The organism is Pseudomonas sp. SMN11, assembly GCF_052041945.1.
In the GTDB taxonomy this organism is placed as follows: domain Bacteria; phylum Pseudomonadota; class Gammaproteobacteria; order Pseudomonadales; family Pseudomonadaceae; genus Aquipseudomonas.
The window spans coordinates 55,838-96,740 of sequence record NZ_JBKGGW010000022.1 but is presented as its reverse complement, the minus strand read 5'-3'; the positions used below and the strand labels follow the sequence as shown (position 1 = coordinate 96,740).

At 63.3% G+C, this 40,903-nt stretch carries 35 protein-coding genes, 1 tRNA gene and 1 pseudogene (1 of these 37 only partly in view); 22 read left to right on the top strand and 15 right to left on the bottom strand.

Annotated elements, in window-relative coordinates; all coding sequences use genetic code 11:
* Nucleotides 1-388 precede the first annotated feature (388 nt).
* Together tusA and pdxB are read left to right on the top strand one after the other, a co-directional pair.
* Entirely contained in the window at nucleotides 389-631 is a 243-nt protein-coding gene (gene tusA, locus ACLEJU_RS18455; RefSeq protein WP_027919534.1) for a sulfurtransferase TusA, read from the top strand.
* Nucleotides 632-691: 60 nt separating this feature from the next.
* Nucleotides 692-1,834: a 4-phosphoerythronate dehydrogenase PdxB gene (gene pdxB, locus ACLEJU_RS18450; RefSeq protein ID WP_435425685.1), complete on the top strand. Its 1,143-nt coding sequence runs from the start codon at nucleotides 692-694 to the stop codon at nucleotides 1,832-1,834.
* 153 nt (nucleotides 1,835-1,987) lie between these two features.
* Here the strand turns inward: pdxB and ACLEJU_RS18445 are convergent, their stop codons facing one another.
* Nucleotides 1,988-2,161 carry a PA1571 family protein gene (locus ACLEJU_RS18445; protein WP_422764137.1) on the bottom strand — a complete coding sequence of 58 codons (174 nt, stop codon included), beginning with the start codon at nucleotides 2,159-2,161 and terminating at the stop codon, nucleotides 1,988-1,990.
* Nucleotides 2,162-2,366: 205 nt separating this feature from the next.
* Between ACLEJU_RS18445 and ACLEJU_RS18440 the strand changes: the two genes are divergently transcribed.
* The 4 genes and pseudogenes from ACLEJU_RS18440 to mqo all read left to right on the top strand — a co-directional run bounded on the left by ACLEJU_RS18440 (nucleotide 2,367) and on the right by mqo (nucleotide 7,790).
* Entirely contained in the window at nucleotides 2,367-4,130 is a 1,764-nt protein-coding gene (locus ACLEJU_RS18440; protein ID WP_435425294.1) for an ABC transporter transmembrane domain-containing protein, read from the top strand.
* A 189-nt stretch (nucleotides 4,131-4,319) separates the two neighbouring features.
* Nucleotides 4,320-5,003: pseudogene (locus ACLEJU_RS18435) on the top strand (methyl-accepting chemotaxis protein); the annotation flags it as partial.
* Nucleotides 5,004-5,168: 165 nt separating this feature from the next.
* Nucleotides 5,169-5,936 carry a methyl-accepting chemotaxis protein gene (locus ACLEJU_RS18430; protein ID WP_440776733.1) on the top strand — a complete coding sequence of 256 codons (768 nt, stop codon included), beginning with the start codon at nucleotides 5,169-5,171 and terminating at the stop codon, nucleotides 5,934-5,936.
* A 270-nt stretch (nucleotides 5,937-6,206) separates the two neighbouring features.
* Nucleotides 6,207-7,790 (top strand): malate dehydrogenase (quinone), encoded by a 1,584-nt coding sequence (mqo, locus tag ACLEJU_RS18425; protein ID WP_435425295.1) that lies wholly within the window; start codon nucleotides 6,207-6,209, stop codon nucleotides 7,788-7,790.
* Nucleotides 7,791-7,842: 52 nt separating this feature from the next.
* Here the strand turns inward: mqo and ACLEJU_RS18420 are convergent.
* Together ACLEJU_RS18420 and ACLEJU_RS18415 are read right to left on the bottom strand one after the other, a co-directional pair.
* Nucleotides 7,843-7,919, bottom strand: a tRNA-Pro gene (locus ACLEJU_RS18420).
* 79 nt (nucleotides 7,920-7,998) lie between these two features.
* Nucleotides 7,999-8,220, bottom strand: coding sequence for a YgdI/YgdR family lipoprotein (locus ACLEJU_RS18415; RefSeq protein ID WP_027596642.1), 222 nt, complete (start codon nucleotides 8,218-8,220; stop codon nucleotides 7,999-8,001).
* 168 nt (nucleotides 8,221-8,388) lie between these two features.
* On the opposite strand from ACLEJU_RS18415, the gene moaB reads away from it, so the two are divergent.
* Nucleotides 8,389-8,928 carry a molybdenum cofactor biosynthesis protein B gene (moaB, locus tag ACLEJU_RS18410; protein WP_085674853.1) on the top strand — a complete coding sequence of 180 codons (540 nt, stop codon included), beginning with the start codon at nucleotides 8,389-8,391 and terminating at the stop codon, nucleotides 8,926-8,928.
* Entirely contained in the window at nucleotides 8,912-10,138 is a 1,227-nt protein-coding gene (locus ACLEJU_RS18405) for a molybdopterin molybdotransferase MoeA (RefSeq protein ID WP_435425296.1), read from the top strand. The genes moaB and ACLEJU_RS18405 overlap by 17 nt, the downstream gene beginning before the upstream one ends.
* Here ACLEJU_RS18405 and ACLEJU_RS18400 read toward each other — a convergent pair.
* Nucleotides 10,127-11,374: a glycosyltransferase family 4 protein gene (locus ACLEJU_RS18400; protein ID WP_435425297.1), complete on the bottom strand. Its 1,248-nt coding sequence runs from the start codon at nucleotides 11,372-11,374 to the stop codon at nucleotides 10,127-10,129. The two genes, ACLEJU_RS18405 and ACLEJU_RS18400, sit on opposite strands and share 12 nt — an antisense overlap.
* Before the next feature lie 51 nt (nucleotides 11,375-11,425).
* Nucleotides 11,426-12,880: a mannose-1-phosphate guanylyltransferase/mannose-6-phosphate isomerase gene (locus ACLEJU_RS18395; protein ID WP_435425298.1), complete on the bottom strand. Its 1,455-nt coding sequence runs from the start codon at nucleotides 12,878-12,880 to the stop codon at nucleotides 11,426-11,428.
* A gap of 308 nt (nucleotides 12,881-13,188) precedes the next feature.
* Here ACLEJU_RS18395 and yegS point away from each other — a divergent pair, with 308 nt between their 5' ends.
* Complete coding sequence (gene yegS / locus ACLEJU_RS18390) at nucleotides 13,189-14,076, top strand: lipid kinase YegS (protein WP_435425299.1); 888 nt, start codon at nucleotides 13,189-13,191, stop codon at nucleotides 14,074-14,076.
* Here yegS and ACLEJU_RS18385 read toward each other — a convergent pair.
* The 3 genes from ACLEJU_RS18385 to ACLEJU_RS18375 all read right to left on the bottom strand — a co-directional run bounded on the left by ACLEJU_RS18385 (nucleotide 14,060) and on the right by ACLEJU_RS18375 (nucleotide 16,504).
* Nucleotides 14,060-14,719, bottom strand: coding sequence for a response regulator (locus ACLEJU_RS18385; protein ID WP_435425300.1), 660 nt, complete (start codon nucleotides 14,717-14,719; stop codon nucleotides 14,060-14,062). The genes yegS and ACLEJU_RS18385 overlap by 17 nt on opposite strands.
* Complete coding sequence (locus tag ACLEJU_RS18380; RefSeq protein WP_435425301.1) at nucleotides 14,716-15,606, bottom strand: sensor histidine kinase; 891 nt, start codon at nucleotides 15,604-15,606, stop codon at nucleotides 14,716-14,718. The genes ACLEJU_RS18385 and ACLEJU_RS18380 overlap by 4 nt, the downstream gene beginning before the upstream one ends.
* A gap of 388 nt (nucleotides 15,607-15,994) precedes the next feature.
* Nucleotides 15,995-16,504 (bottom strand): histidine kinase, encoded by a 510-nt coding sequence (locus tag ACLEJU_RS18375; RefSeq protein WP_435425302.1) that lies wholly within the window; start codon nucleotides 16,502-16,504, stop codon nucleotides 15,995-15,997.
* Between the two features lie 350 nt (nucleotides 16,505-16,854).
* On the opposite strand from ACLEJU_RS18375, the gene ACLEJU_RS18370 reads away from it, so the two are divergent.
* Both ACLEJU_RS18370 and ACLEJU_RS18365 read left to right on the top strand, forming a co-directional pair.
* Entirely contained in the window at nucleotides 16,855-17,790 is a 936-nt protein-coding gene (locus ACLEJU_RS18370) for a chemotaxis protein CheV (RefSeq protein WP_435425303.1), read from the top strand.
* 55 nt (nucleotides 17,791-17,845) lie between these two features.
* The gene (locus tag ACLEJU_RS18365) at nucleotides 17,846-18,649 is read left to right on the top strand and encodes an MOSC domain-containing protein (RefSeq protein ID WP_435425304.1); all 804 of its coding nucleotides are present in this window, start codon (nucleotides 17,846-17,848) and stop codon (nucleotides 18,647-18,649) included.
* Nucleotides 18,650-18,770: 121 nt separating this feature from the next.
* Here ACLEJU_RS18365 and ACLEJU_RS18360 read toward each other — a convergent pair whose 3' ends face one another.
* Nucleotides 18,771-20,699 carry a transglycosylase SLT domain-containing protein gene (locus tag ACLEJU_RS18360; RefSeq protein ID WP_435424059.1) on the bottom strand — a complete coding sequence of 643 codons (1,929 nt, stop codon included), beginning with the start codon at nucleotides 20,697-20,699 and terminating at the stop codon, nucleotides 18,771-18,773.
* 222 nt (nucleotides 20,700-20,921) lie between these two features.
* Here ACLEJU_RS18360 and ACLEJU_RS18355 point away from each other — a divergent pair, with 222 nt between their 5' ends.
* Nucleotides 20,922-22,850 carry an ATP-binding cassette domain-containing protein gene (locus tag ACLEJU_RS18355; RefSeq protein WP_435424060.1) on the top strand — a complete coding sequence of 643 codons (1,929 nt, stop codon included), beginning with the start codon at nucleotides 20,922-20,924 and terminating at the stop codon, nucleotides 22,848-22,850.
* A 116-nt stretch (nucleotides 22,851-22,966) separates the two neighbouring features.
* Here ACLEJU_RS18355 and ACLEJU_RS18350 read toward each other — a convergent pair whose 3' ends face one another.
* Nucleotides 22,967-23,407: a universal stress protein gene (locus ACLEJU_RS18350; protein WP_110631251.1), complete on the bottom strand. Its 441-nt coding sequence runs from the start codon at nucleotides 23,405-23,407 to the stop codon at nucleotides 22,967-22,969.
* Between the two features lie 110 nt (nucleotides 23,408-23,517).
* Here ACLEJU_RS18350 and ACLEJU_RS18345 point away from each other — a divergent pair, with 110 nt between their 5' ends.
* The 7 genes from ACLEJU_RS18345 (at nucleotide 23,518) to ACLEJU_RS18315 (ending at nucleotide 31,810) form a co-directional block, all read left to right on the top strand.
* Nucleotides 23,518-23,955, top strand: coding sequence for a hypothetical protein (locus ACLEJU_RS18345; protein ID WP_435424061.1), 438 nt, complete (start codon nucleotides 23,518-23,520; stop codon nucleotides 23,953-23,955).
* A gap of 470 nt (nucleotides 23,956-24,425) precedes the next feature.
* Nucleotides 24,426-26,573: a fatty acid oxidation complex subunit alpha FadB gene (fadB, locus tag ACLEJU_RS18340; RefSeq protein ID WP_435424062.1), complete on the top strand. Its 2,148-nt coding sequence runs from the start codon at nucleotides 24,426-24,428 to the stop codon at nucleotides 26,571-26,573.
* A 31-nt stretch (nucleotides 26,574-26,604) separates the two neighbouring features.
* Nucleotides 26,605-27,780, top strand: coding sequence for an acetyl-CoA C-acyltransferase FadA (gene fadA / locus ACLEJU_RS18335; RefSeq protein ID WP_274084203.1), 1,176 nt, complete (start codon nucleotides 26,605-26,607; stop codon nucleotides 27,778-27,780).
* Nucleotides 27,781-27,859: 79 nt separating this feature from the next.
* The gene (locus ACLEJU_RS18330) at nucleotides 27,860-28,111 is read left to right on the top strand and encodes a DUF1653 domain-containing protein (RefSeq protein WP_435424063.1); all 252 of its coding nucleotides are present in this window, start codon (nucleotides 27,860-27,862) and stop codon (nucleotides 28,109-28,111) included.
* Nucleotides 28,112-28,211: 100 nt separating this feature from the next.
* Complete coding sequence (topA, locus tag ACLEJU_RS18325; protein WP_435424064.1) at nucleotides 28,212-30,824, top strand: type I DNA topoisomerase; 2,613 nt, start codon at nucleotides 28,212-28,214, stop codon at nucleotides 30,822-30,824.
* Between the two features lie 186 nt (nucleotides 30,825-31,010).
* Entirely contained in the window at nucleotides 31,011-31,526 is a 516-nt protein-coding gene (locus tag ACLEJU_RS18320; RefSeq protein ID WP_435424065.1) for a DUF6586 family protein, read from the top strand.
* A 50-nt stretch (nucleotides 31,527-31,576) separates the two neighbouring features.
* The gene (locus ACLEJU_RS18315) at nucleotides 31,577-31,810 is read left to right on the top strand and encodes a hypothetical protein (RefSeq protein ID WP_004376430.1); all 234 of its coding nucleotides are present in this window, start codon (nucleotides 31,577-31,579) and stop codon (nucleotides 31,808-31,810) included.
* 39 nt (nucleotides 31,811-31,849) lie between these two features.
* Here the strand turns inward: ACLEJU_RS18315 and sulA are convergent, their stop codons facing one another.
* Both sulA and lexA read right to left on the bottom strand, forming a co-directional pair.
* Nucleotides 31,850-32,326 (bottom strand): SOS-induced cell division inhibitor SulA, encoded by a 477-nt coding sequence (sulA, locus tag ACLEJU_RS18310; protein WP_085674816.1) that lies wholly within the window; start codon nucleotides 32,324-32,326, stop codon nucleotides 31,850-31,852.
* A 13-nt stretch (nucleotides 32,327-32,339) separates the two neighbouring features.
* Nucleotides 32,340-32,948, bottom strand: coding sequence for a transcriptional repressor LexA (gene lexA, locus ACLEJU_RS18305; RefSeq protein ID WP_103449820.1), 609 nt, complete (start codon nucleotides 32,946-32,948; stop codon nucleotides 32,340-32,342).
* Between the two features lie 212 nt (nucleotides 32,949-33,160).
* On the opposite strand from lexA, the gene ACLEJU_RS18300 reads away from it, so the two are divergent.
* Genes ACLEJU_RS18300 through nagZ form a run of 3 tightly spaced genes read left to right on the top strand, consistent with a single transcriptional unit; the run spans nucleotide 33,161 to nucleotide 35,454 of the window.
* Nucleotides 33,161-33,868 (top strand): TetR/AcrR family transcriptional regulator, encoded by a 708-nt coding sequence (locus ACLEJU_RS18300; RefSeq protein WP_103449821.1) that lies wholly within the window; start codon nucleotides 33,161-33,163, stop codon nucleotides 33,866-33,868.
* A gap of 40 nt (nucleotides 33,869-33,908) precedes the next feature.
* Nucleotides 33,909-34,433, top strand: coding sequence for a L,D-transpeptidase family protein (locus tag ACLEJU_RS18295; RefSeq protein ID WP_435424066.1), 525 nt, complete (start codon nucleotides 33,909-33,911; stop codon nucleotides 34,431-34,433).
* 22 nt (nucleotides 34,434-34,455) lie between these two features.
* Nucleotides 34,456-35,454: a beta-N-acetylhexosaminidase gene (nagZ, locus tag ACLEJU_RS18290; RefSeq protein WP_435424083.1), complete on the top strand. Its 999-nt coding sequence runs from the start codon at nucleotides 34,456-34,458 to the stop codon at nucleotides 35,452-35,454.
* 109 nt (nucleotides 35,455-35,563) lie between these two features.
* Here nagZ and ACLEJU_RS18285 read toward each other — a convergent pair whose 3' ends face one another.
* The 3 genes in view from ACLEJU_RS18285 to mfd are tightly spaced (at most 9 nt apart) and all read right to left on the bottom strand, a layout consistent with a single transcriptional unit that may run on beyond the window.
* Nucleotides 35,564-38,872: an SNF2-related protein gene (locus ACLEJU_RS18285; protein WP_435424067.1), complete on the bottom strand. Its 3,309-nt coding sequence runs from the start codon at nucleotides 38,870-38,872 to the stop codon at nucleotides 35,564-35,566.
* Between the two features lie 4 nt (nucleotides 38,873-38,876).
* Nucleotides 38,877-39,449, bottom strand: a complete 573-nt coding sequence (locus ACLEJU_RS18280; RefSeq protein WP_435424068.1) for a CsiV family protein — start codon at nucleotides 39,447-39,449, stop codon at nucleotides 38,877-38,879.
* A gap of 9 nt (nucleotides 39,450-39,458) precedes the next feature.
* Nucleotides 39,459-40,903: the final stretch of a transcription-repair coupling factor gene (gene mfd / locus ACLEJU_RS18275; protein ID WP_435424084.1), read on the bottom strand. 2,005 nt of this gene lie beyond the right edge of the window; the window shows 1,445 of its 3,450 coding nt (coding positions 2,006-3,450); its start codon lies beyond the right edge, outside the window — the gene reads right to left on this strand; the stop codon is at nucleotides 39,459-39,461.

Below are 40,903 nucleotides of genomic sequence, written 5' to 3'. Positions count from 1 at the left end.
CCCCCCCCCCCCCCCCCCCCCCCCCCCCCCCCCCCCCCAGGCCCACCAAAAAACGCTGGCTCCCATCATCCGGCCCCTACGCTGCGCTCCGTGGTTCCCTCGCTCCGGCCTTGCTCCCGGGAGGACCGCGCTGAACGGCCCATCCTGGGCCGCAGCGCTTGACGGGCATCCATGCCCGTCACCTCCCTCCGCAAGACCTGCGCTCGGCCTCCTGAAGTCGCATTCGGCGTTTGCTGAACTACCGCGCGCTTAGAAGCAAAAGCAGAGCAAGAGCAGAGCAAGAGCAAGAGCAAGAGCAAGAGCAGGGGAGTCAGAAATGGCCCTCATGAATGGCTATTGGTCCTGGTGGCGCGATGCGCCACAATAGCGATCATTTGCGGAGCCCCCCATGACTGATTTCACCCCCGATGCCATCCTCGACGCCACCGGCCTGAATTGCCCGGAACCGGTGATGATGCTGCATCAGCACGTACGAAACCTGGCCGCTGGCGGCCTGCTCAAGGTCATCGCCACCGACCCGTCGACCCGCCGTGACATCCCCAAGTTCTGCAACTTCCTCGGCCACGAATTGCTGCAGCAGCAGGAAGAAGCCGGTACCTACCTGTACTGGATCCGCAAGAAAGCCGACTGAACCGCGCTGGAACACACCTCGCGTAGCGCCTACACTGCGCTCCCCAGACAGGAGAGCGCCATGCTGATAGTTGCCGACGAGAATATCCCGCTGCTCGATGCCTTCTTCGAAGGCTTCGGCGAGATCCGCCGTTATCCCGGCCGCAGCCTCGACGCCGCCAGCGTCAAGGACGCCGATGTGCTGCTGGTGCGCTCGGTGACCAAGGTTGACCGGAAACTGCTCGAAGGCAGCAAGGTGCGCTTCGTCGGCACCTGCACCATCGGCACCGACCACCTGGACCTGGACTACTTCGCCGAAGCCCGCATCCACTGGAGCAGCGCGCCGGGCTGCAATGCCCGTGGCGTGGTCGATTACGTGCTGGGCAGCCTGCTGACCTTGGCCGACCTGGACGGCGTGGCACTGCCACAACGCACCTACGGTGTGGTGGGCGCTGGCGAAGTCGGTGGCCGCCTGGTGCGTGTGCTGCACGGCCTGGGCTGGAAGGTGCTGGTCTGCGACCCGCTGCGCCAGGCCGCCGAGGGCGGCGACTTCGTCAGCCTGGCGACGATCCTTGAACAGTGCGACGTGATCAGCCTGCACACCCCGCTGCAGCGTGGCGGTGAGCATCCGACCTGGCACCTGCTCGGCGAAGCGCAGCTGGCGCAACTGCGCCCCGGTGTCTGGCTGATCAACGCCAGCCGCGGGCCGGTGGTGGACAACGCGGCGCTGCGTGAGCTGCTGCTGGATCGTGAAGACGTGCACGCGGTGCTCGATGTCTGGGAAGGCGAGCCGCAGGTCGACCTGCAATTGGCAGACCTGTGCACCCTGGCCACGCCGCACATTGCCGGATACAGCCTGGATGGCCGCCAGCGTGGTACCGCGCAGATCTATCAAGCCTTGTGCCGCTACCTGGGCGAAGCCGAAAGCGTGCAGCTGGCCGATTTGCTGCCGCCGCCGCCGTTGGCGCAGATCGAGCTGGACGGCACGGCGGAGCCTGCCTGGACTCTGGCAGCGCTGTGCCGGGCGGTGTATGACCCACGGCGGGATGATGCCGATTTCCGTCGCAGCCTGAGTGACGATGTAGCCGAGCAGCGGGCGGCGTTCGACCAGTTGCGCAAGCAGTATCCGCCACGGCGGGAGATCGAAGGGTTGGCAGTGCGCGTGAGGGGCGAGGCGCCGCAGTTGACGCAGATGGTCAATGCCCTGGGCGGCGTGTTGGCCTGATTGCTGTGTAATCTGTACCGGCCTCTTCGCGGGACAAGCCCGCTCCTACAGGAGATCGTGAGTGTCTGTAGGAGCGGGCTTGTCCCGCGAAGAGGCCAGTACAGGTAAAAACAAAAAACCCGGCATATAGCCGGGTTTCAAAGCATTCGTGCTTCAGCCGTGGCGTACTTTCTTCACGCGGCTGTCTTCCAGGTCCTTGCAGGCCTGCTGGATCATCTGCTCGGTGATCTCGATCTCGCGGCCCTGGGCGTCGATGATCGAACCACAGGCCTTGGGTTGTGGTTTGTTCTGAGGTTTCACGGTGTCGCTGCCATGTTGCAAGCTCATTGAATATCTCCTCATCAGGTTCAGGCTCAGGTTAAACCTGCGCCGTGACTGGCCTGTTACAAAAGTTATCGTGTGCAGCAAGGCCTGCACAGTCCAGCAGAAAGCGCGGCAAAGCTCCAGAGGCCTGTTAGAACGATGGGTTATAGGCACGCCCAACGTCGATGAATGGTAGTCTTCAATTTTTCTGCTTTCCCTGGTTCACCTCATGCCCGACTCGGCTTCTTCCCGCCAGCGCCGTGCCCTGCGCCTGGCTTGGCAGTTCATGCGTCCGTACCGTCGCCAGGCCGTGCTGGCCTTGCTGGCGCTGGTCGTCACCGCCGGCATTACCCTGTCCATGGGCCAGGGTATCCGACTGCTGGTCGATCAGGGTTTCATGACCCGCTCAGCGCACCAGTTGAACCAGACCATCGGCCTGTTCCTGGTGCTGGTGCTGGCTTTGGCGGCAGGCACGTTCAGCCGCTTCTACCTGGTGTCGTGGATCGGCGAGCGCTGTGTTGCCGACATCCGCCGCGCGGTCTTCGACCACTTGGTGGGCCTGCACCCGGGCTTTTTCGAGGACAACCGCAGTTCCGAGATCCAGTCACGGCTGACCGCCGACACGACCTTGCTGCAATCGGTGATCGGTTCGTCGCTGTCGATGTTCCTGCGCAATGCACTGATGGTGATCGGTGGCGTGGTGCTGCTGTTCATCACCAACCCCAAGCTCACCAGCATCGTGGTGGTGGCATTGCCGCTGGTGTTGGCGCCGATCCTGCTGTTTGGCCGGCGGGTGCGCAGCCTGTCGCGGCAGAGCCAGGATCGGGTGGCCGATGTCGGCAGCTATGTGGCCGAGACCCTGGGGCAGATCAAGACCGTGCAGGCCTACAACCACCAGGCACGTGACCGCGAGTTGTTCGCCGGTACGGTGGAGGCTGCGTTTAATGTGGCCCGGCAACGTATCGCCCAGCGTGCCTGGCTGATCACCCTGGTGATCGTGCTGGTGCTGGGCGCGGTTGGCGTCATGCTGTGGGTGGGCGGCATGGATGTGATCGCCGGGCGCATTTCTGCAGGGGAGCTGGCAGCGTTCGTGTTCTACAGCCTGATCGTCGGCAGCGCCTTTGGCACCCTGAGTGAAGTGATCGGTGAGTTGCAGCGCGCCGCCGGGGCCGCCGAGCGCATCGCCGAGCTGCTGGCGGCGAGCAGCACGATCCTGGCGCCAGAGCGCCCCGTGACGCTGGCGCAGCAGCGTGCCAGTGGGCGCATCGAACTGCAGCAGCTGACCTTCGCCTATCCCTCGCGGCCATCGGTGGCGGCCATCGACCACCTCAGCCTGACCATCGAACCAGGCCAGACCGTGGCCTTGGTGGGGCCGTCTGGGGCGGGCAAGTCGACCTTGTTCGACCTGCTCTTGCGCTTCTACGATCCGCAGCAGGGGGGCATCCTGCTCGATGGCCAGCCGATCACGGCGCTGGAGCCCGACGACCTGCGCCGCCAGTTCGCCCTGGTGGCGCAGAACCCTTCACTGTTCCGCGGCACGGTCGAGGCCAACATCCGCTACGGTCGGCCCGAGGCGACCCTGGCCGACGTCGAGGCGGCAGCCCACGGCGCTCACGCCGACGAATTCATCCGCCAACTGCCTCAGGGTTACCAGACGCCGCTGGGCGAGGGCGGCGTTGGCCTTTCCGGTGGCCAGAAGCAGCGCCTGGCAATCGCCCGGGCGCTGCTGGTGGATGCGCCGATCCTGCTGCTCGACGAAGCCACCAGCGCCCTCGATGCGCAGAGCGAGCACCTGATCCAGCAGGCCCTGCCGAGCCTGATGGCCGGGCGTACCACGCTGGTCATCGCGCACCGCCTGGCCACGGTGCAGCACGCCGACCGCATCGCGGTGATCGACAAGGGGTGTGTGGTCGCGGTCGGCACGCACCGACAGCTGATCGAAGAAAGCCCGCTGTACGCTCGGCTGGCCGAGCTGCAGTTCACCACAAGCTAAGCGTCGTACAGTTGTAACATTTCTGAAGCAATTGCCTGAGACTATTGAATTCAACTGTTGCGTAAGTGCTCGACCTGGCTGCTATCGATCGATGGCAGCTTTTTTTTGGCCTGCGAACGAGGACAAGGATGTCTGTCGCGGCGCTGCTCCGGCGCGCCGTTTCCTTATTCCTTGTTCCCGAGATCCGCGATGTTGCGTAAATCACTCCAAGTGCAAATTCTCACCCTGCTGGGCGGTAGCCTGGCGGCGATGCTGCTGATCGCCCTGGTGTGCTTCCAGTTCCTGTCCTCCAGCGTGCGTGGCTATGGCGAACTGGTGGACGGGCCGCTGCGGGCATCGCAATTGATCGATGAAGCCAACCTGCAGTTCAAGATCCAGGTGCAGGAATGGAAGAACGTGCTGCTGCGTGGCCGCCAACCGGCCGAGCTGGATAAGTACTGGCAGCAGTTCCAGGCCCGCGAGCAGCAGGTTCAACAACTGCTTGGGGAACTGATCGACAGCAGCGATGCCAAGCTCAAGGCACCGCTGCAGCAACTGCGTGACAGCCACCGCCAGCTCGGCCAGGCCTACGCACAAGGGCGTCAGGCATTTCTGGCGGCCGGTGGCGACCCGGTAGCCGGTGACCAGGCGGTGAAGGGCGTGGACCGGGCGGCCAGCGAGCAGATGAGCGCGCTGGTCGAGCAGCTGCGCGCCGAAGCCCGTGGCCGTGCCGCCGAGATCAATGCCGGTGCCGAACGCACCGTGTGGCTGGGCGTGCTGGTGATGCTCGGGTCGGCATTGCTGGTCGGCCTGCTCAGCCTGTGGCTGCTCAACCGCAACCTGATCGAGCCGATCCGCCAACTGATCGAATACGTGGCGCAACTTAGCCAGGGCCACTTCGCCGCCCGCGTCGACAGCCGTCGCGAGGACGAACTGGGCCGTCTGGCGCGTGCTGCCAATACCCTGCGCGACTTCCTCGCCGAGACTGTTGGCCGCCTCAAGGACAACGCCCAGGAGCTGGAAGGCGCCAGTGGCCAGTTGCGCAACATTGCCGGTGACATGGCCCGTGGTACCCACGACCAGTTCCAGCGCACCGATCAAGTGGCCACGGCCATGCACGAGATGTCTGCCACCGCCCAGGAAGTGGCCCGCCACGCCGCCGAGGCCGCACGTGCTGCCGACGACGCCGACCACAGCGCCCAGGCGGGCGAACAGGTGATGCAGCAGACCATCGACACCATTGGCGTGGTCAACCGCGAGATCGCCGGCACCGCTGCGGTGATCCGCGACCTGGAAAATGACAGCTCCCGCATTGGCAAGGTGCTGGAAGTGATCCGTGGCATTGCCGAGCAGACCAACCTGCTGGCGCTCAATGCTGCCATCGAAGCGGCCCGTGCGGGTGAGGCCGGGCGTGGCTTTGCCGTGGTCGCCGATGAGGTGCGCAGCCTGGCCCAGCGCACGGCGGCATCGATCGCCGAGATTCACCAGATCATCGAAGCCGTGCAGTCCGGCGCAGTGGAAGCGGTCAAGGCCATCGAGAGCGGCCAGCAGCGCAGCGAGGAGGGCGCCGAGCAGGTGCAGCTGGCCGGGCAGATGCTGCAACGGATCACCCTGGCGGTGGAGGCGATACGCGACATGAACCGGCAGATCGCCACTGCGGCCGAAGAGCAGACCAGCGTGGCCGAAGACATTTCGCGCAACCTGATCGAAATCACCCGGATCGCCACCGCCAATCAGGAGGCGGTGCAGCACACCGAGCAGGCGGGGCAGCGCCTGCATGGGCTGTCGGGCCAGTTGGGTGAGGTCACCTCGCGGCTTAACGCCTGATGGATTGCTGGGGCCGCTTCGCGACCCTTTCGCGACACAAGGCCGCTCCTACAGGGGATCGCATATTCCTGTAGGAGCGGCCTTGTGTCGCGAAAGGGGTGCGAAGCGCCCCCAGGGGGAAACCCGCCATCGAGCAGGAAAAAACCGTTTTCCCTGTGGCGGAATGTCGCCATGCGACCCGCTGTCACACCCGTATTCATTGGCCCTGATCCAGTTGGCACGCTCCCTGCTCAGTGCGGCGCGCGTGTACACAACAACTGGACAACATCAATGAAGAAATTCCTGCTGACGTTCCTCTGCTTGGGCGTCATCGGCTGCTCCAAACCCGAAGAGCCTGCGAAGACCGTCGATGTGCTGCTGATTGGCGGCGGCATCATGAGCGCGAGCCTGGGCACCTACCTCACCGAGCTGGAGCCGAACTGGAAGGTCGGCGTCTATGAGCGCATGGACCAGGTCGCCGAGGAGAGCTCCAACGCCTGGAACAACGCCGGCACCGGCCATTCGGCGTTCTGCGAGCTGAACTACACCAGCGAAGGCAAGGACGGCAGCATCGACATCAGCAAGGCTGTCGGGGTCAACGAGCAGTTCGAGATCTCCAAGCAGTTCTGGGCCTACCAGGTCGAGCAGGGTGTGCTCAGCAACCCGAAGTCGTTCATCAACAATGTGCCGCACATGAGCTTCGTCTGGGGTGACGAGAACATCGCCTTCCTGCACAAGCGCGTTGCTGCCTTGCAGCACAGCTCGTTGTTCCGTGGCATGGAGATCAGCGAAGACCACGAGCAGATCCGCAAGTGGGTGCCGCTGGTGATGGAAGGGCGTGACCCGCAACAGCGGGTGGCCGCCACGCGCATGGCCATCGGTACCGACGTGAACTTCGGCGAGATCACCCGCCAGCTGTTTGCCTCGATGACCCGTAATCCCAACGTCACGCTGCACTTGAGCCATGAAGTGCGCGATATCGTGCGCAATGCCGATGGCACCTGGAAAGTGGTGGTGGCTGATCTTGCTCAGGGTGGCAAGGAGGCCAGCGTCAATGCCCGCTTCGTGTTCATCGGGGCCGGTGGTGGCGCGCTGAAGCTGCTGCAGAAGTCGGGCATCCCTGAGGCGGACGGTTATGCAGGCTTCCCGGTCGGCGGCCAGTTCCTGATGACCGACAACCCGGACATCGTCGCCCGGCACACGGCAAAGCTGTATGGCAAGGCTTCGGTCGGGGCGCCACCGATGTCGGTACCCCACCTGGACACGCGGGTGATCGATGGCCAGGAAGTGCTGCTGTTTGGCCCGTTCGCGACTTTCTCCACCAAGTACCTCAAGCACGGATCGTTGCTGGACATGTTCGCCTCGCTGACCAGCCACAATATCCTGCCGATGGTGAACGCCGGGATCGATAACTTCGACCTCAGCACCTACCTGATGGGCCAGCTGATGCTCAGCTTCGACGACCGCATGCAGGCCCTGCGCGAGTACTTCCCCAATGCCAGGAACGAGGACTGGAAGCTGCTGCAGGCTGGCCAGCGCGTGCAGGTGATCAAGAAGGACCCGGTACTCGGTGGCATCCTGCAGTTCGGTACCGAAGTGGTGGCCGCACAGGATGGCAGCATCGCCGCGCTGCTGGGGGCTTCGCCGGGCGCCTCGACGGCCGCGCCGATCATGCTCACGGTGCTGGAGAAAACCTTCAAGGACCGCATCAAGACGCCGGAATGGCAGGCGCGCCTGAAGGCCATCGTGCCGAGCTATGGGCAGAAGCTGAACAACGACATCGAGCTGACCAACCGCATCCGTGAGTGGAGCAGCTCGCGTCTGCAGTTGCTGTATGTGCCGGTGCAGGCGGAGCAGGTGACAGCGGTCAACTGATTTCCGAGGTACAACAAAAAGCCCGCGCAAGGCGGGCTTTTTGCCGAGATTCTGGTCGGAGAGACAGGATTCGAACCTGCGGCCTTCTCGTCCCGAACGAGACGCGCTACCTGGCTGCGCTACACTCCGATGACCAAAATCCTACTGCATAGCATTTTTGGCGGCAAGCCCTTGCTGTTGAAAGGGCTTATCCGCCAGAACACCCGGGTCAGAGCTCCTTGACGGTGCGGATCTGGTCCTTGTTCAGGCGCGTGCGCTTGCCGTCCAGCTGTTCGAATTCGTAGAAACCGGAGTCCTCGTCAAAGGAGGGGGTATCCACTGCCTGGATTTCGCGGCCGTCGTTCAGGGTGATCACGGTCGGCGATGCGCAGCCGGCGAGGGCGCCAAGGCCCAGGGCGAGCAGAAAGGCGGGAAGGGTCCGTTGAATCATCGTGTTTCTCCAGTGCGATGGTGCAAGATGACTTTATGACGCAGGGCGTCCACGCAAGTTCCTTTTACATTCCAGCATAGCCGCATGCCTGGGATATTGACCTGTGACGGCCTGCACGGCCGCCTGTGATATAACTGCGCCCATCCCCTTTCCCTGCGACGGACCCCCATGAAAGCCAAGGCAGATACCCCCTTCGTGGCGCTGAACATTGCCGTGCTCACGGTCAGCGACACCCGTACGTTTGAAACCGACACCTCCGGGCAGACCTTCGTCGACCGCCTCACCGCCGCTGGCCACACACTGGCCGCGCGCGTGCTGCTCAAGGACGATCTGTACAAGATCCGCGCCCAGGTCGCCACCTGGATCGCCGACGACAGCGTGCAGGTGGTGCTGATCACAGGTGGTACCGGTTTTACCGGCCGTGACAGCACGCCCGAAGCCGTAGCCTGCCTGCTGGACAAGCAGGTCGAGGGCTTCGGCGAACTGTTCCGGCAGATTTCCGTGGCTGATATCGGCACCTCCACCGTGCAATCGCGCGCGCTGGCCGGCTTGGCCAACGGCACCCTGGTGTGCTGCCTGCCGGGCTCGACCAATGCCGTGCGCACCGGTTGGGACGGCATCCTCGCCGAGCAGCTGGATGCCCGCCATCGGCCGTGCAATTTCGTCGCCCACCTGAAACAGGCAGCGGCCTGTGACAGCCGTGGCTGAGGCACCCGCTGCCCGGCCACTGATGCCGGTGGAAGAAGCCCTGGAGCGCCTGCTGACGCTGGCCGAGGCCGCGCCAATCACGGAAACCGAAAACGTCTCGCTGGGCGAGGCCGAAGGCCGCGTGCTGGCCACCGAGCTGGTGGCTACGCTCGACCTGCCGCCGTGGCCGAACAGTGCCATGGACGGTTATGCCTTGCGCCTGGCCGACCTGCAGGGTGAGCCTTTGCCGGTCAGCCAGCGGATCTTTGCAGGTCATGCTCCCGAGCCCCTGCAACCCGGCACCTGCGCCCGGATCTTCACCGGTGCGCCGATGCCGGCAGGTGCCGACTGTGTCGAGATGCAGGAAAACACCGAGGTGCTGGAAGATGGCCGGGTGCGCTTCCTCGAAGCGCCGACGCTTGACCAGAACGTTCGCCCGCAAGGCCAGGAAACCCGCAAGGGCGAGCAGGTGATGGTTGCTGGCACGCGGCTCGGGCCTATCGAACTGGGCCTGGCGGCAACCCTTGGCCATGCGCAGTTGCAGGTGGTGCGGCGGGTACGGGTGGCGGTGCTGTCCACTGGCGATGAGCTGGTCGAGCCTGGCCTGCCACTGGGCCCCGGGCAGATCTACAACAGTAACCGGCGCTTGCTGGTTAGCTGGCTGCAGCGGCTGGGCTGCGAAGTGCGCGACATGGGTATTCTCCCCGATGACCTGGAACGTACCCGCGAATGCCTGGGGGGCCTGGGCGATGTCGACCTGATCCTGTCCACTGGCGGCGTTTCCGTGGGCGAGGCCGACTACCTCGGCGCCGCACTGCGTGAAGCGGGCGAGCTGGCGTTGTGGAAGCTGGCGATCAAGCCTGGCAAGCCGCTGACCTTCGGGCATTACCGCGGTGTGCCGGTGATCGGCCTACCCGGCAACCCGGCGTCGACGCTGGTGACGTTCGGTCTGTTGACGCGGCCCTACCTGCTGCGCCGCCAGGGCGTGGCCGATGTCACGCCGCTGCGTTTCGATGTACCGGCCGGCTTCGAATGGACCAAGGCCGGTACCCGTCGCGAGTACCTGCGTGCGCGCATCGACAATGGCCAGGTGCGCATCTACAAGAACCAGAGCTCCGGAGTGCTGCGCAGCGCGGCCTGGGCCGAAGGGTTGGTGGAGGTGCGTGAGGGCAGCACGCCGAAGCCGGGCGACAGCGTGCCGTTCATACCGCTGAGCGAACTACTCGGCTGACCGACCGAGCCAGGCGCCACCGCCCTGGGTGGCGTCGGCCGTTGCCGACTGGGTGAGGCGCATGTGCACCGTTTCCAGTTGCTGGGCGGCTACGCTCCAGTCGTGGCGATTACGGGCAAACTGGCGGCCGGCCTCGCTCAATTGGCACATGCGCCACGGCTGGTTGAGCAATTGCGTGATCAGCAGCGCCAACTGGTCACCGTCGTCACTGCCCAGGTAGTGCTCGCCGTTGTTGGCGGAAAGGCCCGATACGCCTTTGCCGGTACTGATCACCGGCAGCCCGGCGGCCATGGCTTCGAGGATCTTTACCTTGGAGCCACCGGCATAGCGCAAGGGTGCAAAGAACAGTGCGGAACGGCGTTGCAGTTCGCGCAGGTCAGGGCGATAGCCGACCCACTCGATGCGTGGGTCGTTCCAGCGCAGTTTCCAGCTGATCGGCAGGGCATGCCCGGCGATGGCCAGGCGTACCGCCGGGTTGCTCATCCACACTTGGGGCAGGATTTCTTCCAGGGCCCATTCGATGGCCTCGACATTGGCGGCGTACTCGAAGTTGCCCACGAACAGCAGGCGCTGGCTGTGCAGAGCCGGGTGGACGTTTTGGTAGTAATCGCAATCGACGCCGTTGACCACCACATTGACCGGGCGGCCGCTGACCTGACTGATCAGTTCGGCATCATGCGGGCTAACCGCCACCACTTCGGTGGGCTGGCGCAGCACGCGCTGCTCCCAGCGCCGGTAGCGCCAACGGTCGAAGGCATTGAGCGGGCGCAGCCACAGCGGCAAGCGGTCATGGCAAGCGGCGCCGGTCACTGATTCCAGGTTGTGTTCGCTGAGCATGTAGGGCAGCTCGCGTGCCTGTAGCGCTTTTTCGAACGGCTGGAAGCTGTAGCTGTGTTCGATCTGGATGACGTCCCAGGGCTCGTCCAGCAGTTGCTCGAACTGGTGCCGCAAGCCAGGGGCCAGGCCGTTGATGATGGCCCGCATCGGGTAATCGATGATGGGCGAGGCGAGCAGGTTGAGCGGGCTGTGCAGTGGGCGCCGGGGCAGCACGATCAAGCGATCGAGCAAGGGTTCGAGGGCTTCGCGGGCGGCATCGCACAAGGGGATTTTCGACTGGACCAGCAAGGTGATCCGGTGGCCCTGCTGCGCCAGAGCGCGCAGCAGGTGATATTGCCGGGTCTTGCTGCCACTGGTGGTGGGCCAGGGCAGGTAAGGTAGAGTCCAGAGAATGCGCATTAACCGGAAACCTCGCTGAAGGCTGCGGACAAAAAAAGCGTCCGCCAGCCTTCAGCCGATGGCTGCCGCCGGGACGCGTCCATAAATATCAGTAAAGCGCACGATGTCATCTTCGCCCAGGTACTCGCCGCTCTGGACTTCGATCATCACCAGGTCGATGACGCCGGGGTTGGTCAGGCGGTGAGTGCGGCCGGGTTTGATGAAGGTCGACTCGTTGGTGTCGAGCAGAAACTCTTCTTCGCCGTTGGTCACGCAGGCCATGCCGCTGACGATGATCCAGTGCTCGCTGCGGTGATGGTGCATCTGCAGCGACAGCGATTCGCCAGGGCGCACCATGATCCGCTTGATCTTGAAACGCGGGCCTTCCTCGAGCACGGTGTACGTGCCCCACGGGCGGGTGACGGTGCGGTGCAGGCGGTAGGCTTCATGGCCCTGATGCTTGAGCTGCTGAGCAATCACCTTGACCTCCTGGCTGCGCGCGGCGTCGGCGATCAGCAAGGCATCGGGGGTATCGATGACGATCAGGTTGTCCAGGCCAACGGCGCCGACCAGGCGCTTTGGCGAATCGATGTAGCAGTTGGTCACGTCGTGCAGCACGGCTTCACCGTTGCAGTGGTTGCCGTCGTCGTCGGTGTGGCGCAGTTCGCGCACCGCCTCCCAGCTACCGATATCGCTCCAGCCCAGTTCGCAAGGCACCACGGCAACCTTCTCGGAACGCTCCATCAAGGCGTAGTCGATGGAGATGTTCTCGGCCAGGGCGAAGCTGTCTGGGTCCAGTTCCACCTGCAGTGCCTTGTTGCCCTCCTTGGTTGTGCTCTGCTCGAGGCAGCAGGTCACGCAGGCCAGCAGTTCCGGGGCATGCGCCTGCAGTTCGGCGAGTACGGTGCCTGCACGCAGGCAGAACATGCCGGCATTCCACAGGTGGCGGCCGCCTTCGAGGTAGTCGCGGGCGGTGAGCGCATCGGGTTTTTCCACGAAGCAGGCGACCTGATGCGCATGCTTGCCGATGGCCTCGCCTTGCTCGATGTAACCGAAGCCGGTTTCGGCGCGGCTGGGCAGCAGGCCGAAGGTCGCCAGCCAGCCCTCGTTGGCCAGCTGCCGGGCGTGCTCGACAGCGCTGGCGAAGGCCTCGGCGTCCTGGATCAGATGGTCGGCCGGCAATACCAGCAGCACGCTGTCGTGGCCGTAATGCCTGGCACAGTGCAGCGCGGCTGCAGCGATCGCGGGTGCGGTGTTACGGCCGTTGGTTTCCAGCAGGTAGTCGAGGGCGAGGTTGTCGGGATTGACCAGGCGGTACTCGTCCTGGGTGCGGAAGAACACTTCGCGGTTGGTCACCGTCAGGATCCGCTCGATGCCCGGTAGCGCCGCTGCGCGGCTGAAGGTTTTCTGCAGCAGGCTCTGGCCATCGGGCAAGCGCATGAAGGGTTTGGGCATGGCTTCGCGAGAAACCGGCCACAGGCGGGTGCCGGCACCGCCGGCAATGATGCAGGGGATCAGAACGCTCATTTCACAGCCTCGACTCATGGCGCTGGTTACAGCGCAGTGAAGGGGAACTTCGCGACCTGTCACGGTTTTGGCGGAAAAGTCAAAAAACCGACTTTCTGCTAAAGCTTCTTCCATGAAGGCCAAATTTTTGTCGATCATGCCCCCGATGAGAAATGCTTTCAATGATATTTATGTGAATCTGACAGTTTTTCTGCTCGACCCTGCGCTCGGTCAATGTGCGACCTAGAGCAGATTTTCCTGATCAGTGCAGCATTTCGGCTCTGTTTGTGGTCGAGATCAGGACCGAACGATCGCCACGGAGACACGCGATGCCACAGCGCAAGGCAATCTTGATCCTGCATGGCAAGCAGGCCATGAACGAAGCGGTACGCCAGGCGGTAGGCGCCATGCGCGAGCGTGGCTGGACGCTGGATGTGCGGGTGACCTGGGAAGGCGGCGATGCCCGGCGGCTGGTGGGTGAAGCGCTGGCGGCCGGTTACAGTCAGGTGATCGCTGGCGGCGGTGACGGTACCTTGCGCGATGTCGCCGAGGCCATGGGCCAGGCACGTAGCGAAGCCAGCCTGGCGCTGCTGCCGCTGGGAACCGCCAATGACTTCGCCAGGGCCGCCGGTATTTCGCTTGAGCCTGCCGAGGCCCTGGCATTGCTGGAGCTGCCGCCGCGGCCGATCGACCTGGGCCAGGTGGGCGACCAATTGTTCCTGAACATGGCCACGGGCGGTTTCGGCAGCCAGGTTACCGCCAGCACCTCTGAAGACCTGAAGAAAATGCTCGGCGCCGCGGCCTACCTGTTCACCGGGCTGTCGCGCTTCAGCGAGCTGCAGGCCGCCTCGGTCGAGCTGTCCGGGCCGGGCTTCGACTGGCAGGGCGATTTGCTGGCGCTGGGGATTGGCAATGGTCGCCAGGCCGGCGGCGGGCAAGTCTTGTGCCCGGAGGCGCAAGTCGATGATGGCCTGCTGGATATTGCCATCCTGCCGGCACCCCAGGAAATGGTCGGCGCATTGCGTGATTTGCTGGCGGGTGAGGGGTTGTTCGTGCGGGCGCGTTTGCCGTGGGTCGAGATCACCTGCTCGCAGGGGCTGGACATCAACCTCGACGGCGAGCCCCTGCAGGCCGACAGCCTGCGCTTTGCGGCTGTGCCGGGGGCGCTGCGCCTGCACTTGCCGCTGAACTCACCGCTGATCAGTCGTCCAGGCTGATGATCTTCTCGCGCACGGCAAACAGCACCAGGCCGGCCACGTCGTAGATCTGCAAGCGCTTCATGATCTGCGAGCGGTGGGTTTCCACGGTCTTGATCGACAGGCCCAGGCCGGCGGCGATTTCGCGGGTGGACTTGCCGCGCACGATCAGGCGCAGGATCTCCAGTTGCCGTGCGGTGAGGTTGTGGCGGTCGACGCCAGACGGCTTGCCGTGCTGCGCACGCATCAGTGCCTGGTTGATCACCGTATGGGCGATGGCCGGGCTGAGGTAGCGTTCGCCATTGCGCAAGGCGATCAGGGCCTGCTCCAGTTCGGTAGCGGTGGCATCCTTGAGCAGGTAACCGTGGGCGCCACTTTCCAGTGCCCGCATGATCAGGTCCGGGTCGGTATGCATGGACAGGATCAGCACCTTGCAGGTGTTGCCAGTGGCGCGCAGTTGGGTGAGGGCATCTAGGCCGCTGGTCGAGCGCATGGAAATGTCCAGCAGGACGATATCGGGCGCCAGTTGCTGAACGTGCTCGAGCAGCTGATCGCCGTCATCGGCTTCGCCGACCACGGTGTAGCCAGGGATGTCGGATACCAGGGCACGGACCCCGGCACGGATCAGCGAGTGGTCATCCACCAGCAGCAATCTACAGGTCATGATGAAGCGGTAGTCCTGGCGCGTTCATGGGTACGGGGTGGCCATGGGAACAGCACGTCGATGGTCGTGCCCAGGCCGAGCTGGCTGGTAATCGCCAGGCTGCCGTTGAGGGCTGTGGCGCGCTCCTGCATGCCGGCCATGCCGCGCTGGCCGGCCTCCGCCGGGTTGGCGGCAGGGAGAAAGCCCTGGCCGTCGTCCTGGATCGTCAGGGCAAGCCCTGCTGCGCTGCGTTGCAAGCGGATGGTCAGGTTACGAGCCCGGGCATGGCGCAGCATGTTGGTCACTGCCTCCTGGGTGATGCGAAACGCCGCCATGGCGACTTCTTCGGAGATTCCGCCCAGGCGCTGATGGCATTCCAGGCTCCAGTGTACGTCGGTGCTTTCCAGCGTGCGTACCAGGTGCGCCCGCAGGCTGGCTTCGAGGCCAAGGCTGGCCAGTTGCCGCGGGTTGAGGATGGCAGATACGTCGCGCACCTTGCACAGGGTGTCTTCGAGGGTGCTGCGCAAGCTGCCACAGTGCACCTGCAAGTCGTTTGGTACGCGGCGTTGCAACCATTCCAGCTGCATCTTGGCGGCGGTGAGCAGCTGGCCGATGTCGTCGTGCAGTTCTCGGCTCAGGTGCTGGCGCTCGCTTTCCTGGACCTTGAGCATGCGCCCGGCAAGCTCCGCCGGGCGCAGACTGATCGACTTGGCACCCTGGCTCAGGTGCCAGCAGACGCCAAGCGTGGCCACCAGTTGCAGGAGCAACAGACTGGCAGGCATGCCGTTCCCTCCGGCAAACAGGGCCAGGTTGGCCATCAGGGACACCACGCACAGCAATGCCGTCGCCCAGCGCAGCAAAGTGGTGCGTGAACGGCAGCGCAGAGATATCTTCAAGCGTGGGAACATAAAATTGACAAGCCACTGAAGTCTTGCTGATGGGGGCCGTGCACAGCTCTTGGCAGAGGCTTTGGCGTTGTGCTTGCAACAAATGGTGCGCGCGGCTTGAAGCGATACATGGGGAGCGACCGGCATTTGTTTGCGCGCATCTTAACACTTCGGTTCAATTTGGTCGCGGCTGGGTAATGCTTTGAAACCTCAGCATTTCCGGGCCTGGGAGAGGGGCTTGGCAAGTCTGCAAGACATCAAAGTGCCACTATTTGGGCAGGTGTTGACCGCCGCAAGTTCAACTTGTAAAAGACCGCTCAAGTGCAAGGGGCTGAACTAGTGAAGAGCATCACAAGTTTGGCCTCTTTTGCGCTTTCAAACCTGTGCTTAGTTGCGTCCGCCAAGCCGGCTAGTGGCGCAGCGCGGACCCGCTGGCTGGAGATCTGGCAGGCACCGTTGAATGCGGATGCACGCAGTCGTTGCCGTTATCGTTGCAAGACGCACACGTTTGCGGCAATGGCTGATTCAGGGCGGTTGCCAGTTCGCTCAGTAGCGTCACCTGTTCGCAGGTATCGAGGGCGAGCCGGCCGGTATGCAGGTCGACCAGTTCCAGTTGCCAGGCCAGCAAGGTCAGGCAGGCATTCAGCGTGGGCAGGGCTGCGTTGTCCAGGCACTGCTGTTGGCAGGCCGGGGCGAGCAGCTGGTGCAGGACGCTTGCATAGTGGGCAACTTCGAGCAGGCCCAAGGTGCCGGCGCGTCGGGCCAGGGTCTGGAGGGCATTGTTGAGGCATTGGCAGGCGTCCGGATCATTGCGGATCAGTTCCAGGTGCTGCAGGCATTCCTGGGACTGGGTCAACAAGACCTGGGCATCCAGCAGGAAGTCCTGCAGGGTGTCGGTGTTAGAGACGCTGCTATCCATCAAGACACTCCGGCGCGTTGGGCTGGAGCAGGGGATGGCCACGCCATGTCGATCGCTAGCAAAAGCCTGACTCCATTCATGCAGTGAGAATGGCGTCACATTAATGGCTAAAGGATATCGCGAACATCAGGTTGCACCTGATTGCTCCTAGGGGTTTCCCTGATGTCGCCTAGGGTGCGACAAGTTGCCCTGGAATGGATCCAAGCGGGTCGTATCGCAGTAAAGCATGATGCTAATGTGATATCAATTGTCCTGCAGAGCATTTTTTCGCAGGGGTCAAGATGCGCAGGGAAGCGCCGATATAGAACGGATCATTTCATATTTTTCGACACAACCCTGGGGGTTTTCCAATGGCTGGCATTCTCGACACGGTAGACCAACGCACGCAGCTGGTGGGTGAGAACCGTCTGGAAATCCTGATGTTCCGCCTGGCCGGTCGCCAGTTGTTCGCGATCAACGTGTTCAAGGTGCAGGAAGTGCTGCAGCTGCCCAAGCTGACCCTGATGCCGCAGCGCCACGCGTTCGTCTGTGGTGTGGTCAACCTGCGTGGGCAGACCTTGCCGGTGATCGATCTGTCCCAGGCAATCGGCATGCGCCCACTGCAGCCAGGGCCGGACAGCACCATCATCGTCACCGAGTACAACCGCTCGGTGCAGGCATTCCTGGTGGGTGGCGTCGATCGCATTGTCAACATGAACTGGGAAGCCATCATGCCGCCGCCTTCCAGCGCCGGGCGCCAGCATTACCTGACCGCTATCACCAAGGTGGACGACAAGCTGGTCGAAGTGATCGATGTCGAGAAGGTGCTGGCCGAGATCGTTCCCTATAACGCTCGGGTCTCCGGCGACAAGCTGGCCGACCCGGTACTGGCGCGTGCGCGTGGCCGCGAAGTGCTGCTGGTGGATGACTCCAGCGTGGCGCTGGCGCAGCTGCGCGATACCCTGTCGCAACTTGGGGTGAAGCTGCATGTGGCCAGTGATGGCCTGAGGGCCCTGCGCCTGCTCAAGGGCTGGGCGGATGCCGGGGAGGATGTCTGCGAGAAACTGTTGATGGTCTTCACCGATGCGGAAATGCCGGAGATGGACGGCTATCGGCTGACCACCGAGATTCGCAGCGATGCGCGCCTGCGCAAGCTCTACGTGGTGCTGCACACCTCCTTGTCGGGCAGCTTCAACGAATCGATGGTGAAAAAGGTCGGTTGCGACAATTTCCTCTCCAAGTTCCAGCCTGATCGCCTGGTCGATGTGGTCAAGCAGCGCCTGCTGCTGGATACCAGCAACGCGTGATCCTGCTGCCAGCCAGGTATAAGCTTGGCTTTTGACAAGGCATGAGGCGGCAGGGATGTTTCTCAGTGAGTTGTATCGATACCCGGTGAAGTCGGGGCAGGCGCAATACCTGCAGGGTTCGCCGGTGGGCCTTCTGGGGTTGCAGGGCGATCGCCGCTGGATGGTGGTCGAGGAAGAGAATGGACGCTTCCTCACCCAGCGCGCCTGGCCACAACTGGGCCAGCTCAAGGCCAGCGCGGGTGAGGATGGCGAGTTGCTGCTGGAGCTGCCCGGGCAATCGCCAATGCGCGTTGCGGTGCCTGCTGCGGACGATGCGCTGCGCGGCGTTACCATCTGGCGCGATACCTTGCGCGTACCGGACGCGGGCGACGAGGTGGCTGCCTGGCTGTCGCAATGGCTCGGCAAGGCAGTGCGGCTGGTGCATTGCCCGGAGCAGCGGGCACGCTACCTGCCCAACGGTTATGGCCTGAACAGTGACCGTGCGGCTTTCCCTGATGGCTTTCCGTTATTGCTGATCGGCCAGGGCTCACTGGATGATCTGAGCCACAGGATTGGCCGGCCCATGGAAATGCTGCGCTTTCGGCCGAACCTGGTAGTGCAGGGGGCTGAGCCGTTTGCCGAGGATGGCTGGAAGCGGATTCGCATTGGTGCGCTGGAGTTTCGAGTGCTCAAGCCGAGTGTGCGGTGCATCTTCACCACGCTCGATCCGGCGACCGGGGAACGCAGTGTCGACCGCGAGCCGTTGACCACTCTGAAGGCATTTCGCGAGAAGGAAGGCGACATCCTGTTCGGGCAGAACCTTGCCGTAGATGGCAGTGGTTGGCTTGAAGTGGGGATGGAAGTCCAGGTGCTCGAATAACCTGTATCGGCCTCTTCGCGGCTGAAGCCGCTCCCACAGGTACTGCACTGACTCTGCAAGCTGTGGGATCCCTGTGGGAGCGGCTTTAGCCGCGAAGAGGCCGATACAGGCTTAGCTGGAACTACATGTCATCGAAATACCGCTCATGCCAGTCCACCAGCGGCTGCGGCACATTGAGCTTCTGCCCGTAGATCACCGAGTACGACAGCACGTTCTGCACGTACTGGCGTGTTTCGTCGAACGGGATAGATTCCACCCACACGTCGAAGCTCAAATGCTTGGCACCTTTCAGCCACTGGCGCACGCGTCCGGGGCCAGCGTTGTAGGCTGCTGACGCCAGCACCCGGTTGCCGTTGAACTGGCCGTGCACCTGGCTCAGGTAGGCCGCGCCGACCTGAATGTTCTTTTCCGGGTTAAACATCTGCTGCGGCGAGGCAAGCGGGATGCTGAACTTGCGTGCGGTTTCCCTGGCGGTGGCCGGCATCACCTGCATCAGGCCGCTGGCACCGACGGGTGAGCGGGCATCCTCCATGAAGGCGCTTTCCTGGCGGGTGATGGCAAACACCCAGCTCGAATGCAGGCCGCGCACCTTGGCTTCGCGTACCAGGGTGTCGCGGTAGGCCATCGGGAAACGGATATCCAGGTCATCCCAGTACTGCGCCTGGCTGATGGTGCGAATGGCCGGGAAGTACCAGCGCAGGTCATAGGCCAGGCGTGCCTGGGCGACCATCTCATCGCGGGTGAAGTGGCGGCTGACGTGGTACCACTCGCGGCGTCCTTCTACGACCTGGCCGCGGGCGTGGAACTCCAGGGCGCGCTGAATGCCAGGGGTGTTACGCACCTTGCTGACCAGTTGCGGGCTCAACAGCAATGGCTTGTTGTTCAGCTGGTAGGGCGTTTTTGCCCGGTCAGCTGCGAGGAAGCCGTAGAAGTCACGCTCGCGCGCCACGTTCTTGTATAGCAGCGGAATCTGCGGGTTGTTCGGCTGGGCCAGCTCCAGGCTGCGTGCCTGCCAGTACTTCCAGCGGTTGCTGCTGGCCAGGTCCTGTGGCAGGCGCCGGGTCAGCTCGTAGGCGTCTTCCCAGCGGCCCAGGCGCAGCAGCAGGCGCAGGCGCCATTCGCTGACCGTGTTGTCACGCAGTTCGGGGTCGTAACGGGTCATCAGGTCAAGGGCGCGCGGGTCGTAACGGCGTGCCAGGGTCAGGCCGATCTCGCGGGCGATGGCGACTTTTTCGTCGCGCGAGAAGTGCATGCGCTGGGCGTAGTCGTCGAGCATCTCCATGGCGCGGTCCGGGTCCTGCCGGGCCAGGCGGCGCAGGCCGAGGCTGACCACGTCGGACATGGCTTCGTTGGCCGGGGTGAAGCGCGAGGGCTGGTTGAGCAGCTCGGGCTTTTGCGCCACGTCGATCAGCAAGCGGCCCTGCGGTGCGAGGGTCGTCAGGCCCTGCACCATGTTGTTTGCCAGCGCATAGTTGCGCGCCTGGGCCGCCAGTTTGGCGCGGTTCCAGCGCTTGGCCTCGGTCAGCTGGCCTTCTGCTGCCCACATGCCGAACAGGGTGTCGCAGGCAGCCGGTTGTGACTTGCCGACGTTCCACAGTTTTTCGGCGCTGGCGAAACCTTCGGCGCGCTGGCCGTGATTCAGCTGGTACTGGCCATTGAGGCAGTCCAGTTCAGTGAAGTTGAGCTTGGGGTCGTAGTACTTGACGAAGGTGCTCCACTCGCCGCGTTCGGCCAGCCAACGCAGCCAACGCAATTTCATCCAGTTGGCCTGGGGCAGGTCGCCGTGCTTGGCCAGGAAACCTTCGATTTCTTCGTTGCTGGCGGTCTTCAGGCGCGCGGTCAGTTCGTCGTATGCCAGGTACGGCGTGAGCGGGTAATCGCGCAGTTGCTGGGCGTAGCGCAGGTAAGGGGCTTTGTCGCCCTTGGCCAGCGCACGCTTGGCCTCGTCGTAGTACTGGCGTTGCGTGGAAAGGTCGATGGCCTGCGCCGCGCTGGTGGTAGCGGCGGTGAGCAGCAGGCAGGAAGCAATCTGTAACAGGCGGCTGCGCATGATACGTCCGGGCAGTTGAACCATGGGGAAGTGACGGCGAAGCCAGCACTGTTGAAATCTGATTGCCTTAGCTTAGCCGTTTGCCGCCGGCGGGTGATAGCGCTGTGCTTGTAACCGGGCGTTAACACCGACCGGGTGTCGCCAAGCCCCTGTGCGGAGGTCAACTTAATGCCGGAAAGGGCCAAGTCAGGTAGAATGCGCGCCCGCTTTCTGGAGACGAACATGACCCTGCTCAAATTCAGCGATGTGTCCCTCGCATTCGGCGCGATGCCGCTGCTGGACAAAGTGTCCTGGCAGATCGCCCGTGGCGAGCGGGTGTGCATCATCGGCCGCAACGGCACCGGCAAGTCGAGCATGCTGCGCCTGGTCAAGGGCGAGCAGAAGGGCGACGACGGCGAGATCTGGCGCGCCCCTGGGCTGAAGATCGGTGAGCTGCCACAAGAGCTGCCGGTTGCCGACGAGCGCACGGTGTTCGACGTGGTAGCGGCAGGCCTGGATGGCGTCGGCGAGCTGCTGGCCGAGTTCCATCACCTGAGCCAGAACATCCAGGGCGATGACGACCTGGAAAAACTCATGCACGTCCAGCACGAACTGGAGGCCCGCGACGGCTGGCGCCTGCAGCAGGTGGTGGAAAGCACCCTGAGCCGTCTGCAGTTGCCCGCCGACAAGACTCTGGCCGAGCTCTCCGGTGGCTGGCGCCGCCGTGTGCTGCTGGCCCAGGCGCTGGTGTCCGAGCCTGACCTGCTGTTGCTCGACGAACCGACCAACCACCTGGACATCGGTGCCATTGCCTGGCTCGAAGAAGCCCTGCGCGGCTTCAACGGCGCCGTGCTGTTCATCACCCACGACCGTTCCTTCCTGCAGAACCTCGCGACGCGCATTCTTGAGCTGGACCGCGGCGGCCTGATCGACTGGAACGGCGACTACGCCAGCTTCCTGGTGCACAAGGAGGCCGCACTGGCCGCCGAAGAGACGGCCAATGCGCTGTTCGACAAGCGCCTGGCCCAGGAAGAGGTGTGGATCCGCCAGGGTATCAAGGCCCGCCGTACCCGTAACGAAGGCCGAGTGCGTGCGCTCAAGGCCTTGCGTGTGGAGCGCGGCGAGCGCCGCGAGCGCCAGGGCAAGGCGAACATCCAGATCGAGGCGGCGGACAAGTCCGGCAAGCAGGTCATGGTGCTGGAGAACGTCAGCTTTCATCACGCCGATGGCCCCCTGCTGGTCAAGGACTTCTCCATGGTCCTGCAGCGCCAGGACCGTATCGGCCTGCTGGGTGCCAACGGTACCGGCAAGACAACCCTGCTGAAGATGATGCTGGGTGATCTTGAGCCGACCGCAGGCAAGGTCGAGCGCGGCACCAAGCTGGAAGTGGCCTATTTCGACCAGATGCGCCATCAGCTCGACTTGGAAAAGACCGTCATCGACAACCTCGCCGAAGGCCGCGACTTCATCGAGATCGATGGCCAGAACCGCCATGTGCTGAGTTACCTGGGCGATTTCCTGTTCAGCCCGCAGCGTGCGCGCACGCCGGTCAAGGCTCTGTCCGGTGGCGAGCGTGCGCGCCTGTTGCTGGCGAAGCTGTTCAGCAAACCGGCCAACCTGCTGGTGCTCGACGAACCGACCAACGACCTGGATGTGGAAACCCTCGAGCTGCTCGAAGAGGTATTGTCCAACTACAAGGGCACCGTGCTGATGGTCAGTCACGACCGGGCCTTCCTCGACAACGTCGTCACCAGCACGCTGGTGTTCGAAGGTGAGGGCAAGGTGCGCGAGTATGTCGGTGGCTACGAAGACTGGATCCGCCAGGGTGGCTCGGCGAAGCTGCTCGGCGTGACCGAGAGCAAGGGTGGCAAGTCCGAGCTCAACAGTGCCGTGGTCGAGAAACCGGTGGAAGTAGCTGCCCCTGCGCCAAGCGCGCCGGTCGTGGACGCTTCGAAAAAGAAGCTCAGCTACAAGCTGCAGCGCGAGCTGGAAATGCTGCCGGGGCAGATCGACGAGGTCGAACAGCGCATGGCCGAGGCGCAGGAAGAAGTGAACGCTGCTGGCTTCTATCAGCGGCCGATTGCCGAGACTTCGGCGGTGCTGGCCAAGATCGAGAAGCTGCAGGGTGAGCTGGATGCGCTGGTAGAGCGGTGGGCTGAGCTGGAAGGCTAATCAGTCCGCACTGGCCTCTTCGCGGCGGTTCGACGCCTGGATAAACCCGCTCCCACGGGTATTTCAAAACCCTGTGGGGGCGGGCTTTGGCCGCGAAGAGGCCGGTGCAGGCTAAATCATTCTTTCTTCTGCAGTCGTACCGCCAGCACATCGCACGGCGCCCCGTGCAGCACGTCATTCGCGGTGGAGCCCAGCAGCAATGCCAGGCCATGGCGGCCATGGCTGCCGACCACGATCAGGTCGCATTTCTGATCCTTGGCCAACTGGTGGATTTCCTGGCGTGGCTGGCCGTAGGTCAGGTGCGAGTCGCCACGGTTGATGTCGGGGTACTTGTTGAACAGGCGGTCCATGCGCTCCTTGGCCTGGTCGAACTGCTGCTGTTGCAGTTGCGACAGGTCCATCGGCACGTCGCCGCCAAAGGCCATGGCCATCGGTTCGACGATATGCACCAGCGAGACCTTGGCGCCAGTGGGTTCGGCGAGCTTCATGGCGCGCTTGATCACCGGGTCGCATTCTTCGGTAAGGTCGACGGCGACCAGAAGATGTTCGTAGGACATGAGCTGTACTCCTGACAATCGCGATAGTAGAAGTATGGTCGCTTTCCGGCAGGTCATCCGTGAATACTGAGTAACCCGCTCATTTGCAACGCTTTATGGAATCTACAGATATGACGGTATGGCTAGTGGTGTCAATCCTTGCGCTGATTCTCAGTCCGCTTTCCTGGCTGCGCCTGTCGCGCAAACAGGGGCAGCAGATGAGCCTGCGCCTGGAGGCGCGGCGCATGGGCCTGGCCATGCAGCTGGCACCGCAGCAGTGGCCGCACTGGCTGGAAAACGAGCCGCCGAGCCCGTGCCCGCAGTATCACCGCGGGCGCCGTCGGGGGCATGAAGACAGCTGGTGCTACTGGCAGGTCAGCCCTGGCGTCTGGTGGAACCAGTGGAAAGAAGTGTGCGAGGAGCCACGCCTGAACGAGGTGTTCGCGCGCCTGCCGGAGACTGTCTACAAGGTCGAGGCCGACAAGCGCATGATCGCCCTGTACTGGAGCGAGCGCGGTGATGAATCTGTATTGCAGGATATTGCCCACGCCTTCGATGCCCTCGCTTGATGGCATAACGACAAAGCGGCAACCCGGTAGCTACCAGGTTGCCGCTTTGTCGTTTCTGCAGTGCAGAAAAGGCCAGGCAGGCCGGGAAATTGTTGAAACCACTCGCAGTGTAGCTATTGCCTGGCCGGTTGCCTGAAAAAATTGCAGCCTCGGCCGTTTCGTTGTGGTCAATCGCTGACATGAATGATCGGCAATCACTGTCACCATGTTTTGCACTACGGCGATACAAAATGACCGGAAAGTCGCGTTTTCACCCCGTTCGGGAGCATTTGACAACGCCGATCTTTTCGGAGAATGTGTGCATACCCAAATCAAACGGGCGTATGAATTGAGCGTTTGTATGTCATACCGCTCATACAGAATCCCGACTAGCGCGCTGACGGGTGTGCCTGGGGCAAGGGCGGCAAGACCTACTCTTCCACCAGCGATCGGCGTGTACAGTTCAGCTTCCATATCGTGGAGATCAGTTGATGATTTACGAAGGTAAAGCCATCACGGTTAAGGCTCTTGAAAGCGGCATCGTCGAACTGAAGTTCGACCTCAAGGGTGAGTCCGTCAACAAGTTCAATCGCCTGACCCTGGACGAGCTGCGCCAGGCCGTCGACGCCATCAAGGCCGACGCCTCGGTGAAAGGCGTGATCGTCAGCAGTGGCAAGGACGTGTTCATCGTCGGCGCCGACATCACCGAGTTCGTCGAAAACTTCAAGCTGCCCGAGGCCGAACTGGTTGCCGGCAACCTGGAAGCCAACCGCATCTTCAATGCCTTCGAAGACCTCGAAGTGCCGACCGTGGCGGCCATCAACGGCATCGCCCTGGGCGGCGGCCTGGAAATGTGCCTGGCGGCCGACTACCGGGTCATGTCCACCAGCGCCAAGATCGGCCTGCCGGAAGTCAAGCTAGGCATCTACCCAGGCTTCGGCGGCACCGTGCGCCTGCCGCGCCTGATCGGCTCGGACAACGCCATCGAGTGGATCGCAGCCGGCAAGGAAAACCGTGCCGAAGACGCCCTGAAAGTCGGCGCCGTCGACGCCGTGGTCGCCCCTGAGCTGCTGCAGGCCGGTGCCCTGGACCTGATCAAGCGCGCCATCAGCGGCGAGCTGGACTACAAGGCCAAGCGCCAGCCCAAGCTGGAAAAGCTCAAGCTCAACGCCATCGAGCAGATGATGGCCTTCGAGACCGCCAAGGGCTTCGTCGCTGGCCAGGCCGGCCCGAACTACCCGGCGCCGGTCGAAGCGATCAAGACCATCCAGAAGGCTGCCAATTTCGGCCGCGACAAGGCCTTGGAAGTCGAGGCCGCTGGCTTCGCCAAGCTGGCCAGGACCTCGGTTGCCGAAAGCCTGATCGGCCTGTTCCTGAATGACCAGGAACTCAAGCGCAAGGCCAAGGCCCATGACGAAATTGCCCACGACGTGAAGCAGGCCGCCGTACTTGGCGCCGGCATCATGGGTGGCGGAATCGCCTACCAGTCGGCGGTCAAGGGCACCCCGATCCTGATGAAGGACATCCGCGAGGAAGCCATCCAGCTGGGCCTGAACGAGGCCTCCAAGCTGCTCGGCAACCGCGTCGAGAAAGGCCGCCTGACCCCGGCAAAAATGGCCGAGGCGCTTAACGCCATTCGCCCGACTCTGTCGTACGGCGACTTCGCCAACGTCGACATCGTCGTCGAAGCCGTGGTCGAGAACCCGAAGGTCAAGCAAGCCGTGCTGGCCGAAGTGGAAGGCCAGGTGAAGGAAGATGCGATTCTCGCCTCCAACACCTCGACCATTTCCATCAACCTGCTGGCCAAGGCGCTCAAGCGCCCGGAAAACTTCGTCGGCATGCACTTCTTCAACCCGGTGCACATGATGCCGCTTGTGGAAGTGATCCGTGGCGAGAAGTCCAGTGAAGTCGCCGTCGCCACCACCGTGGCCTACGCCAAGAAGATGGGCAAGAACCCGATCGTGGTCAACGACTGCCCGGGCTTCCTGGTCAACCGTGTGCTGTTCCCGTACTTCGGCGGTTTCGCCAAGCTGGTCAGCGCTGGCGTGGACTTCGTGCGCATCGACAAGGTCATGGAGAAGTTCGGCTGGCCGATGGGCCCGGCCTACCTGATGGACGTGGTCGGCATCGACACCGGCCACCACGGCCGCGATGTGATGGCTGAAGGCTTCCCGGACCGCATGAAGGACGAGCGCCGCTCGGCCGTTGACGCCCTGTACGAGGCCAACCGCCTGGGCCAGAAGAACGGCAAGGGCTTCTACGCCTACGAGACCGACAAGCGCGGCAAGCCGAAGAAAGTATTCGATGCCACCGTACTGGACGTGCTCAAGCCGATCGTCTTCGAGCAGCGTGAAGTGACCGACGAAGACATCATCAACTGGATGATGGTGCCGCTGTGCCTGGAGACCGTGCGTTGCCTGGAAGACGGCATCGTAGAAACCGCCGCCGAAGCCGACATGGGCCTGGTCTATGGCATTGGTTTCCCTCCATTCCGTGGTGGTGCGCTGCGTTACATCGACTCGATCGGTGTGGCCGAATTCGTTGCCCTGGCCGACCACTACGCCGACCTGGGGCCGCTGTACCACCCGACCGCGAAGCTGCGTGAAATGGCCAAGAACGGCCAGCGCTTCTTCAACTGAGTGGTCAACGAGCTAGAGCGAGAGATTTGATATGAGCCTGAATCCAAGAGACGTGGTGATTGTCGACTTCGGTCGCACCCCCATGGGCCGCTCCAAGGGTGGCATGCACCGCAACACCCGCGCCGAAGACATGTCCGCGCACCTGATCAGCAAGCTGCTGGAGCGCAACGGCAAGGTCGACCCGAAAGAAGTCGAAGACGTGATCTGGGGCTGCGTCAACCAGACCCTGGAGCAGGGCTGGAACATCGCCCGCATGGCGTCGCTGATGACCCAGATCCCGCACACTTCGGCCGCTCAGACCGTCAGCCGCCTGTGTGGCTCGTCGATGAGCGCTCTGCACACCGCGGCCCAGGCGATCATGACCGGCAACGGCGATGTATTCGTGGTCGGTGGCGTCGAGCACATGGGGCACGTCAGCATGATGCATGGCGTCGACCCCAACCCGCACATGTCGCTGCACGCGGCAAAGGCGTCCGGGATGATGGGCCTGACCGCCGAGATGCTGGGCAAAATGCATGGCATCAGCCGTGAGCAGCAGGACCTGTTCGGCCTGCGTTCGCACCAGCTCGCCCACAAGGCGACGGTCGAAGGCAAGTTCAAGGACGAGATCATTCCGATGCAGGGCTATGACGAGAACGGTTTCCTGAAGGTCTTTGACTTCGACGAGACCATTCGCCCGGAAACCACCCTTGAGGGCCTGGCGTCGCTGAAACCGGCGTTCAACCCCAAAGGCGGCACCGTGACTGCCGGTACTTCGTCGCAGATCACCGACGGCGCTTCGTGCATGATCGTCATGTCCGGCCAGCGCGCCATGGACCTGGGCATCCAGCCTCTGGCGGTGATCCGCTCGATGGCGGTGGCCGGTGTCGACCCGGCGATCATGGGCTACGGCCCGGTGCCATCGACCCAGAAAGCCCTCAAGCGCGCCGGCCTGACCATGGCCGATATCGACTTCATCGAGCTCAACGAAGCCTTCGCCGCACAGGCCCTGCCAGTCCTAAAAGACTTGAAAGTGCTCGACAAGATGGATGAGAAGGTTAACCTGCACGGCGGCGCCATCGCTTTGGGCCACCCGTTCGGTTGCTCCGGTGCCCGTATTTCCGGCACCCTGCTCAACGTCATGAAGCAGAACGGCGGCACCCTGGGGGTGGCGACCATGTGCGTCGGCCTCGGTCAAGGTATCACCACTGTCTTCGAACGCGTCTGATCGCGTAGCGGGACAGCAGCCGGGGCCTTGTGCCCCGGTTTTTGTTTTTTACAGAATTTGTTTCAAGAGGAAGGGCGACATGCAGATACAACCAGGCATATACCGCCATTACAAAGGGCCTGAGTACCGTGTCTTCAGCGTTGCGCGGCACTCCGAGAACGAAGAGTGGATGGTCTTCTACCAATGCCTGTATGGTGATTACAGCTTCTGGGTGAGGCCGCTTGCGATGTTCCAGGAGTCCGTCGAGGTTGACGGCGAGCAGGTGCCGCGCTTTGCTTTGGTCAAGGCCGAAGAAGGGCTGCCCGAGCTGTCTGGCAAGTCGCAAGCGTGATCGACCACGCTTGACCTCTCCCTTTTGCCACTATATATAGCGGTGCCGCGTCTGGCACCTGACGCGTTTTTCATCTTCAGATTCAGGAATACTCCGATCCATGGGCAAATCGCTGGTCATTGTGGAATCCCCGGCCAAGGCCAAGACCATCAACAAGTACCTGGGCAACCAGTACGTGGTGAAGTCGAGTATCGGCCATATCCGAGACCTCCCCACCAGCGGTTCGGCCAGCGCAAGCAAAGAGCCGGCCGCCAAGCGTGGCAAGGCTGCTGCGGGTGAGGCTCCGGCGCTGTCGCCGAAAGAGAAGGCCCGTCGCCAGCTGGTGGCGCGCATGGGTGTCGACCCCGAGCACGGCTGGAAGGCCAAGTACGAGATCCTTCCCGGCAAGGAAAAGGTGATCGAAGAGCTGCGCCGCCTGGCCAAGGATGCCGACACCATCTATCTCGCAACCGACTTGGACCGCGAAGGGGAAGCCATTGCCTGGCACCTGCGCGAAGCCATCGGGGGTGATGACACCCGCTACAAGCGCGTGGTGTTCAACGAAATTACCAAGAAGGCGATCCAGGAAGCGTTCTCGCAGCCGGGCGAGCTGGACATCGACCGGGTCAATGCCCAGCAGGCGCGGCGCTTCCTCGACCGCGTGGTGGGCTACATGGTCTCGCCACTTCTGTGGGCCAAGATCGCCCGTGGCCTGTCTGCCGGTCGCGTGCAGTCGGTAGCGGTGAAGCTGGTGGTCGAGCGTGAGCGCGAGATCCGTGCCTTCGTCCCGGAAGAGTACTGGGAAGTGCACGCCGACCTCGGCACCGCCAAAAACGCCAAGGTGCGCTTTGAAGTGGCGCGCGAGAAGGGCGAAGCTTTCAAGCCGCTGAACGAAGCCCAGGCCATGGCTGCGCTGGAGAAGCTCAAGGCTTCCAGCTACAGCGTGATCAAGCGCGAAGACCGCCCGACCAGCAGCAAGCCGTCGGCCCCGTTCATCACCTCCACCCTGCAGCAGGCCGCGAGCAACCGCCTGGGCTTCGGGGTGAAGAAGACCATGATGATGGCCCAGCGTCTGTACGAAGCGGGTTACATCACCTACATGCGTACCGACTCGACCAACCTGTCGGCCGACGCCCTGGACATGGCACGCAGCTACATCGAGCGCGAGTTCGGCAAGCAGTACCTGCCGGAAGCCCCGCTGGTGTATGGCAGCAAGGAAGGCGCCCAGGAAGCGCACGAGGCGATTCGCCCTTCCGACGTCAACACCCATCCGACCAAGCTCAGCGGCATGGAGCGGGACGCGGAGCGCCTGTATGAGCTGATCTGGCGCCAGTTCCTGGCCTGCCAGATGCCACCGGCGCAGTACCTGTCCACCAGCGTCACCGTGGCCGCTGGCGACTTCGAGCTGCGTGCCAAGGGCCGCATCCTCAAGTTCGACGGTTACACCCGCGTGTTGCCACAACAGAGCAAGCCGGGCGAAGACGACGTGCTGCCGGAAATGGCCCAGGGCGAAGCGCTCAAGCTGATTCAGCTCGACCCGAGCCAGCACTTCACCAAGCCGCCGGCGCGCTTCACAGAAGCCAGCCTGGTCAAGGAAATGGAAAAGCGCGGCATTGGCCGCCCGTCGACCTACGCGGCGATCATTTCCACCATCCAGGACCGCGGCTACGTGACCTTGCACAACCGCCGCTTCTACTCCGAGAAGATGGGCGACATCGTCACCGAGCGCCTGTCGGAAAGCTTCTCCAACCTGATGGACTACGGCTTCACTGCCGGCATGGAAGAGAACCTCGACGATGTCGCCCAGGGCGAACGTGACTGGAAGAACGTGCTCGACGAGTTCTACGGCGACTTCAGCAAGAAACTGCTGACCGCCGAGTCTGCTGAAAGCGGCATGCGTGCCAATCAGCCGACCATGACCAACATTCCGTGCAAGGAATGTGGCCGGCCGATGATGATCCGTACCGCCTCCACCGGTGTGTTCCTCGGTTGCTCGGGTTACAGCCTGCCGCCAAAAGAGCGCTGCAAGGCGACCGTGAACCTGGTGCCGGGCGACGAGATTGCCGCGGACGACGAGGGTGAATCGGAATCGCGCGTGCTGCTCGGCAAGCACCGCTGCCCGATCTGTGCCACGGCGATGGATGCCTACCTGCTGGACGAAAAGCACAAGCTGCACATCTGCGGTAACAACCCGGATTGCGCAGGCTACGAGATCGAAGAGGGCAGCTATCGCATCAAGGGCTACGAAGGGCCGAGCCTGGAGTGCGACAAGTGCGGTAGCGAGATGCAGCTCAAGACGGGCCGTTTCGGTAAGTTCTTTGGTTGCACCAACCCGACGTGCAAGAACACCCGCAAACTGCTCAAGAGCGGTGAGGCAGCGCCACCGAAGATGGACAAGGTGGAAATGCCGGAGCTCAAGTGCGAAAAGGTCGACGACACCTACGTGCTGCGTGACGGCGCCTCGGGACTGTTCCTGGCTGCCAGCCAGTTCCCGAAAAACCGCGAGACCCGTGCACCGCTGGTGCTGGAGATCGTGCCGCACAAGCACGAGATCGATCCGAAGTACCACTTCCTGTGCGATGCGCCGCAGAAGGACCCGGAAGGTCGCCCGGCGGTGATTCGTTACAGCCGTAAGACCAAGGAGCAGTACGTGCAGTCCGAGGTCGACGGCAAGCCGACTGGCTGGAAGGCGTTCTACGACGGTGGTGCATGGAAGGTTGAAGACAAGCGCTGATCCTTCAGTGCTGTAATTGGGGCCGCTTCGCGCCCCTTCGCGGGTGAACCAGCTCCCACAGGTACTGCATCGCCCTCAAGGCTGTTGCGATCCTGTGGCAGCGAGCTTGCCCGCGAAGGGCCGCAAAGCGGCCCCAATCATTTATGATGCAGCTATCCGCCTTGCAGCCTTACGGAGAGCACTGAAATGGCCCAGGAACTCTACACCCGCACCAACCAGAAACTGTTCTTCGCAGGCCTCGCCCTGGAGTCGATGGCCAAGGCCGAACAGAGCCAGGCCATGAACGCCCAAGGGCTGGTCCAGGCCGAGCGCGAGTCGGCGCTGTTTCACCTGTACGGCGCGCTGTTGGGGCTGTGTCATGAAATCGGTGGTTTCTACCGCCTGCCCGTGGTGGCTTCAGTCGAGCAGGCGCTGGCCGAAGATGCGCTGAACAACATCGCCATTCCTGAGGTTGCGGAGATGCTAGAACTGGTTCGCCAGCGCGAAACCTGGTTGGCGCAATTGCTCAGCATTTATGCCGATTTGTTCCGACCACCGGTCGCGAAAAAAATACCCAAAACCGACGTTACCCAGCCGCTGATTCAGGCCGTCAATCTCGATGAGCCCGAGCATCCTGCGCTTTCTCGGGAAGAGCTGGAAAGCTGGCGTAATAATCTCAAAGGCTTGGTGAGACGTTTCCGCGACGCGTTGAGTGAGTGCTGATAGCTGCAACGGCTGGTACACTATCGGCCTTTCGTGGAGAACAGCCCTATATGTCTACGTCGTTTCTGGAAATTGTCGAGTTGCCTGATGGCCGTATCGAGCTGCGTCGCGCCGAGGATGAAGGCTCCCTGGTAACCCTGGATTTCTCGGAAGACGCCAAGGCGTTCCTGCAAGGCCAGCATGTCGAAGTTGCCAAGGCCATGCTGAGCGTTGGCGTGCAGATGGCAGGTCGCCTGATGGATGGTGAGCTGGAGCGCGACGAAGGGCCGCGCGTGCTGCACTAAAGCGTCCGGTTGTACTGCTTCACAGGCAAAGCCTGAACATCAGCCGAGGCGGATGTTCAGGCTTTGTGCGTTTCCGGCACTGGCTGCGCGTAGCAGCTGTTGGCGAGCGGTAGCGTTGACGCTGCCAAGCCAGCTGACAACTGTGTGGCTGCGGCCCAGGCGCAGCGCTTCGCAGGCCAGTTGCAGCGCGCTCTGATTGCCGCGGGGATGCAGAAGCAGGATCCGTTCGCGGTTAAGGCCGGCATCACGCAGCCAGGCCTGGGTCAGGCTGGCCGGTGGGGCGATCAGCGTCAGCCAGCGGGCTTCTTCTTCTTCGCTCAGCTCGCGCAACACCGGTGCCAACAGGCTCTGGCAGTGTTCGGGGGCGCCACGCAGGGACAGCTCGCTGAACAGCTCCGGATGGCTGCTTTTGCGTGCCTGCTCGCTGGCCTTCAGGCCTGGCAGTACCGGCTGGGCGAGGAACGCTTCGAACAGTGGAAGCTGGACCTGCTGATGTGCTTGGATGGACTGCTGCATGACGCCTCCTGGATCAGCGGCGAATGACGCCGACACTTAAACCCTCGATCACCAGTTCCTGTTCTTTCAGGTCGACTTCGATGGGGGCGAACTCGGGGTTTTCGGCGATCAGCCAGACCTTGCTGCCTTCGCGCTTGAAGCGCTTGACGGTCACTTCATCGCCGATGCGAGCGACGACGATCTGGCCATTACGGGCTTCGCGGCAGGTATGCACGGCCAGCAGGTCGCCGTCGAAGATGCCGACATCCTTCATGCTCATGCCGTGCACGCGCAACAAATAGTCGGCGGGGGGGTGGAAGAAGGTCGGGTTGATGTTGCAGGATTGCTCGATGTGCTGCTCGGCGAGAATAGGGGCGCCAGCCGCAACGCGACCGATGATCGGCAAGCCGTTTTCTTCGGCCTTGGCCTCGAAGCCCGGGATGCGGATGCCGCGGGAGGCACCCGGAGTCATCTCGATGGCGCCTTTGCGGGCGAGGGCCTTGAGGTGTTCCTCGGCGGCGTTCGGCGATTTGAAGCCCAGCTCCTGAGCGATTTCCGCACGCGTCGGTGGGAAGCCGTTGTCTTCGAGGCAGCGTTTGATGAAGGCCAGGATCTCGGCTTGGCGTGGCGTCAGTTTCAACATGGCAGGCGCTCTGTCTTTTTATACAGTGACTGGGATTATATCCAGTACTGGATGAGCTGCAAGCACTAAGCAGCGGGAAATACGCAAGATGACGCTTGCAGCCTGCAGTGTGGCGCTTTTAAATGGCGACCGCCCAGTCACCGAGCCTTGACATCAGCAGGCCTGAAACGTATGTTTCAAACACCTGTTTGTCTCTGTCTGGCGGAGTAGTGATGGCCCAATCTGAAACCGTTGAACGCATCCTCGATGCTGCCGAGCAGCTGTTCGCGGAACGAGGCTTCGCGGAAACCTCATTGCGGCTGATCACCAGCAAGGCCGGAGTCAACCTCGCAGCGGTCAACTACCACTTCGGCTCGAAGAAGGCGCTGATCCAGGCGGTGTTCTCGCGCTTCCTCGGGCCCTTCTGCGCCAGCCTCGAACGCGAGCTGGAGCGGCGTCAGGCCAAGCCCGAGCAAAAGCCCAGCCTCGAAGAGCTGCTGGAAATGCTGGTGGAGCAGGCGCTGGTCGTGCAGCCGCGCAGCAACAACGACCTGTCGATCTTCATGCGCCTGCTGGGCCTGGCCTTCAGTCAGAGCCAGGGCCACCTGCGTCGCTATCTTGAGGACATGTACGGCAAGGTGTTCCGCCGCTACATGCTGCTCGTGAACGAAGCCGCACCGCGCATTCCGCCGCTGGAACTGTTCTGGCGCGTGCATTTCATGCTCGGCGCCGCGGCGTTCAGCATGTCCGGGATCAAGGCGTTGCGCGCCATTGCCGAGACCGATTTCGGCATCAACACGTCGATCGAGCAGGTCATGCGCCTGATGGTACCGTTCCTGGCCGCCGGCATGCGTGCCGACACCGGTGTCACCGACAACGCCATGGCCAGCGCCCAACTGCGCCCGCGCAGCAAGACTGGCAGCAGCACCGCCAAGGCCTGAAGGCTGGGCGGGGCAGGGCGCTTCGGCTAAGCTAGCGCCCATGCCTGACCTCGATTTCCTGCACATCTCCCTCGTCGACCAACGCCTCTATGGCTTTGCCCAGGGCCAGCTGCGCGTGCGCCTTGCGGTGTCCACTGCGCGCAATGGCGCGGGTGAACGCATCGGTTCGGGTTGCACGCCGCGCGGGCTGCACCAGGTGCGTGCACGGATCGGCGCGGGCTTGCCAGTCAATGCCGTGCTGCAAGGCCGGCGCTGGACCGGCGAGGTCTGGTCGCCGACGCTGCACGCGCAGCATCCCGGGCGTGACTGGATCCTGACCCGCATCCTCTGGCTCAGTGGCTGCGAGCCTGGCATCAACCGCCTGGGCAGTGTCGACACCTTTCGCCGCTACATTTATCTGCACGGCACGCCAGACACGGAACCCTTGGGCGTGCCGCTGTCCCATGGCTGCATACGTTTGCGCAACACCGATCTGCTTGGCCTGTTCGAGCGCGTTCCGGCACATTGCCTGGTGCGTATCGACGAGGCCGCCTGCCCCCAGTGGGCTTCACTGAATCTGCAATGAAGGATTGCCTATGACCGCCAGCCTGCAAGGCTCCCTGATGGTGGATATCGCCGGTAAATGGCTGACTGCCGAAGATCGCCAGCTCCTGCGCCAGCCGGAAGTGGCCGGCCTGATCATCTTTGCCCGCAACATCGACAGCCCGCGCCAGGTGCGCGAGCTGTGCGCTTCGATCCGTGCCATCCGCCCTGACCTGATCCTGGCGGTCGACCAGGAAGGCGGGCGGGTACAGCGCCTGCGCCAGGGCTTCGTGCGCCTGCCGGCGATGCGGGCCATCGCCGACAACGTCAATGCCGAGTACCTGGCCGAGCAGTGCGGCTGGCTGATGGCGACCGAAGTGCTGGCAGTCGGCCTCGACCTCAGCTTCGCCCCGGTGCTCGACCTCGACCACCAGCGCAGCGCGGTGGTTGGCAGCCGTGCCTTCGAAGGTAACCCCGAGCGTGCCACGCAGCTGGCCGGCGCGTTCATTCGCGGCATGAATGCGGCAGGCATGGCGGCCTGTGGCAAGCACTTCCCGGGGCATGGCTGGGCCGAGGCGGATTCGCACGTGGCGATTCCTACCGACGAGCGAAGCCTCGACCAGCTGCGCCAGGCGGACCTGGTGCCGTTCTCCCGCCTCAGCGGGCAACTGGCGGCGGTGATGCCGGCCCATGTGATCTACCCACAGGTCGACAATCAGCCGGCCGGGTTCTCGCGGCGCTGGCTGCAGGACATCCTGCGCGGCGAGCTGGGCTTTGACGGGGTAATCTTCAGTGACGACCTGTCCATGGCCGGTGCGCATGTGGTCGGTGATGCCGCCAATCGCATCGAGGCGGCGCTGAGCGCCGGTTGCGACATGGGCCTGGTGTGCAACGATCGGGCGGCGGCGGAGCTGGCATTGAGTGCAGCGCAGCGCTTGAAGGTCACGCCGTCGCCGCGCATTGCGCAGATGCGTGGGCGTGGCTTTGCGCGTACCGATTATCGCCAGCAGCCGCGTTGGCTGGAGGCCCTGGGGGCCTTGAAGGACGCACAACTGGTCGATTGAGCTTGCAGGCCTCTTCGCGGGCACGCCCGCTCCCACAGGATTTCACCCACCTCAAGAACGGTGCACTCCCTGTAGGAGCGGGCTTGTCCCGCGAAGAGGCCGGTACAGGCTAGCGCCCACGCTTGCCTGGCAGCGGCGCAAACAGCGCCTCGATCTCGTCATCCCCCAGCCGCCACTGCCCCGCCTGCGCACCATCGAGCAGGCTCGCCGCCAGCGCTGCCTTCTCCTGCTGCAGCGCCTGGATCTTCTCTTCCACTGTTCCCCGGGTTATCAGCTTGAACACGAACACTGGCTTGTCCTGGCCAATCCGGTAGGCGCGGTCGGTCGCCTGGTTCTCGCTGGCCGGGTTCCACCACGGGTCGAAGTGGATCACGGTGTCCGCAGCGGTGAGGTTCAGCCCAACCCCGCCGGCCTTGAGACTGATCAGGAACACTTCGCTGGCCCCTTGCTGGAACTGTTGCACGGGCGTGCGCCGGTCGCGGGTGTCGCCGGTGAGCAGGCTGTAGCGGATCTTGCGCTTTTCCAGTTCCTGCTCGATCAGCGCCAGCATCGAAGTGAACTGCGAGAACAGCAACACCCGGCGCCCCTCGCTGAGCAGCTCTTCGAGCATCTCCAGCAGCGCGCCGAGCTTGCCCTTGTCGGCCTGGTTGCCTTTGGTCTCGACCCCTTTGACCAAGCGCAGGTCGCAGCACACCTGGCGCAGCTTGAGCAGGGCGTCGAGGATCACGATCTGGCTGCGTGACGCGCCGTTGCGGGCGATTTCATCGCGCACTTTCTTGTCCATGGCCACGCGCACCGCTTCGTAGGTGTCGCGCTGAGCATCGCTGAGTTCGACCCAGTGCACCATCTCGGTCTTGGCAGGGAGCTCGGTGGCCACCTGCTCCTTGGTGCGGCGCAGCAGGAACGGGCGCACCCGGCTGACCAGGTGGGCCAGGCGTTCGGCGTCGCCATGGCGTTCGATCGGGGTGCGGTAGTCCTGGTTAAAGCGTTTCACGTCACCCAGCCAGCCGGGCATGAGGAAGTGGAAGATCGACCACAGCTCGCCCAGGTTGTTTTCCATTGGCGTACCGGTCAGGCACAGGCGCTGGTTGGCCTGCAGCTCGCATACGGCGAGGGCGGCCTTGCTGGTGCTGCTCTTGATGTTCTGCGCCTCGTCCAGCACCAACACATGCCAGGCTTGCGCGCGCAGATGTTCCAGGTCGCGTGGTACCAGGGCATAGGTGCTGAGCACCAGGTCGTATTCGTGCAGCCTGGCGAAGTGCTTGCTGCGACCCGGGCCGTGCAGGGCCAGAACGCGCAGGCCTGGGGCGAAGCGTTGGGCTTCGTCGAGCCAGTTGGGCACCAGGCTGGTGGGCATCACTGCCAGTGCCGGAGCGGTCAGGCGCCCGGCCTGTTTTTCCAGCAGCAGGTGGGCCAGGGCCTGCAGGGTCTTGCCCAGGCCCATGTCGTCGCCGAGGATGCCGCCGGTGCCCATTTCACGCAGAGCCTGCAGCCAGTTCAGGCCCTGCTGCTGGTAGGGCCGCAAGGTGGCATCGAGCCCGCTCGGTACTTCGACCTGCAGGTCACGGGCATCGCGCAGTCGCCGGCCGAGGTCGCGCACATGGGCGCCGCCTTCCCAGTGCAGCGGCAGGTGCTCGATGTCGTTCAGGCGTGCAGCGTCGGCGCGGTCCATGCGCAGGGTCGGGCCGACCGCATCCTCGTGCAGGTACAGCTCACCGAGGGTGCCCATCACCGCCTTGATGCGTCCGTAGGGCAGGGCGACGCGCAGCGCCGGGCTGTCCAGGCGGCCGCGGTTGAGGTCGATCAGCAGGTGCTCGTCGTCGCTGCGCCGCGCCAGCTCGCTGGGGCGCAGCAGCTCAGGATTGTTGCGCAGCAGTTGCAGCACGATCGGCAGCAGGCTGTGGCGCTGGCCTTCGACCACGATGCCCAGCTCCAGGTCGAACCATTCATGCCCTGGTGCTTCGTCGATGCTGGCGTACCAGTCGTCGACCTCCTGCAGGTTGAAGGCGAAGTCGCGGTGGATGTCGATGTCCCAGCCGGCGTCACGCAAGCGTGGCAGGCCGTCACGGGCGAAGCGCAGCCAGGCCTCGTCGTCGGGGAGCTGGAGCATCTCGCCAGCACTGTCGGGCAGAGCCTTGCTCTGCCGGGTGGCGGGCTTGAAACCGAGGTCGCGCAGCACCTTGCGCAGCGCCTGCTCGGCCTGGGGCTGGCGGCGGATGCGCTGGCTGGTGGCATCGATCAGGCGGGTCAGCGGCTTGTCATCGTTGCCACTGGCACGCAGGCCGTCGTATTCGAATGCCAGCGCGGCGCGGTGCTGCATCTGCCGTTGCATGCGGCCGGTCTTGGGCATATAGGCACTGAATTCGAGGCTGCCGAGGGTCAGGTGCGGCCTGGGCTGCAGGTCGTCGATGAGCTGTTCTTTCAGCGTTGTCGGCGTAGGGAGTTGGTGGTTCAAGGCGTTGAGCTTGTGGCTGAGAGGCACGACGAGGTGTTCCGGGACATCAGGGGCGATAGTCAGTTGCAGGGCAATGTGGGGATCGAGGCTGTGCTCGATCTTGCCCACTTCACTGCTCGAAAAATCGAAATAATAAAGTGGCAGTAGCGCAATCACGCAGTTCAGCGGTGTCTCGCCGTGATACCAGATGCCGCGATAGTGGCCGTTATCCAGTCGCACCCAGCGGAATTCGGCCGCAAGCGCGGGGCCCTCGCGCAGCAGCGGTTTGTTCTCGTCACAGAGCATGCGTCCAGTATCCAGTGCGCGCTGGAACAGCTCGCCGCCTTCCTGGCCTTTGAGCTGGTAGCCGCGGTCCTGGCTGCCCGTCTGATTCAGTGCCGAAAGCAGGCGCAGGATGCGGATGTCTTCTTCCTTGACGAAGCGCGGGGGCTCGTAAAGGAATTCGTACAGGGACTGCACCCGGCTATAGCGCAGGCCCTGCTCTTCGCGCATGCCTTTACGTACCCGCAGTGCGCAGCCGGGTTCTTCGGTCAGCCTGAGCTGGTAGCAGACCATGCGCCCGCGTTTGTCCTGGGCTTCGACGGGCCCCTGCACGGGTTGCTCGAGGCCTTTCAGCCAGCGCTGCAGGTTGGCTGGCAGGGCATCGCCGCCATTTTTCGCCGCTGCCTGTGGCTCGCTCAAGACGAACAATGCGGCGGCGCAATGCTTGCAGTTCTGCCCCACCGGGCAGCTGCACTGGCCGCGTACGTGGCAGCGGCCAGCCAGGGCGGTCAGGGTGATCTTCTGCCGATAGGGGCTGCCTTCGCTGCCACGACAGGTGGCTTCGATGAGCGGGCCGCTGCAGTGTTCGATTTCTACCCGGTCTTCCTTGGCGTAACGCTCGCCGCGCTGCAGAACCGGGTCGGTGAACGACTGGGTCCAATTCGGGTACTCGCGCAGCAGCTGGAGAGCGTCGCGGCTCATTGCATCACTGCTCCATCATCTCCGGGTCCATCGCTGGCATCTTCGGCGTGCCCGGTGGCGTGACCTTCAGCAGCAGCGCCAGGTGGCCGCCATCAAGGAAGGTCAGCTGGCCGCCTTTCATGTTGCTGTTGCTCTGCTTGAACTGCTCGCTTTGCAGCACGTTACCGTTGCTGTCGAGCTGGTTGACCCAGAAGTTGGCTTCAACGGCGATGAAGCGGCCGGCAGTGATGCCCAGGTTGCCCTCGATGGGGAAGTGGCCGAACTGCTCGTTGCCTGCGCCCAGGGCGATGCGGCTGGTGTCGCTGCTGACCGGCTGCTGCCAGGCCTTGTGCAGCAGTACGGTGTAGTCGGCGGTGGCCTCCAGCCGGGTGGCCTCGTCCTGCAGAGCCAACGGGCGTTCGGCGCCCTTGTCCAGGCGTGGGGCGCCCGCGCTCCAGTCTTCCGGGGCGAACGGGCTGGTGAAGGCGGGCACGCTGTTCTGCCGCACCAGGATCATTTCCACCTGATACATACCTTCGGCGAAGGCGGCTGGCGCGAACAGCGCGAGCAGCAGGGTCAGGCAACGGATGGCACGCATGGATCTTCCTTAGGCAGGCTGTGGGGTCAGGCGCTCGAACAGCGCCTCCAGGGTATTGAAGCGTTCTTCGGGGCGTTCCATCGGTACCAGGAAACGGAACTGCGTCGCGCCTTCGAACTTGTAACGTTTGGGCTGGCCCTGGATCAGCTTGATCAGGGTCAGTGGATCGACCGGGGTCTCGGCCTCGAATTCGAGCTTGCCGCCGTTGGGGCCTGCGTCGACCTTCTTGATGCCGAGGGTTTCCGCCTGCAGCTTGAGCTGGGTCAGGCGCATCAGGTTCTTGGTCGGCTCGGGCAGCAGGCCGAAGCGGTCGATCATCTCCACTTGCAGGTCCTTGAGACCTTCTTCGTCGGCCGCCGAGGCGATGCGCTTGTAGAGGATCAGGCGGGCATGTACGTCGGGCAGGTAGTCCTCGGGAATCAGCGCCGGCAGGCGCAGGTTGATTTCCGGGCCGCCACCGAGCGGCTGTTCGAGGTTGGGCTGGGTACCCTTGCGAATGGCCTTGACCGCGCGTTCGAGCATTTCCATGTACAGGGTGAAACCCACTGCCTGGATCTGCCCGCTCTGGCCTTCGCCAAGCAGCTCGCCGGCACCGCGGATTTCCAGGTCATTGGTGGCCAGCACGAAACCGGCTCCGAGGTCCTGGGTGTTGGCGATGGCTTCGAGGCGCTTTTCAGCGTCGGCGCTGATCTTCTGTCGCTGCGGCGTCAGCAGATAGGCGTAGGCCTGGTGGTGGCTACGGCCAACCCGGCCGCGCAGTTGGTGCAGCTGGGCCAGGCCGAACTTGTCGGCGCGCTCGATGACGATGGTGTTGGCGCTGGGCACGTCGATGCCGGTCTCGATGATGGTCGAGGCGATCAGCACGTTGAAGCGCTTGTGATAGAAGTCGCTCATCACCTGTTCCAGTTCGCGCTCGCGCATCTGCCCGTGGCCGATGCCGATACGCGCTTCCGGCACCAGCTCGGCCAGATCGGCGGCGCACTTCTCGATGGTTTTCACATCGTTGTGCAGGTAGTACACCTGGCCGCCGCGCAGCAGCTCACGCAGCAGCGCTTCCTTGACCGTGCTCTTGTTCTGCTCCATGACGAAGGTGCGCACCGACAGGCGCCGCGCCGGCGGGGTGGCGATGATCGACAGGTCGCGCATGCCCGCCACCGCCATGTTCAGCGTGCGCGGGATCGGCGTGGCGGTCAGGGTGAGGATGTCCACTTCGCTGCGCAGGGCCTTGAGCTGCTCCTTCTGGCGCACGCCGAAACGGTGTTCCTCGTCGATGATCGCCAGGCCCAGGTCCTTGAAGCGCACGTCATCCTGCAGCAGCTTGTGGGTGCCGATGAGGATGTCGATCTTGCCTTCGGCGAGGTCGGCGGCCGCAGCGGCCACTTCCTTGGCCGACTTGAAGCGGCTCATCACCTCGACCTTCACCGGCCATTCGGCAAAGCGGTCGCGGAAGCTGT

Bases quoted from the DNA above. Each gene is read 5' to 3' on its own strand.
- ACLEJU_RS18295 (WP_435424066.1), top strand. From the start codon at position 33,909: ATGCCTGACCTCGATTTCCTGCACATCTCCCTCGTCGACCAACGCCTC.
- ACLEJU_RS18375 (WP_435425302.1), bottom strand. From the start codon at position 16,504: ATGGATAGCAGCGTCTCTAACACCGACACCCTGCAGGACTTCCTGCTG.
- ACLEJU_RS18445 (WP_422764137.1), bottom strand. From the start codon at position 2,161: ATGAGCTTGCAACATGGCAGCGACACCGTGAAACCTCAGAACAAACCA.
- ACLEJU_RS18415 (WP_027596642.1), bottom strand. From the start codon at position 8,220: ATGATTCAACGGACCCTTCCCGCCTTTCTGCTCGCCCTGGGCCTTGGC.
- ACLEJU_RS18280 (WP_435424068.1), bottom strand. From the start codon at position 39,449: ATGCGTGCCATCCGTTGCCTGACCCTGCTGCTCGCGCTGTTCGCGCCA.
- moaB (WP_085674853.1), top strand. From the start codon at position 8,389: ATGAAAGCCAAGGCAGATACCCCCTTCGTGGCGCTGAACATTGCCGTG.
- ACLEJU_RS18350 (WP_110631251.1), bottom strand. From the start codon at position 23,407: ATGTCCTACGAACATCTTCTGGTCGCCGTCGACCTTACCGAAGAATGC.
- fadB (WP_435424062.1), top strand. From the start codon at position 24,426: ATGATTTACGAAGGTAAAGCCATCACGGTTAAGGCTCTTGAAAGCGGC.
- ACLEJU_RS18395 (WP_435425298.1), bottom strand. From the start codon at position 12,880: ATGAGCGTTCTGATCCCCTGCATCATTGCCGGCGGTGCCGGCACCCGC.
- ACLEJU_RS18315 (WP_004376430.1), top strand. From the start codon at position 31,577: ATGTCTACGTCGTTTCTGGAAATTGTCGAGTTGCCTGATGGCCGTATC.
- lexA (WP_103449820.1), bottom strand. From the start codon at position 32,948: ATGTTGAAACTGACGCCACGCCAAGCCGAGATCCTGGCCTTCATCAAA.
- ACLEJU_RS18345 (WP_435424061.1), top strand. From the start codon at position 23,518: ATGACGGTATGGCTAGTGGTGTCAATCCTTGCGCTGATTCTCAGTCCG.
- fadA (WP_274084203.1), top strand. From the start codon at position 26,605: ATGAGCCTGAATCCAAGAGACGTGGTGATTGTCGACTTCGGTCGCACC.
- ACLEJU_RS18400 (WP_435425297.1), bottom strand. From the start codon at position 11,374: ATGCGCATTCTCTGGACTCTACCTTACCTGCCCTGGCCCACCACCAGT.
- ACLEJU_RS18385 (WP_435425300.1), bottom strand. From the start codon at position 14,719: ATGACCTGTAGATTGCTGCTGGTGGATGACCACTCGCTGATCCGTGCC.
- pdxB (WP_435425685.1), top strand. From the start codon at position 692: ATGCTGATAGTTGCCGACGAGAATATCCCGCTGCTCGATGCCTTCTTC.
- yegS (WP_435425299.1), top strand. From the start codon at position 13,189: ATGCCACAGCGCAAGGCAATCTTGATCCTGCATGGCAAGCAGGCCATG.
- ACLEJU_RS18320 (WP_435424065.1), top strand. From the start codon at position 31,011: ATGGCCCAGGAACTCTACACCCGCACCAACCAGAAACTGTTCTTCGCA.
- ACLEJU_RS18300 (WP_103449821.1), top strand. From the start codon at position 33,161: ATGGCCCAATCTGAAACCGTTGAACGCATCCTCGATGCTGCCGAGCAG.
- ACLEJU_RS18380 (WP_435425301.1), bottom strand. From the start codon at position 15,606: ATGTTCCCACGCTTGAAGATATCTCTGCGCTGCCGTTCACGCACCACT.
- ACLEJU_RS18430 (WP_440776733.1), top strand. From the start codon at position 5,169: ATGGCCCGTGGTACCCACGACCAGTTCCAGCGCACCGATCAAGTGGCC.
- sulA (WP_085674816.1), bottom strand. From the start codon at position 32,326: ATGCAGCAGTCCATCCAAGCACATCAGCAGGTCCAGCTTCCACTGTTC.
- ACLEJU_RS18330 (WP_435424063.1), top strand. From the start codon at position 27,860: ATGCAGATACAACCAGGCATATACCGCCATTACAAAGGGCCTGAGTAC.
- tusA (WP_027919534.1), top strand. From the start codon at position 389: ATGACTGATTTCACCCCCGATGCCATCCTCGACGCCACCGGCCTGAAT.
- ACLEJU_RS18285 (WP_435424067.1), bottom strand. From the start codon at position 38,872: ATGAGCCGCGACGCTCTCCAGCTGCTGCGCGAGTACCCGAATTGGACC.
- ACLEJU_RS18370 (WP_435425303.1), top strand. From the start codon at position 16,855: ATGGCTGGCATTCTCGACACGGTAGACCAACGCACGCAGCTGGTGGGT.
- ACLEJU_RS18360 (WP_435424059.1), bottom strand. From the start codon at position 20,699: ATGCGCAGCCGCCTGTTACAGATTGCTTCCTGCCTGCTGCTCACCGCC.
- ACLEJU_RS18355 (WP_435424060.1), top strand. From the start codon at position 20,922: ATGACCCTGCTCAAATTCAGCGATGTGTCCCTCGCATTCGGCGCGATG.
- mqo (WP_435425295.1), top strand. From the start codon at position 6,207: ATGAAGAAATTCCTGCTGACGTTCCTCTGCTTGGGCGTCATCGGCTGC.
- topA (WP_435424064.1), top strand. From the start codon at position 28,212: ATGGGCAAATCGCTGGTCATTGTGGAATCCCCGGCCAAGGCCAAGACC.
- ACLEJU_RS18365 (WP_435425304.1), top strand. From the start codon at position 17,846: ATGTTTCTCAGTGAGTTGTATCGATACCCGGTGAAGTCGGGGCAGGCG.
- ACLEJU_RS18440 (WP_435425294.1), top strand. From the start codon at position 2,367: ATGCCCGACTCGGCTTCTTCCCGCCAGCGCCGTGCCCTGCGCCTGGCT.